39 protein-coding genes are annotated in these 41336 nt (G+C 26.4%); 3 read left to right on the top strand and 36 right to left on the bottom strand.

Annotation, left to right across the window (positions count from 1 at the left end; all coding sequences use genetic code 11):
- Positions 1-92 precede the first annotated feature (92 nt).
- From AAT22_RS03720 to AAT22_RS03675, 10 genes are all read right to left on the bottom strand, one after another.
- Positions 93-584 carry a DUF1648 domain-containing protein gene (locus tag AAT22_RS03720; RefSeq protein WP_047000299.1) on the bottom strand — a complete coding sequence of 164 codons (492 nt, stop codon included), beginning with the start codon at positions 582-584 and terminating at the stop codon, positions 93-95.
- An 87-nt stretch (positions 585-671) separates the two neighbouring features.
- Positions 672-1577 carry a D-alanine--D-alanine ligase gene (locus tag AAT22_RS03715; RefSeq protein ID WP_047000298.1) on the bottom strand — a complete coding sequence of 302 codons (906 nt, stop codon included), beginning with the start codon at positions 1575-1577 and terminating at the stop codon, positions 672-674.
- 256 nt (positions 1578-1833) lie between these two features.
- A complete protein-coding gene (nth, locus tag AAT22_RS03710; RefSeq protein WP_016208747.1) occupies positions 1834-2508 on the bottom strand; it encodes an endonuclease III in 675 nt (224 codons plus the stop codon).
- A gap of 8 nt (positions 2509-2516) precedes the next feature.
- On the bottom strand, positions 2517-3221 hold the full coding sequence (locus tag AAT22_RS03705) for a lysophospholipid acyltransferase family protein (RefSeq protein ID WP_016208748.1): 705 nt from the start codon (positions 3219-3221) through the stop codon (positions 2517-2519).
- Positions 3222-3254: 33 nt separating this feature from the next.
- Positions 3255-4241, bottom strand: coding sequence for a tRNA epoxyqueuosine(34) reductase QueG (queG, locus tag AAT22_RS03700; RefSeq protein WP_047000297.1), 987 nt, complete (start codon positions 4239-4241; stop codon positions 3255-3257).
- Positions 4242-4249: 8 nt separating this feature from the next.
- Positions 4250-4834, bottom strand: a complete 585-nt coding sequence (gene epsC, locus AAT22_RS03695; protein ID WP_016208750.1) for a serine O-acetyltransferase EpsC — start codon at positions 4832-4834, stop codon at positions 4250-4252.
- Positions 4835-4873: 39 nt separating this feature from the next.
- A complete protein-coding gene (gene cysK / locus AAT22_RS03690) occupies positions 4874-5782 on the bottom strand; it encodes a cysteine synthase A (protein ID WP_016208751.1) in 909 nt (302 codons plus the stop codon).
- Between the two features lie 248 nt (positions 5783-6030).
- Complete coding sequence (locus tag AAT22_RS03685; protein ID WP_047000296.1) at positions 6031-7287, bottom strand: CBS domain-containing protein; 1257 nt, start codon at positions 7285-7287, stop codon at positions 6031-6033.
- A gap of 407 nt (positions 7288-7694) precedes the next feature.
- The gene (locus AAT22_RS03680; protein ID WP_242849780.1) at positions 7695-8210 is read right to left on the bottom strand and encodes a hypothetical protein; all 516 of its coding nucleotides are present in this window, start codon (positions 8208-8210) and stop codon (positions 7695-7697) included.
- Between the two features lie 197 nt (positions 8211-8407).
- Positions 8408-9289 carry a YegS/Rv2252/BmrU family lipid kinase gene (locus tag AAT22_RS03675; protein WP_047000295.1) on the bottom strand — a complete coding sequence of 294 codons (882 nt, stop codon included), beginning with the start codon at positions 9287-9289 and terminating at the stop codon, positions 8408-8410.
- 365 nt (positions 9290-9654) lie between these two features.
- Here AAT22_RS03675 and pssA point away from each other — a divergent pair, with 365 nt between their 5' ends.
- Positions 9655-10176 (top strand): CDP-diacylglycerol--serine O-phosphatidyltransferase, encoded by a 522-nt coding sequence (gene pssA, locus AAT22_RS03670; protein WP_047000294.1) that lies wholly within the window; start codon positions 9655-9657, stop codon positions 10174-10176.
- Between the two features lie 59 nt (positions 10177-10235).
- Here the strand turns inward: pssA and AAT22_RS03665 are convergent, their stop codons facing one another.
- The 10 genes from AAT22_RS03665 to AAT22_RS03620 form a co-directional block, all read right to left on the bottom strand.
- Positions 10236-10586 (bottom strand): hypothetical protein, encoded by a 351-nt coding sequence (locus tag AAT22_RS03665; RefSeq protein ID WP_047000293.1) that lies wholly within the window; start codon positions 10584-10586, stop codon positions 10236-10238.
- Between the two features lie 42 nt (positions 10587-10628).
- Positions 10629-11363 carry a hypothetical protein gene (locus AAT22_RS03660; RefSeq protein ID WP_016208758.1) on the bottom strand — a complete coding sequence of 245 codons (735 nt, stop codon included), beginning with the start codon at positions 11361-11363 and terminating at the stop codon, positions 10629-10631.
- A 13-nt stretch (positions 11364-11376) separates the two neighbouring features.
- Entirely contained in the window at positions 11377-11919 is a 543-nt protein-coding gene (locus tag AAT22_RS03655) for a rubrerythrin family protein (protein ID WP_047000292.1), read from the bottom strand.
- Between the two features lie 568 nt (positions 11920-12487).
- Entirely contained in the window at positions 12488-13858 is a 1371-nt protein-coding gene (locus AAT22_RS03650) for a SpoVR family protein (RefSeq protein ID WP_047000291.1), read from the bottom strand.
- 2 nt (positions 13859-13860) lie between these two features.
- Positions 13861-15036 (bottom strand): sporulation protein YhbH, encoded by a 1176-nt coding sequence (gene yhbH, locus AAT22_RS03645; RefSeq protein ID WP_047000290.1) that lies wholly within the window; start codon positions 15034-15036, stop codon positions 13861-13863.
- Between the two features lie 5 nt (positions 15037-15041).
- Complete coding sequence (locus AAT22_RS03640; protein WP_047000289.1) at positions 15042-16964, bottom strand: PrkA family serine protein kinase; 1923 nt, start codon at positions 16962-16964, stop codon at positions 15042-15044.
- A gap of 186 nt (positions 16965-17150) precedes the next feature.
- Positions 17151-17795, bottom strand: coding sequence for a hypothetical protein (locus tag AAT22_RS03635; RefSeq protein ID WP_016208763.1), 645 nt, complete (start codon positions 17793-17795; stop codon positions 17151-17153).
- Positions 17785-18666 carry an ATP-binding cassette domain-containing protein gene (locus tag AAT22_RS03630; RefSeq protein WP_016208764.1) on the bottom strand — a complete coding sequence of 294 codons (882 nt, stop codon included), beginning with the start codon at positions 18664-18666 and terminating at the stop codon, positions 17785-17787. The genes AAT22_RS03635 and AAT22_RS03630 overlap by 11 nt, the downstream gene beginning before the upstream one ends.
- On the bottom strand, positions 18659-20605 hold the full coding sequence (locus AAT22_RS03625) for a hypothetical protein (protein ID WP_047000288.1): 1947 nt from the start codon (positions 20603-20605) through the stop codon (positions 18659-18661). Before AAT22_RS03625 ends, AAT22_RS03630 begins: the two co-directional genes overlap by 8 nt.
- Positions 20606-20676: 71 nt before the next feature.
- A complete protein-coding gene (locus AAT22_RS03620; protein ID WP_016209211.1) occupies positions 20677-21063 on the bottom strand; it encodes a hypothetical protein in 387 nt (128 codons plus the stop codon).
- A 696-nt stretch (positions 21064-21759) separates the two neighbouring features.
- Between AAT22_RS03620 and AAT22_RS19520 the strand changes: the two genes are divergently transcribed.
- On the top strand, positions 21760-21885 hold the full coding sequence (locus AAT22_RS19520; RefSeq protein WP_278279789.1) for a hypothetical protein: 126 nt from the start codon (positions 21760-21762) through the stop codon (positions 21883-21885).
- Positions 21886-22030: 145 nt separating this feature from the next.
- On the opposite strand, the gene AAT22_RS03615 is transcribed toward AAT22_RS19520, so the two are convergent.
- The 5 genes from AAT22_RS03615 to AAT22_RS03595 form a co-directional block, all read right to left on the bottom strand.
- Entirely contained in the window at positions 22031-22585 is a 555-nt protein-coding gene (locus AAT22_RS03615) for a hypothetical protein (RefSeq protein WP_047000287.1), read from the bottom strand.
- 12 nt (positions 22586-22597) lie between these two features.
- A complete protein-coding gene (locus AAT22_RS03610; RefSeq protein WP_047000286.1) occupies positions 22598-23305 on the bottom strand; it encodes an ABC-2 transporter permease in 708 nt (235 codons plus the stop codon).
- Positions 23305-24138 carry an ABC transporter ATP-binding protein gene (locus AAT22_RS03605; protein WP_047000285.1) on the bottom strand — a complete coding sequence of 278 codons (834 nt, stop codon included), beginning with the start codon at positions 24136-24138 and terminating at the stop codon, positions 23305-23307. The genes AAT22_RS03610 and AAT22_RS03605 overlap by 1 nt, the downstream gene beginning before the upstream one ends.
- A gap of 1 nt (position 24139) precedes the next feature.
- Positions 24140-24514, bottom strand: a complete 375-nt coding sequence (locus AAT22_RS03600) for a GntR family transcriptional regulator (protein WP_016208976.1) — start codon at positions 24512-24514, stop codon at positions 24140-24142.
- A 411-nt stretch (positions 24515-24925) separates the two neighbouring features.
- Positions 24926-25315 (bottom strand): GNAT family N-acetyltransferase, encoded by a 390-nt coding sequence (locus AAT22_RS03595; protein ID WP_278279790.1) that lies wholly within the window; start codon positions 25313-25315, stop codon positions 24926-24928.
- Between the two features lie 211 nt (positions 25316-25526).
- Between AAT22_RS03595 and AAT22_RS03590 the strand changes: the two genes are divergently transcribed.
- A complete protein-coding gene (locus tag AAT22_RS03590) occupies positions 25527-26501 on the top strand; it encodes a hypothetical protein (protein WP_047000283.1) in 975 nt (324 codons plus the stop codon).
- Between the two features lie 71 nt (positions 26502-26572).
- Here AAT22_RS03590 and AAT22_RS03585 read toward each other — a convergent pair whose 3' ends face one another.
- From AAT22_RS03585 to AAT22_RS03540, 11 genes are all read right to left on the bottom strand, one after another.
- Positions 26573-28369: a glycoside hydrolase family 13 protein gene (locus tag AAT22_RS03585; protein ID WP_047000282.1), complete on the bottom strand. Its 1797-nt coding sequence runs from the start codon at positions 28367-28369 to the stop codon at positions 26573-26575.
- 16 nt (positions 28370-28385) lie between these two features.
- Positions 28386-29663: a maltose ABC transporter substrate-binding protein gene (locus AAT22_RS03580; protein ID WP_047000281.1), complete on the bottom strand. Its 1278-nt coding sequence runs from the start codon at positions 29661-29663 to the stop codon at positions 28386-28388.
- Positions 29664-29680: 17 nt separating this feature from the next.
- Complete coding sequence (locus AAT22_RS03575) at positions 29681-30502, bottom strand: sugar ABC transporter permease (RefSeq protein ID WP_047000280.1); 822 nt, start codon at positions 30500-30502, stop codon at positions 29681-29683.
- A 10-nt stretch (positions 30503-30512) separates the two neighbouring features.
- Positions 30513-31850, bottom strand: a complete 1338-nt coding sequence (locus tag AAT22_RS03570; RefSeq protein ID WP_047000279.1) for a sugar ABC transporter permease — start codon at positions 31848-31850, stop codon at positions 30513-30515.
- A gap of 343 nt (positions 31851-32193) precedes the next feature.
- A complete protein-coding gene (locus tag AAT22_RS03565; RefSeq protein WP_047000278.1) occupies positions 32194-33114 on the bottom strand; it encodes a LacI family DNA-binding transcriptional regulator in 921 nt (306 codons plus the stop codon).
- A gap of 160 nt (positions 33115-33274) precedes the next feature.
- Entirely contained in the window at positions 33275-33388 is a 114-nt protein-coding gene (locus AAT22_RS18990) for a MetS family NSS transporter small subunit (protein WP_016208984.1), read from the bottom strand.
- Positions 33389-33409: 21 nt separating this feature from the next.
- The gene (locus AAT22_RS03560; protein ID WP_047000277.1) at positions 33410-34897 is read right to left on the bottom strand and encodes a sodium-dependent transporter; all 1488 of its coding nucleotides are present in this window, start codon (positions 34895-34897) and stop codon (positions 33410-33412) included.
- Between the two features lie 261 nt (positions 34898-35158).
- Positions 35159-35689, bottom strand: a complete 531-nt coding sequence (locus tag AAT22_RS03555) for a 2'-5' RNA ligase family protein (protein ID WP_016208986.1) — start codon at positions 35687-35689, stop codon at positions 35159-35161.
- 109 nt (positions 35690-35798) lie between these two features.
- Entirely contained in the window at positions 35799-36428 is a 630-nt protein-coding gene (locus AAT22_RS03550) for a DUF488 domain-containing protein (protein WP_047000276.1), read from the bottom strand.
- Positions 36429-36535: 107 nt separating this feature from the next.
- The gene (locus AAT22_RS03545) at positions 36536-39568 is read right to left on the bottom strand and encodes an SNF2-related protein (protein WP_047000275.1); all 3033 of its coding nucleotides are present in this window, start codon (positions 39566-39568) and stop codon (positions 36536-36538) included.
- A gap of 312 nt (positions 39569-39880) precedes the next feature.
- Positions 39881-41140 carry an ATP-binding protein gene (locus AAT22_RS03540; protein WP_047000274.1) on the bottom strand — a complete coding sequence of 420 codons (1260 nt, stop codon included), beginning with the start codon at positions 41138-41140 and terminating at the stop codon, positions 39881-39883.
- Between the last annotated feature and the right edge of the window lie 196 nt (positions 41141-41336).

Raw genomic sequence — 41336 nt, 5'->3', positions numbered from 1 at the left:
GAACTGAAAAATGCTTCGCAATTTAAATCTAATAATAAAAAGTACACTTATTAATTAAAAAACAAGTGTACTTTCATTATTAATAAAATAATTTATTTATTTTTTATTGATTTATAAATGTAAAATGCAATACTACCAAAAATAATAATTAATTCTATTGGTAAAAATATTAGGAATGAATTACCATTGTTATTTCCTGTTATATCTAATCTTATTTGCATTGATACAAATATTACCATAATCTCAACATTGATAACTCTCATAAAAGTTGATGCCATATTGTATTGTTTTTCTTTATTCTCAGTAGTTATATTTACTGCATAATTGTATATTTGAGGATATCTTCCTAAAATGCTCATAGCTATATATATTATTAATGCTATTGGTAATATATATAATATTGTATTTCTTGAACCATATCCGTCAACCTCACCTCTCATATTATAGTGAGTTGGTACTATATCAGCTGCATCTTTCCAATGCATAAATGTAATTATAACTAAAAATAAAGTTAATATAACCCCCAAAATGTCTATAATTTTATTAATACTTTTATAAGATTCACTACTTTCCCATTTCTTCATTTATACCACCTAATTTTCTCGAAATTAATTTTTCCTGATAAAATTAAACTTCCTACTCCTTACGGTCGAATTATAAATATATTTTTCTTATTTAAAATTCTTTAGTGAATATTCTATTATCATATCTATAAAATTGGTATAGCTTATTCCCTTTTCTCCTGCACTTTGTGGGAAAAGACTAGTTGCTGTCATTCCTGGTAAAGTATTTACTTCTAAAACATATGGAACTCCTTGCTCTGTGATTATCATATCTATTCTTGCATATACAGAACATTTTAGTGCCTTATATGTGTTAAGTGCCATTTCCTTAACTTCTTTATAAAGCTTTTCTTCTAAATTTATAGCAAAATGCTCTGCTCCGTTTGCTGAATACTTTTGTTCATAATCATAAAAATCTGTTTTAGCCTTTATTGCAAGTATTGGAAAAAGTTCATTTTCAAATACAGGGCAAGTTATTTCATCTCCTTTTACAAATTCCTCAATCATAACTTCATTGTCCCATTTTAAGCCTTCTTTAACAGCATTTTCAACATCTTCTCTTTTAGTTATTTTAAATGTTGCAACACTTGAGCCTCCATTTGTTGGTTTTATAAATACTGGATATTTCATTTCTTCTATAGCTTCATAATCAATTTCTTCTATTGATTTAACATTTAACCATCTTGCTGTTCTTATGTTATTAGCTTTTAATATAGTTTTAGTTAAATCTTTATCCATACATAATGAACTACTTAATGTATCACAACCTGAATATGGAATTCCTAAAGTTTTTAGTACAGCTTGAACAGTACCATCTTCCCCAAATTTTCCATGTAGTGCAAGTAAAGCAAAATCTATATCCTTCACCTTTTCTATAACATCTTCCTTCTTATCTATTACAATAGGAACAACTTCATACTTTTCTTTATTTATATGTTGCATCATAGACTTTCCACTATTTAATGATACTTCTCTTTCTGAAGATATTCCCCCCATTAATATTCCAACCTTCATAACAAGTCCTCCAATTTACTATAAAATTTACTTACTTAAATCTTTATTAATTATATCACTATACAATGTATGATTAAAGCAATAAAAGTAAACTAAATTTATAAAAGGGTATAAAATTTATAACTTTACACCCTTTTTATATACATATTTGTTTCATTTATTTATTATCTTCAACTCATTTACTATTTTTAAATTATTAATTTTAATTTATTTTTATGTATTAACATTAATTATAAACTTAATACTAAATCTGATACTATAATTTTATATTTTTATTAACTTTACTTTTACTAACTTTGTTTTTGCTAATTTCTTTATAATATTTACATTGTTTTGTCAAACTGCATTGTTCACATTTTGGATTCCTAGCAATACAACATCTTCTTCCATGAAAAATTAACAAATGATGTGCTAAACTCCATTCTTTTTTAGGAAGTTCTTTTTGTAATTGCTTTTCTACTTCTAATACATTATCTGAATCTGCAAGGCCTAATCTATTTGAAACCCTGAATACATGAGTATCTACAGCTATAGATGGAACTCCAAAGGCATTGGATAAAACTACATTTGCAGTTTTTCGTCCTGCTCCTGCAAGTGATGTTATTTCCTCCATAGTTTTTGGAACTTCACCATTGAAATTTTCTTTTAACTGGTTACACATCATTATTAAATTTTTTGCCTTACTTCTATATAATCCAATTTGTTTTATTCTCTTTTCTAATTCTTCTGTTGTAAGCTTTAAAAAAGCATCTAAATCTGGATAATCTTTGAATAAAGTTTCAGTTATTTCATTTACCTTTTTGTCAGTTGTTTGAGCTGATAATATAGTAGCAACTAAAAGTTGAAAAGCAGATTCATGATTTAACTCACACTTTGCATCTGGATAATCTTCCTTAAGCTTTTCTAATATTGTTTTTGTTCTTTGCTTCATAAAATCACCTACTTATATATTCCTCTATATTTTTCAGGTAGTAAAATAGAAATTGACTTCATTATATGCTCCATACATCTTTCATCAAAAACATGTCTGTCTTCATCTTTTTCTTTTACTGGTAATTGTAGCGGCTCACCAATTTTTATATTTACATCTGCATAATTAAACTTTTCTCCACCCATATCACCATTTTTATTTATAGGTAAGAGTATTTCTGTTCCGTACATTCCAATTGGTATTATTTGTGCTTTAGTAAGTCTTGCTATTAATAATACTCCCTTTTTCCCTTCAATCATAGCACCTGTTCTACTTCTTGTTCCTTCTGGAAAGATAACTAAGTTTTCTCCACCTTTAACAAGCTTAACTATTTTGGTTATGGCCTCTTTATCTGCTGAATTTGGCTTTATTCCTACATTTTTTATCATCGCTGTTCCAAGTTTTGTTACAGGGTCATTTGAAAGTTTTATTCCAGCTACGAAAGTTGGATCATATTTTTCTTTAAGAAGTTTATCTAATATTAACCCATCTGCATTACTTAGATGATTGCATATAAATATTTTAGTTCCTTCTACCTTTTCTATATTTTCAAAACCTTCTACTTTAATATTAGCATATTTTTTAAAAAATCTATTTACAATAACTTTTGTTATCTTTATTACTAATGACTCTGGTAATATGTTTATTACCTTTACTAATGTTGGTGATAACATTATTCTCCCTCACTTCCTTTAATTATACTTATATTATATTTTATTACTATTTAAAAGTCTATCCACATAATCCTTTAAATAAGGGGAATCTGTTTTTATTGATTTTATATCTTGATTATTATTATTTATTTTAATTAAAGCATTTCTTTTTAAAACATTTTTACCTCTCCATCCACAAGATGTATTTAAAAAGCTTTCCTTAAATCCTCTATTATTTATGTTAGCTAATTCATGACTATTTTCTTTATTCATAAAATCAAAAGGATAAAATTCATTTATGTTTGAGAAATTTATTTTTTCATTATATGGACAAGTATTTTGACAACTATCACAGCCAAAAACTCTTCCATTTAATAACTTTATATGTTTATCTTCTAAATCTTTTTTTTGGGTTAAATAAGAAACACATATATTGCTATTTTTCTTATATGGATTTATGGATTTACTTGGGCAAGCTTTATAGCATAATTCACATTCTCCACATTCCTTAAAATGTGAAAGTTCTTTAAAGTCTCTTTCATCACAATCTATTTCCATATCAGTTATTATTTCTCCTAAAAAAACATAAGAACCATATTTTTTTGTAATAATCAAATTATTTTTCCCTATAAAACCAATACCTGCTAAATAAGCAATATACCTTTCTGGCAAGAAATTGCTATCTACAAAAGGGATTGCTTTCCCACCAATACTTTCAATGTATCCACATATTTTCCCTAAATAAGATTTTACTACTTTGTGGTAGTCTTCTCCTCTAGTATAAACAGAAAAACCATTATCAAAGTAATCTATATCATGAAGATAAGGGAAAGCTATTGATATAATAGTTTTCCCTTCACTCATATAATTAAACGGATTTATTCTCTTATCAATATCTTTTTCTTCGAATTCATTTTCAAGACCTAGACTTTTTCTTTTATAAAAGAACTCTTTAAGTTCTGTAAACTCTCTACATTTTATAAAACCTAAAGTATCTAAACCTATTGAATTACAGTAATTTATTATATTTTCTTTATTCATGATAACCCCTATATAATCATATTGTTATATATTGTTTTTTTATTTCCATCTTCGTCTATTACTTCAATTATATCATTAATATTTCTAATAATATTTCTTCCAGCACATCCTACAACAGTAGCTTTTTCTGGCACTTCCTTTAAAACTACAGTATTAGCTCCAACTCTAGAACCCTTTTTTAGTGTTATGGGGCCTAAAACTTTTGCTCCTGCTCCAATTATAACATCATCTTCTACTGTTGGATGCCTTTTTCCTTTTTCTTTTCCTGTACCTCCAAGAGTAACACCATGATATATAGTAACATTATCACCAATTTCACTTGTTTCTCCAATAACAACACCCATTCCATGGTCTATAAATAGACCTTTACCTATTTTGGCTCCTGGATGAATTTCTATTCCTGTAATAAATCTAGCTATTTGTGATAATAATCTAGCGCAAAAGAATCTTTTATGACTATATAAAAAATGTGCTATTCTATATGCTATCATAGCATGAATGCAAGGATATAACAAAAGCACTTCTATCTTACTTCTTGCAGCTGGGTCACTTTCTAATATATTGTTTATATCATATCTTAAATTTTTAAACACAGCTATTCCTCCCTTTGTAAAAATTACTTGTAACTAATACTAATCATATATTCCCATAGATATATATTTTTCTCCACCATCTGGTGCTATTACTAAGACTTTTTTCCCTTTTCCAAGTTTTTTTGCTTCTTGAATCGCAACAAATATAGCCGCTCCTGAAGATATTCCTAACAAAATTCCTTCCTTTGACGCAAATTCTTTAGTAACTCTAAAAGCATCGTCATCAGAAACCCTTCTAATTTCATCTATACACTCTGGATTATATATTTTGGGTATAAAACCGGATCCTAGTCCTTGTATATTGTGGGCAGCTGCTCTTCCTCCACTTAAAACTGGTGAACTTTCTGGTTCTACAGCAATTATTTTTATTCCATCTATTTTCTCTTTAAGCTTACTTCCTACCCCAGTTACAGTTCCTCCTGTTCCTACCCCAGCAATAAATACATCTAAATCATTTATGTCAGAGTATATTTCTTCTGCTGTAGTTACATAATGTTTTTTTGAATTTGCTAAATTTTCAAACTGCTGAGGCATAAAGTAATTATCCTGCTTTGCTAGAGCTTTAGCCTTTTCTATGGCGCCATTCATTCCTTGTGCGCCATCTGTTAATATAAGTTCTGCACCATATGCCTTTATTAGATCTCTTCGCTCTTTGCTCATGCTATCTGGCATAATTATTATAACCTTATATCCCTTTAATTTTCCTATCATAGCTAGTGCTATTCCTGTATTTCCACTTGTAGGCTCTACTATTATTGAACCTTTTTTTAAAAATCCTTCTTTTTCAGCTTTCTCAATCATTCCTAAAGCTGCTCTATCTTTAACACTTCCACCTGGATTATATTTTTCTAATTTAACATATATTTCAGCACTATCTTCATCAACTAAATTATTTACTTTTAATATTGGTGTTTTCCCTATTAAATCTAAAACGCCATTGTATATCATATTTTCCTCCCCATATATAAGTTCTAATTTAGATAATTTATTTTTAAAGTTTATTACAATTTTATTTCTATAATTGTATAGCTTTCTATAAAAAATAGACATATGTAAATTTTATCATTTCATTTCTCAACTTCAAGTAAACTAAACTTATTTATATTTACTTAAAAACTTAAGGTAATAAATTATAAAAAACTTCGCCTCCAAAATATAGAGACGAAGTAAAACTCTAATTGCAAATCCACTTACTTTTATCTTATTTTTTTCTTCCAAAGTGGATATAATATTTCATCTATTAAATCATGAGTATTTACAGCTCCAATTAACTTGTCTTCTTCATCAATTACTGGTATTGCTAACAAATCATATTTAGCTGCAAGTTCTATTGCTTCATCTACATTAACATCATGTCTAATAACTTCTATATTTTCACTCATTATATCTTTAACTTTAACATCAGGCTTATTTAAAATTAAATCTGATGGGTTTATTGATCCTAATATTCTATCTTCCTCGTCTGTAATATAAATTCTATATAATTCATCTTCTTCTGGTTCTTCCATTTCTCTTAATATATCTATTATTTCTCCTATTGTTATATCTAAATTAAAAGAAATAAAATCTGTGCTCATTATACTACCAACGGCTTCATCTTCATATCTTAAAAGTTCTTTTACTTCTTCAGCATCTTCTTTTTCTAAGTTTATAAGAATTTTTTCTCTTTCTTCGTCATCCAAATCATCTAATATATCTGCAATCTCATCATTTGGCATATTCTCTAAAAGTTCAGCTGCTTTTGTTTCACTTAATTCTTTTATAATACTACCTTTATATTCAGGTTCTATCTCTTCCAATGTATCTGCTGCCAAGTCTTCATCTAATGATTCAAAGATTTGTTTTCTTGAACTTGCATCTAGATTCTCTAGTATATCTGCAAGATCTGCTGGATGAAGAGTTGAAAGTTTTTTATATGGAACTGCTATTTGTAAATTATTATTTACCATTTCTAAAGATTCAACATCATCCCACATTAAAACTCTATCATCATAATCTTTCCTAAGTATCTTGTATATAAAACTACCAAGCTTTGCACAATTCATCCTTCTAAATCTTGCAAGAGGACCTGTTTCTACTGCTATTACCCTGTATTCTCCAGCAATTTCTGCTATTCTTAAATCATCAACTCTTACTACTTGCTTTCCATTTATATCTACTATTTTTTTATCAAGTAAATGTTCTGATAAAAGATAAGAATAAGTTCTTGGGAGTATTTCTTTACTTCCTCTTGTCACTATTTTTATCCTATTTTCTTGCTGATAAAAATTAATGCTTCTAAATTCATAGTGAAAAGTTGATCCATCTCTTTTGACTTTATAACCAATTACTCTAGGATACCCATCTTCAGTGGTTACATATATATCTTTAAGTTCTCCAAGACTTTCGTCAAATTCATCAAAGATCTTTCTTCCCAGGATATTTGTATATAGAAATACTGATAATTTCTTCATATCTTTTCCTCCTCACTTTTAGAGGAGTTAAACAATAAATTTAATAAAATAAAATGGAATATAATTAATTTATAATGAAGTTTATCTCCCCTAAAACTCTAATATTCAATTTTGATAAGTTAATACTCTGAGGGACACCCTCCATTTAAATTCACCCCTTATTTATTTAGAATAAATATCTTTTATTTTGTTGTACATATATTCTCCAATATTATATTATATTAAAAACCACCAAAAAGGCAACCTTTTTAATAGTTAAATATTAAAGAATGAAAAAGTGGAAAAATTAGAGAAGGTTTTAAACACTTCACTATTCACTTTTTATAAAAATACACATAAAAAACACCTATAAACTTAGACACCTTTTATAAGTGTCTAGTATATAGGTATTTTCAAACTATCTTTTTTTATTTAAATGTATATATAGACTTTAATAAGCAGCCTAATATTAATACTTCTCCAATTATAACATATGGATATAAGCTTATTCCACCTAACAATAAAATGTATTCTACTATGTAGATAATTAAGCTTATTAAAAGCATCCTCATACCAGCTTTATTAGAAAACGGTTTGTCTAAATTAATTAATATAAATACTGCTAAAGACGCTAATATGATTAAATATATTAAAATTGGTATTATTCCATTTTCTATTGAAATAATGAATCCAAAATTATTAGTTATACTTATACTAAACTTATATGTATATACTAAAAGTCCATATAGTAACCCTAATATTACCATAAAAATATAATTTCTACTGAATTTTATTCTTTCATTTCTTAAAAAGATATATAAGGATGATAGTATAATTAATGGAATACTAAAGTAATTGAGCAATGCATATTCTTTTAAAAAATATATTATTCCTTGTTTTTCTATTATCACTCCACATAATAGCACTATACATCTTAATATCATTGGTATTAATAAGATACTTATAAATAATTTAATTTTTTTAGGTGATAAGTCTATATTCTTTTTCCCTAGATATAAAATAAATGTAATTATAAATAACAAAAGACATAAATAGCTGAATTCTAACAATTGCACTCCTACCTTTTTATTACTGCTACTTATAATTATTAAAAAAAGTCTTATTTTATTCTAGTTTTATATTATTTTACTCCCAAAATTTTTAGTCCACCTTTTATACACTTTATATTAAGTGGAAAGTCTGGTCCCTTTTCACCATCTATATCAGTTACGATATCTTCATAAGATTCTATATATAAGTTATTAGTTTTAAAATAAATAACATTATCTGAATCTAAATGTTCTCCTCTTAATACTTTAACAAATAAAGGTATTAATTCTATTATTGGAATTGCCTTAAATATAATAACATCTAATTGCCCATCAGTAACATTTGCTTGTGTTGCTAGCTTGAAATTACCTGCTGTTTGACCATTAAAAACTAACATAAAATACATTTTACCTTCGTATTTCATCTCTTCTGAATCAATTTTTATGTCAAGTTTTCTAAAGTTTGGAAGTTCTTCTAATCCCTTTAGATAATATGCTAACTTTCCTATTGTATTTTTTAAATTTACATCTGTCTTTTGTGATACATCAGTAAATAAACCTGTGCTTGCAACATTTACAAAGTATTTATCATTTATACTTCCTAAATCTACTGGTGTAACTTCTGATGATAATATTTGTTTACATGCCTTTGATATATCTGATGGCATTCCTAAAAATTTACCAAAATCGTTTGCTGTTCCAACTGGTAATATTCCTATTGGAACTGATATTCCACATTTCGCCATAGCATTAACAACATTATCTATGGTTCCGTCTCCCCCAGCAATCAACACGTAATAATAATTATTTTCTTTAAAGTCATTAAAAGCATTTATAACATCTACTTCTTTATTTATTCTATACGGGACAATCGTGTATCCTGCGTCTTGGTGTATTTTTATAACCTTATCCAATTGATCTAATATCAAATTTTCTCCTGAGTATGGGTTATAAATAAATTTTACCTTTTTCACATTACCCCTCCTAGGTTTATTGTATTATTAATTATATAATTCCATATAATAAGTATAGAAGTTGCAATAAATATTCTACTCTTAACTAAATTATTTTAACAGCTTATATTAATTTAAGTAAAAGATGATGTAGATTATTGATTGAAACATATATATAGTATATTACTATATTTTACATATAAATCAAATTAAATATTTCCTTAATTTATTAATTTTATCTTAATTTATTAATTTTATCTTAATAATTAATTTAATCTCTAAACATCTTATATTTATTTTAAATATATGTTATAATATTGCATTGATAATAAAATATTAAGAAAGCATTAACTTTGCTTAGTATTTTTTAAACCAGGAGTGATTTTATGAAAAAGAGTTGTATTCCAAATGTTTTTACATTCATTAATTTATCGTGTGGCATAATATCTATTTTATACACATTTGAAAAAAATTATTTATTTGCTTGCTTCTTTATAATAATAGCAGCACTTGTAGATAGATATGATGGAAGAATAGCTAGATGGTTAAATGTTACAAGTGAGCTTGGAAAAGAATTAGATTCTCTAGCTGATTTAGTATCCTTTGGAGTAGCACCATCTATTCTTACATTTTTAATGTATGATTTAGAAAAAGTAGGTCCAGCTGGAATAATAGGCTTTGCTGTTTTATTAGCATTTCCTATATGTGGAGCTTTCAGATTGGCTAGATATAACACATCTTCTTTTGACGGTGTTTATACTGGAATTCCTATAACTATTGCAGGAAGCTTTATAGCCATATTTGTATTTTTTACATTAAACTATAAAATAACACCATGGATTCCAATTGTTCTTTTAATGCTTGGAGCTTATCTTATGGTTAGTACTTTCAAACTAAAAAAACTATAATAATGAAATTAAATCTAAAGCTATTTCAAATATATTTGAAATAGCTTTTTTAAAATAATTTATTCTTCATATTCCCTTTCTGAATTATCGAATTGTACTTCATAATCGATCTCTGTCAATATATTATCTTTATTTGTTTTTTCATCAACATATTGTTTTTTAATTTTACAATACTTTGTATAAGATGTACTACATTCGTCTAAAGTCTTAATTATTTCATCTATTATTTCACCTAAATCATCAGCTCTTTTCACAGCTTCTTTAACCTGACTTTTTTTAGCTTCTGATATATTATTTAGTTCATTTGCTCCTCCTACTAAAAGCCTATATGAGTTCACCATAGAACTAAGTAGATTTGTTAGGTTATTGATTTCATTATAATGAGATTTAATTAAATTTCTATATTGCAATTAATCACCTCTCTCTATTCTGTAAGGTAATATATGCTAAACTTATATATTATTTTTGTTTTTTTCTGCTTCCATTTCTATGGATTCACTTGAAAATTCATCATCTATTTTGTTATAAATTTCAGATGCATATTTAAATCTGTCTTCTAATTTTTGATTCTTTTGTTTACGTATAATTTCATCATTTAAAGCATCTATGCTTTCTTTTAATATCTTTCTTGTTTCTTCTAGAACTTCCTCTATTGCTCTACTTATATATTCATAATCCTCTTCTTTGCATTTTAATGAACCTAAATGTTCTTGATACATTGCTTCAAACTCTCCCATATAGTAATTTACTAAGCTCTCCTTATCAACATCACTTAAAGGTTCTTTAATTTCTGAAATTATCTTTTTATATTCATCATATATTTTTCTAAATCTATTTGCATATTCATTTGACTTCTTTAATTCTTCCTCTTTATTTTTCCCTTCACAACTCTCTTCAAGAGCAGCAATATATATCATAAATGCTTTCATGTAACTTGCTATCTTTTCCTCCATGACTTTATCTTCTATGTTTTGAATCTCCTCTTCTTGTATTTCTTCTGTTTCATTTCCATGATAAGCTTCTACAGAATCTTCTTTATCTGCTAATCTCCATCTACAACTTTCAACTTGCTCTTCTTTTATTTCACTTTCAGTTTCATAATCCATAGTATTAGATTCAAAATTATATCTAAACTCTTCATTAAACAATACAGGGACAAAAAATTCTTTTGGTATTGATATAAACACTATACTATCCTCCTTAATCATTGCTGATCTTATAATATGGTTTATAATAAGCTCTAGGATATTTACATAGTGGACATATTATTGGAGCCTCTTCACCTTCATGTACATACCCACAATTCATACATACCCACAATGATCCTTTTGGTCCCTTGAACATTGTTCCATCTTCAATCCTGTCATATAGAACTTTAAAAGTTTGAGCATGATTTTCTTCTGTTTCTGCTAATTCCTTATAAAAATCAGCTATTTCAGTGAATCCTTCTGTTCTCGCCTCTTCTTCGTATCTCTTGTAAATATCTTCGTATTCTGATCTTTCCCCTAAAATGCAATCTTCCAAATTGTTCTTTGTACATATTACCAAATTCAAGAACTTTCCATATACTTCTCTTGCATGAGCTAATTCATTATTTGCTATTTCATCGAATATTTCTCCTACCCATTGATAGCCATCAAGTCTTGCTCTTTCAGCGTATAAATTGTATCTACTTCTTGCTCTTGATTCACCTGCAAATGTCTTATATAAATTTTGTTCTGTTTTACTTCCTTTTAGTTCCATTCTTCTCTCCTAAAACTTTATACGCTTATATTTTATGCAATATATCATTTAAATGTGACCTTATGTAATATTTTGCGAAGCATTTTTCAGTTCATAGTTCACAAGGCACAGTGCATAGTTGTTTTTATTTTTTTAGATAACAGGGAACAGGTATCAGGTAACAAATGCTAAATGTAAACTTTAGATTTATTTTGCGAAGTAAGCTTCTTAGGTAAAAGGTAACAATTAACAGTTAGCAAACTCAATTATAGTCTGCTACGCTTAACTAAATTTTAATGTCCCTCCTCAATTATTTTTTACTAATAACTTAATTTATTATTAATTTAAATTCTTAATATGAGTTGTCGAAGGTAAATAGACGGTAAAATAAGCATATAACGAGAAACTAGAAGTATTTGGTGAAGGAAGAACTACTATGCCTTAGTGTTGTTGGTTTGTCTAAGCGCAGCAAGTTTAACCAAAACTCTTGGCATAGTAGTTCTCCGAGACTAGTACTCCTTTTCGTAGATATTTAGCTTATGAAACATATCTATTTATCGTAGCCTTTATTTGCAATTTAGAACTTACTTTAATTAATAAATATTTTTCTGTCTTCATTACAAACTATTTCTACACTTTTACCTTCTTTTGTTTTGGTTATTAAAGTCACCTTATGCCCCCATAAGTCTTGAACATATTTTAAGGTTTCTTTTGCATATGACATTTCAAGCTCACGCCCATCGAAGAAATGTTCTAATGTTATGCTTAAATCCCTTTTATTTAAATCAGTAACCCTTATATATGGAATTGATGCAACACCACAAGTATCTGCTAAGTAATCTCTTATTTGCTTCCAACCAATTTCATCTGGTACTTCTTCAATTACGTAATCAAAACTTTTTTTAGCATATTGAAATAAATTAAGATCTTCACAAAGCTCTTGAGTTAAATACCTTCTCAAGAATGAACTATCTCGCTCTAATTTTCTAACCTCAAAAATCTTATCTCGTCCGTATCTTCTTTCAATATCTTGGAATACTTTAAACCCTATATAATACGGATTTAATCCTCCTATAATAGGTGCTACAACATCATTATGCCTTTTTAAAAATTCAAAATGCAGTCCTTCCTCAAGATCTAGTTCTTTTAATATATTATAATGCCAAAAGCTTGCCCATCCTTCATTCATTATTTTGGTCTCTATTTGTGGCATAAAGTATTTGGTTTCTCTTTTTACTATTCTTAATATATTTTTTTCCCATTCTTCTAAGGAGCTATATTTAATTATAAATCCAATAACATCATCAAATGGCTCTACCGGTATTTTAGATATATTGGGAAATGGAATATCCTTATTTTCCTCTAATATCCCTCTATTTTCTTTTTTTAAATAATAATCTTCAATTAAACTCTCTTTTATCTCTTCACTACTTAATTCTTTTATTCCAACAACTCTAGGTATTTGAAATTTAATTGCATGAGCTGCATCTAGTATTTTTTCAACTTTTTCATATCCTATACTTGGGTCGTTAATATATCCCCTAATTATTTCTGCATCTAGCTTAAACATCTCTAATGCACCTTTAGCATTAGTTCCCTCTACAAACATTCTATTATTTGCAAAGAAATCATTATGCCCATAAACATGTGCCATTGTTAGTATTTGTAGAAGTAACGTATTTTCTCTCATCAAATATGCAAGACAAGGATTTGAGTTTATTACCATTTCATAGGCTAATCCAGTCATATTTAATGAATATAAGGTTTTATTTTTATCATACGCTTTTCCATAACTCCAATGAGGATATTTAGAAGGCATACCAACATATGCCTCATATCCTAACATTTCATTAAACCCTATTATTTCAAACTCTTGCGGATAAAAATTTAGTCCAAATTCCCTTGCCTTTGCTTCAATAATTTCATTCCAAGCTTCTAAAGTACTCACATTGTATTCCATAGCTATTCCTCCTTTAGCTCTTTAGATAACATTATCTTCAATGCATCCCATAAATCCTTCTTTTCTTTTACTATTACAGAAACAAAATTTTTATAATTTATTTCTTTATTAAATCTATAGTACATTGTTGTAGAGTAAGTGGAAGGTAATAGCTCTGCATATCCAAACATATTGCTTACTTCACATAAATCTCTTACAGATTTCATAGCTCTTTCGTTATCCTCACTCCAGTTATCCCCATCACTAGCATATATAGGATAAATATTCCACATTTCTGGTGGATATTTTTGTGCAATTAAATTTAAAGCTACATTAAGTCCACTTGAAATATAGGTTCCACCTGATTCTGCTTTATGGAAAAATTCATATTCATTTACTCTTTTTGCAACCGTTGTATGAGATATAAACTCAAAAGCTATATTATTATATTTTCTTCTTATAAACCTAGATAAAACAAAGAATAATGATCTCGCTAAATACTTTTTACTGCTATCCATAGATCCTGATACATCCATGATAAATATCATTACCGCATTACTTTCCTTTTTAGGTTTTTTCTTAACTTTGTAATACCTAAGGTCTTCTTCTCTAAAAGGAAATCTAGATATTTTAGTGTTTATTCCTTCTTCTAATAAGGCTCTCTTTTTTCCTTGCTTCCTTGCCATTTTTGCTATAACTGTCTTTTTCTTTGCAAGCCTTGGATTTATTCCATATCTTTGATATCCCCGCTTTCTCCCTGCACTTTCAGTTATTATTTCAGAGTATTTTTTCCTATCCAAATTAGGAAGTTCTAGGTCCTCTATAATATAATCCATAAGCTCTTCCATTGTTATTTCAGTTTCATAGACATCATCCCCTGGAGAATTTCCTGCTCCTTTATTCCCATTCTTTCCAGATCCCTGACTTCCATCTGAAATCTTATCTCCACGCCTCTCATTTCCGACTCCTGTGGCAACCCCCTTATTATTTCGCCCAAATACAAATTGATATTCTTTTATACCCCTAATTGGAATTTTAAACTTCTTATTTTTACTTTCCCCAATTATACTTTCCTCTGAAAGAATATCTCCCAAATTTTCCTTTATGGACTTTTCTACTAATTGCCTATGCCTTCTTCTATCTTCTATGGATCTATCATGCTCTAATGGGTTATCTGCACTGTCTCTAAAGATTGCCATTTTTATCAATCCTTCCACAAGTTGTTTGCAGCATATTTTAATATGACATCACAACAATGTAAGCAGTATCCATTATTTTGCATTTCCTCAACCATAGAGTTATATTTTTCAGCTTGTTCTGTATCTCTAACTCTAGATTTAGTTATTATTCTTGAAAGATCCTTAACAGATGCCATAAGTTTCTTTTCTATAGCTTCTTTTAAAGGTTCATAGGATGTATAGTCTATTTTGCTTCCATTTCTAATTAAATAGAACATATATGAAGTAACATCTGCTCTAAATCCCTTACATGAATTTTCTGAAACCCCAATTTGTTCTTCTATACTTCTCATAAATTCTTCATCTGGATTTAATTCTTCACCAGTAGATATATCCTTAATTTTACTCTTATTCACAAAGGCTTCTGCATTATCTATATAGTTATCAAATAAACTTTCAGCCTGTTCTCTAAAGGAATGAATAAAGGCTTTTGTAATTTCTTTTTCAAGAATTTTGTTATATTCCTTTCTTATAGTATCTTGCATAAAGCCAAGATATTTTTTCTTATCTTCCGCCGCTATGTCCATTTCCTTAACTGATTTTATTATACTCTCCATTATACTTAATGGATTTATGCAGTTATGCTCTGAACTAGATAAAGCATTATCTATTGCTTTAATTATAAATCTTGTACTTATGCCCTTCATGCCTTCATATGAACCGGCTTCTTCTCTTAATTCATTTATATCAATTCTCTTAGTACCACCTTTTTCAACTATATCTTCTCCATTATAAATTTTAAGTTTTGTTATAGGGTCAACCTTAGCTGATGGAGATAATCTTGAAAGAATAGCAAACATAGCTGCAATTTCTATTGTATGTGGCGCTATGTGAGCATTAAAGTTACTCTTTTTTAATATTTTTTCATATATCTTTACTTCTTCATCAAGCTCTAAGCAGTATGGAACTTCTATTTTTACAATTCTATCTAAAATAGCTTCGTTTGTATGATCTGACTTGAATTTATTCCATTCAGCTTCATTTGAATGTGCTATTATAAGACCATCAAAGTAAATCATAGATCCTTTACCTGGTGATGGAATAGATTTTTCTTGTGTTGCTGTAATTATTGTATGAAGATATTCCACATCATTTTTAAATACTTCTATAAATTCAACTAATCCTCTATTACCTACGTTAAATGCTCCATTTAGTGAAAATATTCTTGGATCATCTTCTGAATACATATCCATTTTAGAAATATCAATTGAACCTGTTAATATTGATGTATCCTGATTGTTAGGATCTACCGGTGGGACAACTCCAATTCCTTTTCTAGATCTAATAGAAAATCCCTTTCTTTCAACTGGGAATTTTTCATATTCTCCATTTAAATTATTAAGCAGCTTATACTTACAAACTGGACATAAATCACCTTCTATTTTTAAACCTAATAATTCCTCAAATTTTGGTCTTAAATGCTTAGGTATTAAATGTAATGGTTCTTCATGCATTGGACAACCTTTTAATGAATATATAGGAGCACAATCTACTAATGCTTTCTTTAAAGCTTCTACTAAAGATGACTTACCTGCTCCAACTGGACCAACTAAGTATAAAACCTGTCTAGATTCTTCAGCATTCATTGAAGCTGAGTGTAGATAATTTACAAGCTTCATTATAACTTTGTCAATACCAAAAAAATCATCCTTAAAAAAACCATATTTTCTTATAGATTCATTTCCATATATTTTCTTAACCTTAGGGTTCTCTTCTCCCTTTAGTACTTCTATTCCCTTGCTAACTACCATATCATAAATTCGCTTATGTGAAAGCTTAGCTATATCTGGGTTTTCTTTTATTATTTCTAAATAATCAAGGAATGTTCCTTCAAACTTTTCTTTATTTCTGCTTTCTCTATCACTTTTTATAAATTCTTCAAAGTTCATTTACTCCCCCCCTTTTACTAAAATATATTCATTATCCTTGCCTATATATGACAAGTATTTTTTCCTAAATGAACTCCTTTTAATTTTCTATAAATATGCACGTAAATGAAAAAAGGTTCACGAAAAAAGCTGATATGAGAAAATCATATCAGCTTTTTTACATATATATTTTATTTTAAACGATTATCATCTCTTTATATTTATTTGTCCACATATATAAAAACTCAATGAATATATTAAGCATTTAATTGTTAATAAAACAGTTTCACCTATAGGTAACCCAAAATATCCTGTTACATATATATTTAGAAAATTAATGAATGTATTTCTTATTATGAGGTATAGAAAGTAGTAAACTACTGAATATAATCCTATTCCAGATAAGGCTAATCCACTATTTTTAAATGCTACAACTAAAAGAAAACCTAGAGAATTCATAAATAAGCTTTGAGCAATTAATTGTAACAATATATTAATAAATATTATTTCCTTAAATATTAATGAGGAAATAAAAACATATATACTTAATAGTATTATATAAAAAATCATGAATCTAAACTGTCTATTTATACCTAATTTCCTTTTTGCATCTTTTATAGTAAATAGTATTTCTCCAATATCGTCCTCAACTAATTCTTTTGTATTAATAACTCCCATTATTCCTGCAAAAAATGTTAAGCAATATTCAGAAAAGAACATAAAACTAGATGTTGCCATGTTAGTTTTTCTCATAAGCCAATAGTAAATTAATAAGCCACTTATAAACATTAGAATAAACAAAAATATTTCTTTTCCTAAAATTTTTATCTCTAATATATTTTTATTCTTCATTTTTTAACTTCCTTAAATAGAAATATGCATCTTCAAGTGTTGGTTTAACTTCTACAATAGAATTTTCATATTTACTTAACTCTTCATGAGATACAAATCTAGCATTAATTTTATTTCCTTCATATCTTATATTAATTACATGAATTAGTTTTTCAACATCTTTAAATTTTTCCTTATTAAAAATGCCTTCAAAAATATGACCTTGGGCTCTATTTTTTAGTTCTTCAACTCTTCCCTTAAATAATATTTTTCCTTTATCTAATACACAAATATTTTCGCAAGTTGCTTCTAAATCTTCAACTATATGTGTTGATATTATTAATGTTATTTCTCCTGATAATTCATTAATTAAATTTCTAAATTCAATTCTCCTTTCTGGATCAAGTCCAGCCGTTGGCTCATCAATTATAAGTATTTTAGGATTGCCTATAAGTGCCTGAGCTATACCAGCTCTCCTCAACATTCCACCTGAAAGTTCTCTTATCTTTTTGTTTTTATGTTCATTAAGTTTCGTTAATTCTAATACGCTTATAACTTCTTCATCTATATTATTCTTTTTTATACCCTTTAGGTTAGCCAAATAATATATAACATCATATAACTTAACATTTTTGTATAAAGAAAATTCTTGTGGTAAATATCCAATAATCTCTTTTACTTTATTTTTATTTTTCCATTCTATATCTTCATAACTAATATTACCTTTTTCTATATCTAACAATGTTGTTAAAGTTCTCATTAGCGTTGTTTTTCCTGCTCCATTTGGACCTAACAAGCCAAAGTTACCCTTTGGAATTTCCATAGAAATATTATCTAAAACCTTTAACTTACCGTAGCTTTTAGATAAATTTTCAATAACTATATTACTCAATGCCATACCTCTTTTCATATAAATCTACTAGCTCACTTATATTAGTTACATTAACACCTTTATTAATCAAATTATAATAGTCATTTATAAACTCTTTTAAGTCTTCTATATTCATTTTATTTATTAAATTTTCTATTCTTTTTACTTCATCATAATTTATATCCTCATTAGGGATACTATTTATCATAAAGTTTGTATTATATCTTTTATTTGAATATTCTTTAATTAAATTTATATATACATTATTTATCAAAATATTATTAGTTGCATTATTTTGATAATTTCCTTTTAGCTCTCCCCTAATTATATAATCTAAAAATGCTCCATCATTAATTATAGAATTATAATCCTGAACTAGTAAAGACTCATTTGAAACTGTTATCAAACTAGGTAATAGAGGTATATTTACAATAGCTATATTTTTAATATCATATTCCTCATTATTAAATAAATCACTAAATAATTTATTAGAAAATTTATATCCACTTACTATTTTTTCTAGATTTAATTTAATATCTTCTTCACTGTACAATGAAGGCGAATAGTAAATATTATAGGAATCTATTTTTATTTCTTTTAATTGGTCTGTAGCCAATAATATAACACCATCATTACTTTTTCCATTTAATTGACCATCTTTAAATTCTAAATTCGAATAACTAATATTAGATAAATTTGTACTAATAAAATATTCTATATCATTATCATCTGTAAAACCAGTTCTATTAGTAGGTATATAGTTAATAAAGTTAGGAAGATATACCTGCTCCATGTTCATATACATTCCGTATTTGCTGTATCCATAATATTTAATATCTAATGATTTAGTTTCTGTGCTATTTAATACAATATTTACTTCATCATTATCTCTTGTAAATTTTACAGTTTGTCCCAATTCATCGGATATACTCTCTATAGTAAAGAACGGATGTAGATAAAAAGTTATATTTTCATCTTTTATATTATTTATCTCTAATTTTGATTCAAATTTCGTTTTATTATCAAAATTAATTTTCACATTTACACTTTCAATCATATAATTTATATTAGGATTTTGATTTTCTCTTTCGAATTTTACAAAATCATATTGTGTCCTATTTTGAAAAATATCTACTTCTATACTTTTGGAATTTATGTACATATATCCACATATAAAAATAATCACAATACTTATAGAAGGAATAATAATTTTTTTATTAATATATTTTCTATAAACTACCACCAAAGAAATTAATAATATAACTATATTTTTGACTACTATTGTAATTGATACGTTTATTCCTATTATGCTGTTATATATCTCCATTTCAGAATTAATAAATCCTTGGGTTAATAACCATTTTAGGTAATTTACATTAATAGTATGAAACATATTTGATAATACTCTAAATAGCTCATTATTTAACGGTGTAAGTAAAAACCATAATAATATTATCAATAAATACCCCTTATTTCCTTTTATATTATTTCCAACAATATAACCAATAAGATATCCTACTAATATAGGAATAAAATGATATTGAAAAATAAAGCTAATAACTTCTTTAAATAATAGAAAGTTACCCATTTTCATATAAATAATAATTATAAGAATATCTAAAACGCTTGTAATAATTAGTGAGTAGATTACTCCAAGTAATAACTTTCCTGTTAAATTGAATATTTCTCCATTTGTAATACATGATAATACTTCTTCACATTTATCCTTTTCTTCGCTTTTACCTAAAAAATATCCATTTATCATGAAAAATAAAGTCAATATAGCAATAACATAAGTTTGTCCCCTTAATGAATTATATAATTTATTTTTATCTAACACGTAATAATAGTAATTAACATATTGGCTTAATAAAATGATTAAACTTCCTATAATAATCATTATTTTCTTATGCTTTATATTTGAATTGTGTATTTTTAAAGAATTAATTATTTTATCCATATATTTTCCTCTTTTTATTAATTAAATGTAAAAGTGTAATTATATCACACTCTTACATTTATAAGTTTTATTTAATTAAAATAGTATCCTATAGTTCCATTACATCCTGTATATCCTGGGCCAGCAGGATTTAATTCTGTATAATGTGGTGCGCTTGCAATTGAATATAGGGTTCTATTAACGGATTCCCCAGGAGCCATATATTCTGATGCTATAAGAGTATTTGGAATAGGAACGGGATCATCCCTATATAATTCAGCATATAAATAATTACTACTACTTGAGTAATTGTAAGTAGAAATATACCCTCCATTAGGTATATACTGATTCGAACTAGTAGCTATACTTTGGTTTGAATTAATGTTTAATACTAAGTAAGAACCATAAGCTGAAGCATTTAAAATATTTCCTGTAACTACAGCAGTTGTTAATAATAAAATTGTAGCAATTTTTTTCATAAAACACCTCTTTAATTTATTTTTTAGCCAATACCGGTGTATACATAATATTATACAAGCTATTGCATGCTACATTTGTAATAATATGTAAAGTAAAAAAAATAAATTAATGTCATTTTTTTACACTAATCGAGTATTTTATATGTATATTTATATAAAGCTATTATTTTATTAAAAATTAACTAATAATTATCTTTATCTGAAATTATTTATTTTTGAATTAGCTTTAATTATCTAATAGTAGAAATATTAGATATTTTACTTTAAACATAATAATAATTTTTAATATAATCTTTTTTTATTTTACATGTATATATTATTAAATTTTAGAAATAATATATGTATATATTTTAATTAATAATCTACATTTTTATAATCTTATAGGATTAAAAGCTAATAAGCTTATTTAAATAAAATAGTTAAATTAAGTGCATATATTTCTTATATAAGTTGCTTAAATGCTAACTTTACTTAAATACTATGTACTTTAAAATAATTTAGTGAAGTGTAGAATATGTATTATTAACTATATGATTTATTAACTTATATGCTACTTCTCTTATCTTATTTGATAATTTATTAATTATCAGGCTTGATATAATAATAACTATTATTATTTAGGAACTTTTATTGATAAATTGATTATAATATAGTATAATAACATTAAAGAAAAGAACATTTAAAGGGGTGTTGTACATGGATGGATTAGCATGCATGCTAAATAAAAAATGTAGAAGAGAAAAATCAGAAGAAATAGTAAAAAATATGAATGATGAACAAAAAACTTATGAAGAAATATATGCAAAAGAAGATAGTAAGTAATAATTTTAGTAAGTAATTAGTATTATACCTAAATCATAATAAATAATTTGAATAGCTAAAAATATACACTATGAAATAAAATTCATAGTGTATATTTTTTTCCTTTTTTGTACCCATGAGGCCCAGATATTTTCCAATTATCATTCTATTGTAGTATATCTATATAACATTCTATACGCTTTGACCCTGCTCCACTAGCTCCACTACCAATTACAGTATTGTTATTAACTCTATACTTATATAACTTATAACTATAACCTATATCTATGTTTTTGGAATTAAACACCTCTTTATCAAAGCTTATTCCTTTAGATACTTCAAATACATATTCTCTTTCTTCATTAGGGTCAAAGAAAGAACTATAATTATATTTATCTCCTGGCTTAAGATTTAATAGTGCTTTTCTTTCATCATTGTCATATCCATTAAATATAGGAGCTCCTTGAGAAGTCCCAGTAAACTGCAAACTTATATTATTAAAACTAGCATAATAATCACTAGTATTCTTTATACTTATTTTTATCTTATATATATTATCATCTTCTTCTAATCCAACATAATTTATCTCTGGCACACCCTGTTCAAAATCAACAGAATTACTATACAAAACTTTATCTCCTAAAATAAATTTAAATCCTAAAATAAAGATAAGGCTAAAAAGAAAAATACTTATACTTACTTTTATAAATTTTTTATTCATTTTAATCTCCTCCTAAGCTAAATCTTTATTTTTATAAATTCTTAAAGAAATATAAAGAGATATTATAAATAACGTTAATCCTATACCAAATATAAGAATCAAGTATACATTCATTGACATAATTTTATAATCATAATTTTTTAAATTAAATATTTTAAAAATTAAAGTCCCTATTTTTCTTGAAAAACTTATAAGTAATGTTTCTTTTCCTGTATTTATAAATTCATAAGCACTAGTATTTTTATAAGTCATATATCCTACAAATATTGTTATAATGGGTGCAGCAATCCTCCCTATTTTATAACCATACTTTAATATAATAGGTATTATAATTGAAAAACTTAATAATATAGTTGCCATGCTAACAGATACATCTTGTAAAACCATTACCCTTACAGAGCTTAGTATGTTTATTCCATATAATACATACACCATAATTAATGAAACAAAAAGTATTGTTACTGTTAATATATATTTTGAATAAACTATATCTTCTCTTTTATGTGCAAGACTTGCAATAAAACTTTCACTTTTATTTAGACTATCATAATAAAAGCTGTTCATCACTACAATAAAGGTAATCATCATTGGAAGTAAAGTTGGAAATATATATGAAAAAGTGGTTAATAAAAATAATCCAAATATAAATGTAATGATTGTAGCTTTCAATGACTTAATTTTCAATCCTACTAATAAATCTTTTTGTATAAGCTTAAACATTATTCCCCCTCCTTTACATAGTGAAACATTATATCCTCTAAATTTGGAATACTTATATTGTCACTATCTAATCCTTTTCTATTTATAAATAAGCCTTCTGTATAATACTTTGTTTCTTTTATAGAAATAAAATTTAATTTACTTTCTTCAAGTTCTTCCTTTGAACCTCTAAAAATTCTATATCTTTCTTTTATCCATTCCATATCTTGTGAGAAAATTAACTTTCCCTTGTTAATAAATGTTATATAATCTGCTATTCCATCTAAATCTGAAGTTATATGAGTAGAAATAATAACACTTCTTTTTCCATTTTCTATTTCTTGTTGAAGTAACTTTAATATATCTTTTCTGACGATAGGGTCTAGTCCTGCTGTAGGTTCATCTAATATTAAAAGCTTTGCATCATGAGACAATGCATTAGCAATCATAAGCTTTATTGCTTCACCTTTTGAAAGTTCTCCAATATATAATTTTTTATGAATTCCAAATCGCCATAAATAAGAATCAAAAAGATTTGAATCAAACTTTGAATAAGCTTTACTGACTATTTTCTTAAAATCTTTAACACTTAAGTGAGAATAAAAATTTAAATTATCAAAAACAAATCCAATATTATCTTTAATATAAATTTCATCTTCAAAAATATCCTTATCAAATATTTTTATTTCCCCACTATCACTTTTAGTTAATCCAAGAAGCATTTTTATTAATGTTGTCTTTCCAGAACCATTAGGCCCAATTAACCCCATTATATAGCCTTCTTTTAATTCAAAAGAAATATCTTCTAGTTTAAATTTACCCCTAGTTTTATTTACATTCTCAACCCTAATCATACTATTCTCCTTCATATAACAAATCTATCATGCTATAAATATCTTTCTTTTCTAATTTTATTGCTCTTGCTATTTGCATAATTTCTTCTAACTTTTCTTCTATTTCCTTAAGTTTTTCTTCATAAATAAGTTCCTTATTAAAGTAAGATACATAACAACCCTTTCCCCCAACAGTTTCAATGAATCCTTGACTTTCAAGCTCTTCGTAAGCCCTTTTAGTTGTAATTACACTTATATTTAAATCCTTAGCTAAGGACCTTATAGAAGGTAATTTTTCATTTGGCTCTAACGTTCCATTTATAATCTCTTCTTTTATAGAATTAGCTATTTGTTCATATATAGGAAGCTTAGATGAATTACTAACTATTATTTTCATATTTCACCTCACATAACCGTATTTTCTGTATATGTATACTATATACAGTATATACATGAAAAGTCAATATTTTTTTACATTTATTACTAAATATATTTATTTGATATATAATTAATAAAAAAATTTTATATTAATTATTGTCAATCATATAGTAATTACTATTATTTAAAACTTAAAGGAAGTCACAAAATTAACGCAACTCCCTTTAAAATTATTATATACTCTTGTTTTATAAATTCTATAAGGTCTACCGCTTCATGAGTCTCCTATAAAATTAATAAAAATTCCCTACTCTAAAATTCGGTTTATCTGAATTTCCTCCTTAACTTTCACTATTAGCTATTTAACTAGCTTACTTTTATTTCACTATAATTCAACGAAGGTGAATTATCTCCTTAACTTTTCACTCTTTCATTTTTTCTCCATTCTTATATTCTTCTCCACCATTCCCATAGCCTTATAAAATCCTATTGCCTTTTCATTAAAACTCCAAACACCAAGTTCCAAACTTTCAGCTCCATTAAACTTTACTAAATCATAAGAATACTCAAATAACATTCTTCCAAATCCTTCTCTTCTATTTTTTTCATCTATACAAATTTCATCTATATAAGCAAAGAACTTATCTTGCAATAAATCTATATTTTTAATTTCTATATACCTTATTATTGTGTATCCTACTACTTTTTTATCTCTAGTTATTACTATAATTTCCACATTATCATCATCTAATAATTCTTTATAATATGATTTATAAATTGTCTTATTTACTTCTTTATATACATCGGGCCTATTTTTAATATGAAATGTGTGTAGTTCTTTTGAAATGTTACTTATATATTTATAATCTTCTAATTTAGCATGCCTTATTTCTATCCCAAGACAATCACCTCATAATATTTGTATTACGAATATTATAAGATTGTTACCTATTAAACATATAAATGAAAGTAACAATTTCAACTACACTTTCTTATAATAATTATAGAAATACTATATTAGGAGTGTATCAATGAATTTTAATGATGATGATTCAATCTTGTATCCAGATGATTCAAGATTACAACCTCCTCCCCCATTCGGAAATTTATTTCCAGGTTTTCCAGCAAGTAACTCTCCTTTTCCTAGTGGTAGCGCTTTAAATATAGGTCCTCCACCAAATTATACACCAAATAAAAATAGTGCTGAGGTAAAAAAACTTAATTCAGGAGCTAGTACTAAAAAAGATTCTAAGTCTAAAGATTCAAGCACAAAAGCTGTAAGTCCTGGTTCTATTAGTTTTTGCTTATTCAAATTTACTTATATTTGGGAGACTAATGGTAGAAATTATTGGGCATTCTTGCTAAATGTTGATCGTAAAACTGTTTCTGGTTTTAGATGGTTTAGAGGAACTTGGGTTTATTTTGGAGTCGATTTAAGAAGAATAGATTCATTTATTTGTTATCGAAATGACTCTACAAATGATTCTAAAATTGAACCTACTGAAAATTCTAACTCCTTTAGAAATACAAAAAAAGAATATTCATCTAATGGTGTAAGAAATATTTATACAAAAGTTTTAACATCTATAGAAGTTCCTGAAATAAGAGATGACTTCTTAATCAATTATTTAGGTGAAGTAGATGGAGAAGAAATAACCTCTAAGATTCCTTGTAGACAAACAAGAATAACTAATTATAGAATAGTTCTTCAATTAACATATCCTGAAGAATTTAATGAACAATTAATAGATAAAATAAATTTATGTGCAAATGATGCTGTTAAAGACGCCTCCAGGTACTTAGATGAATTTAGAGATAGTAAAAACTTTTTAACACCTTTAGAGATATTTAATTCTTCTACTAAACAAATAGGAAAATCTTTAAAAGTATTTTCTAGCAACTTTCAGCTAAAATTAAAAAAACTTAAACTTCCTAGAGAAATCGTTAAAGAAGTAGACTATACAATTCTTCAAGAAAAAATAGAAGAGCCTTGGAGAATACTTTAAATAACTCATAATAGATAACTTTATGTAGTAAATTAAGGGGTGCCTAGGCACCCCTTATTAAATAGACTATATTATTTAATTTGCAAATAGACTTTATAGTTATATGGTAAAAGTTCAATTTCTTTATCTATTAAAGTATAATTTTCTTCTATACAATCTTTAACTTTTATTCCTTTTATCTCTTCTGGAAATGCTATTTTCTTACTTATATTATTATTATTTAAAATTACATATAGAACTTCCTTTTCACATTGCTTTTTATATATTACAATATTGTTTTCCATTTCTATATTCATCCACTGAAAATTTTCTATTCTAAAGCTTTCATAAGTTTTACGCAATTGTATTAATTTTTTTATAAATAGAAATAGTTCCTTATTTTGCTTGGCTTCATCCCAAATCATTGGTTGTCTATTTTTATGCTCTCCACCTGACATACCAACTTCACTGCCATAATAAATACATGGAGAACCTGGATAAGTAAATAATAACAAGTATGCAAGCTTAGCAACCTCTACCTTTTCATTTACTATACTAAAAAATCGCTCTGTATCATGGCTATCTAGAAGATTAAAAAGATTTTTAGTTAAATGCTTTGGATATCCTACTAATAACTTACTTAGCTCAAATTTAAAGTCATTAGAGCTATATTTAATTTTAGCAGTATTATTTAAGCGAAAATAAGACCAAATAGGAATTGAAAACTCATAATTCATAACTGCATCAAATTGATCGCCTTTTAGCCAAGGATATGAATTATCCCAATTTTCACCTAATATATATACATCCGACTTTATTGACTTCAATCTTTTTCTAAGCTCTCTCCAAAAATCATGAGATACTTCATTTGAAACATCTAGTCTCCAACCATCTATATCATATTTTTCAACCCAATAACATGCAACATTTAAAAGATATTCTCTTGCAATAGGATTACTTGTATTCCACTTTGGCATAGATTGGGTATAAGCAAATGTATAATAATTTAACTCTTCTCTTTCTACTTCTTGTGGTACACCATTTTTCAAATTTCCATTTACTATAGGCTTATCTGGATTTAGTATATAAAAACAATCATAGTATTTAGATTTTTCTCCATTCCTTACTACATCTTGCCAATACGGATGAAAAAATCCGCAATGATTAAATACTGCATCTAACATTACTTTAATTCCACGTTTATGGGCTTCTTTAACTAATTCACCAAAAATCTCATTATCACCTAACTCTTCATCAACTTTAAAATAGTCTGTGGTATCATACTTATGCTGACTAGGTGATTCAAATATAGGATTTAAATAGATTCCATTAAACCCAGCTTCATTAATGTAATCAAGTTTTTCTATAATTCCAATCAAATTCCCTTCTATACTAGTATTTCCTCCATAAAAGCTTTTAGGAAATATTTGATACCAAATAGTATTAGATACCCAATCTGGGGCTATATATAAATCTTCTTCATTTATATATGGATAATTAAAGTAATTAAATAAATCATATAATTTACTTTTATCTTTTGTATAGGGAAGCCTATAATGGCTTCCTAATATATATTTTTCATCTTTATTTTCAATTATAAAACAGTATTTAATTCTCTTCCATTTTATATCGCTAATTTCTGCAAACCAACAATCATGATCCCTTGTAATTTGTTCCTTTACCATTTTAATTTTATATACTGAATCTATATCAAAATCATATACTCCACTTCCATCATTTCTTGGAATCCAATTAAATGGATCTACTGCTAAAAGTTCAACATTATCTACATCATTTTTGGCTGTTTTTATCCTTATATGAAGCTTGTCTTTACTATATGCATATGAAAAGGAACTTTTAGGTTCATGTATAATTGCTGCAAAATTCATAGTAATTCTCCTTTCATTATTCACTTGCTACTAATGCTTCAAAATCACTTTGTGCTTTTTTAGCTCCTTCTTCTGGTGTTAATGTTCCATCAAATACAGAATTTAATACTCCTATCATTGTTGTCCAATAATATGATATTCTTTTTGTACTTGGCATAGGAACAGAGCTTTTAAATGCTTCAGAATATACCCTTAGTTCTTCATCATCTTTTAATCCTTTTATATTTGATATATCATTTTTTGCAGTAATTCTATATGATTTATCATATAGAATTTGTGCTGCTTCATCTGAAGCTAAGAATAGAGCAAATAATTCTGCTGCTTTAGGATATTTTGAATAAGATGAAACATATGCATTTTGAACTGCACTAAATGATTTCATTTGTTTTCCATCCATAGTAGGTAGTGTTGTAACACCAAAGTTCACATTCTCATCTTTTAATGATTTAATTAACCATGGCCCTATTGGATAATAAGCCGTTTTGCCATCTTTAAAATTTTGCTCAAGAAGTGACATTGTCTCCATTTTTAAATCTTCTGACTTAATTGGTATATATTTTTTTAATTCTGCAATTTTTTCTAACCCTTTTGTAAATTCTGTTGTATTAAATCCTGGATTATCTCCATCCTTTCCATCAGATCCAAATAACTCAAAACCATATAAACTTAAGAAAGGATAAGCAGGATACCCATCTGTTGGAACTGTTAAATACCAAAACTTATTTGAGCTAGCATCATTATATTTAAGTGCTTCTTCTCCAATTTGCTCCATAGTTTTAGCAGGTTCCCCCTTAACTAAATCTTTATTATACAGTAATGCATATGTTTCAATAGATACTGGCACTCCATAAACTTTTCCATCATCTGTAACTGTCTTTACAGCAACTTCATTAACTTCATCTTTTATAATGCTTGAAACTTTTTCATCTAATTCTGCTAAAATGCCTGCATCCTTAGCTGTTGTAAATTTATCATGAGCTGCCATAAATACATCAGCTCCATTCCCTGCTGGTCCATCTAACATCATTTTATTAACGGAATCAAGACCATTTTCTTGAACATTAACTTTTACACCATATTTTGCTTGGAAGGCTTCTGCTATAGCACCTCCAAATTCAGCATCTCCAGATAGTGTCCAAAAGGTAATTTCTGCTCCTTCTTCAGGTGTAAGATCACTAGTTTCCTTAGATTTATTATCATCTTCAACTGGAATTTCTTTTTTAGCACATCCACCCATAACACTAATAAACATTGATGATACTAAAAGTAAATTAATTATTTTTTTAAATTTCATTTTCATTCCCCTCCAAATTAACTTTTATCAGCTCCTGCTGAAACACCTTGAACCAAATATTTTTGAAAAATAATAAATACTATCGTAATTGGTATAGCTATAAGTATTGCTCCTGCTGCAAAAATTGTGAAATTAATACTCTCCTTTCCATTTATTAATGCAAATAATCCAACTGCCAATGTCTTAGATTTATCACTAGATAGTAAGATATTAGGCAAAATAAAGTCCATCCACGGAAGCATAAATTGAGATACTGCGCAATAAGTAATAATTGGTTTAGACATAGGAAGTATTATTTTATAAAAAGCTTGGAATTTAGTACATCCATCAATATATGCTGCTTCATCTATTGCAAATGGAACTCCATCTAAATATCCCTTTACTAGCCATGTATTATAAGGTATTGCCCCTACCGAATATACAATTATCATACTAATTGGATTTCCTACTAACCCTAATAATAGAAATAAAGTATATATAGCTGTCATTGATAAAAATGTTGGGAACATAGAAATAATCATAATTGTCATAAGACTTGCTTTTTTGCCCTTAAATTTAAACCTTGACATAATCCAAGAGGTTAGCATTATTAATATTAGTGAAAATATTGTACTAGCAACTGCAATTTTTAATGTATTAAAGAACCATAGCGCATAATTCGTTTCTGCAAAGAGCCTTCTATAATTATCTAAAGTTAAATTAGCAAAATTAATTTTTGTTAATGGCCCACTTCCTTTTTGAAATGAAGATAATATAATCCATAAAACTGGTACAATTACAACTAAAGACATAACAATAAGCTCTAAATTCACTAAAATTCCTGTTATCTTCTTTCTCATAATATTCCTCCTATAATTCCTTGAAGGATACAGTTCTCCTAAAGTTCCAATAAGAGACAGTACCTATAATAATAAATAGTAAAACGCTCATAACAGCTGCAATATCATACATTTGCTGATTTAATGTTAATTTGTATATCCAAGAAATCAAAATATCTGTATCACCTGCAAACTGCATTTTTTCATTTATAGGACCCCCTTGAGTAAGGAAATAAATTGCACCAAATGAATTAAAATTAGCTGCCATACTCATGATCAAGTTTGGAATTGTAGCACGAAATACTAATGGTAAGGTTATTTTCTTAAAAGCTTGAAACTTTCCTGCTCCATCAATATAAGCCGCTTCATAAAGACTTTGATCTAAGTTTGAAAATACACCAAGCATCATAACCATAAACATTGGAAAGCCAAGCCATAGATTAACTACTAATACAGTAACTTTGGCCATATAAGGATGAGATAAAAATGGAATATTCTCTGAAATAATTCCTAAATTCAATAACAAACTATTTAGTGGTCCAAATTGTCCATTTAAAAGATTTCTAAATACTAAAAGTGATATCATTTGAGGAATTGCCCAAGGTAATATTAAAATTGTTCTAAAAAACCTTTTAAATTTTACTGACTTATGATTTAAAAATATTGCTTGTAACATTCCCATAAAATATGATGATAATGTACTTACGAGAGTCCAAATAATTGTCCAAAGTAATACTTTAATAAAAGTTTTCGACCAAATGGGAACTGTAAATAATTTTTTGAAATTAGATATCCCAACCCAATCTAATAGCTTTCCTGGTGGTAAATGGTCTCTATTATAATTTAGAAATGCTGTTAATACTGAAAATATTATTGGCATAATGACTACAAATAAGAATGCGATTCCTATAGGTATTAGTATCATATAAGGAAAATTTCTATTTTTAACTTTGCTGAAATATTCCTTTGAAGTTACATATTCTCCTGTTTCATCAATTTTTTTACCTGTTATATATGCATCTCTAATGTTAAATATATAGATAGCTACAAATAGACTTAAAGTAAATATAGCTATCACACCATTGATTAATAGCATGGTAGAATGATCCCCATACTTTCCTCCTACCTTTTCCCCTAATGTAACTATTCCCCAAAATCCCTTTACGAAAAAACCACCATGAAGCCTAATTGAGAAATCATTTACATGACCCATAAAATACTCAAGCCAATATCCACTAAATAACTCAATGGTTATCATTAATATTTGCAATGCAAAAATAATGAGTCCTTTTAATCTTTGTTTACAAATGAAAAATTGACCACTCCCCCAGAGAAAAACTGATAAGATTAATGACTTTTTTCTTTTCATCCTAATCTTCCTTTCCACTATAATCTAATCAAAAGCATCTTTTGTTAAGTTAATTTTTATTATTACTTATGCGTTTAACCTATTGAAATTATAGCCTTATTAATTAGTAATATCAATTGATTTTTCTCTATTTAAACAATTTCAGAAATTTAAACAATTCCCATATTATGTGATTAAGATTTAACTTACTTAACTTTTTTTGTTAAGTAAATTTGAAAAGGCTAAAGCTTAGCAATTATAGTTCTAATTAGATATAATATTTTTTTGTTAATTACTTAAAATTTTATATTAATAAAAAAAGAAAATTGCACTTTTGTTTATTTGTACAATTTTCTTAAATATTTTATTTATTTTTTAATGGTTTTATATATGAAACATGATTAATGTTTTTTGTACTTTCAAGTCTCAATAATTTTTCCATGACTTCTATAGCTTTTTCTGCCTTTTCTTTATTACTTACAGTAATTACTTTAGTATCTGATAATAACATAATGTCTCTTTCAGAATTTACAACTACGCAAATATTTTTATTATCTATATAATTTTCTACCTGCATACCTAATACTTCTCCAATAACTAAGCCTTTTTTGTCTTTCCGTTCTTTTAAGAACTCTTTTAAATTATCTTCATATTTATTAATAAATATATCTTTCATAGATATCCTATTTAATACAGTATTTAAAATTCTTTTATTTGAATAATCATCCATAATAACATAATATTCTTTGCCTAAGTATTCCTCTGCCATATCTAAAACTTCATCAAAATCAGTTAGAATCTTACAAAAAATATCGTCTTCTATATACCCATCTATAAAAATTGTAGGCACATAAAATTGATTAGCAATTTCCTTAAATCTTTCCTTATCTAAGTCTACTATAAATACTGCATCAAGAGATCGCTTTTGTCCTATTGTTACATCTTTTGTCATTTCTTTTGTAGGCAATAAAAGTACATCATATCCTAAAGTATTTAATTTTCTTTGTATTTCCCTTGATAAATCATAATACTGATACAATTTACTTTTTTTGTTTTTTGCTTCCATGTTAATTATTATTCCAACCATATAGCTTCTCTTACTAGCTAAAGATTTTGCATTCATATTTGGAACGTATTTAAGTTTATTGGCAGCTTCAAATATACGCATCCTAGTTTCATGACTTATATTTTCCTTACTTGAATAATTTAATACATATGAAACAGTAGCAGTTGAAACTCCAGCTTCCATAGCTATATCTTTCATAGTAACTCTTTTTGTAGACATGTAACCACCTCTATTCTACTTGCTTATGGGCTTAAGTATAGCATTAGTAAATATTTGCTGTCAATTTTTACACCTTATATTGCTTATATATGATTATATCTATTGTGATGAATATTATATAAAATATAAAAGAGGCATATTTCTATACCTCTAATTTTATTTATAAATATTTTTCTTTTCTTTCATTATACATTGTTATTCCAAGAGTTAATGCTAATCCTCCCCATAGAACAATTGCTCCTAATGCAAAAAATGAAGTTGCTATTCCAGTCATTATAAATCCTCCTTTTTTCAATTACTCTACTACATTCTTACTCTTCCAATGTCTTTTACTTATTATTAATGCTAAAATTATTCCAAAGCCGATTATACTCCAACCATATGCTAATAGTGCCGATAACTCATATCCTCCATAAGGTGTTTTTACTTCTGTAAGGATACTTTGTACTAACATAAATACTAGTATAGCTGGTGTTACGAATTTTACACAAATATTCCACCACTTACCTATTCTAAAGTATGAAATTTCATTTGTATGATTTCTAACTGTGTCAGGACTAGATATCCAGCCTATCAATATTACTTCTAATAAGCCAACTACAACTATTCCATAGTTATTTATAAAGTTATCTATTATATCTAATAAATATAACCCTGCTCCTGTTGAATATAATATTCCAATTAAGAATCCTATTGTACATATAACTGCAACAACTTTATTTCTTGCCCATCCAAATTTATCTATAAATGGCGCAGATACCGCTTCTATAAGAGAAACTGAAGATGTTATTCCTGCAAATAATAAACATAAGAAGAATAATACTCCTAAAATAACTCCAAGTGTTCCCATTTCTGTAAATACTGCTGGAAATACTACAAATGCAAGACCAACTCCACTTGATACAACTTCATTTATAGGTACTCCTTTTGATGTTGCCATAAATCCTAATATAGAAAATACTGCTATAGCTGATAAAAATTCAAATCCACAATTGGCAAAAGCAGTCATAAATGCACTATTATTTATATCTGTTTTCTCTGGTAAATAGCTAGAATAAGTCATCATTATTCCCATTGCTAAACTAAGAGAAAAGAATACTTGTCCATAAGCAGCAATCCATACCTTGGGCTCCATAACTTTTGACCAATCTGGTGTAAATAAAGTATTTAAGCCTTCTGTAGCTCCTTCTAAATTTACAGATCTTATTGCTATTATTATCATTATTACTACTAATGCTGGCAAAAGAATTTTATTAGCTTTTTCTATTCCACCCTTTATTCCTTTATAGCATATAATCCAGTTTATAAACCAAATTACAGCTATTCCTATTAGTATTGGTAAAATAACTCCACTAAATTTAAATGGTGATTCTGTTAATTTTATAAAATCAACATGAAAAAATGTATTTGTATCACTTCCCCATGCTTTAGTTAAACTAAATCTTAGATAATTTACTGCCCAACTTAAAATCATAGAGTAATATGTTAATATTATAAATGCATTTATAGTTGGCCACCATCCAAGCCATTCCCACTTTTTATTTACTTTAGCAATTGCAAGTGGTGTTGAACCCTTAAACTTATGTCCTAATCCATATTCTAATATTAATAACGGAATACCAGCTGTAAATATTGCAAAGAAATATGGTATTAAAAATGCTCCTCCTCCGTTAGAATATGCTATATATGGAAATCTCCAAATATTTCCTAACCCTACTGCTGAACCTATTGCAGCAATTATAAATCCTAATTTTGATCCCCATTGTTCTCTATTTTCTTCCATAAAATCGCTCCCTTATAAAGTCATAACTTACGTAACTTATTAATATTTAAATATATAATATATCAAATTATCAATAAAATCAATAATTAATTATTAAAATATTATGCTACATTCGACAAATATATCATTTTATCATTTTTATTTATACATAATTGCTATTTTTTCAAAATACATGTCATAAAAGGTGTAAAAAATAATCATCTCATAATTTAATAAGATGATTACTTTTAATATTACTCATATTTGTTTATTTTCAAATTTCTAATTTTCTATAAGAAACTCCTTATGTAACTTCCAGTTATTATCTACCCATTTAAATATACTTATATTATCAAAGTAACAATTAAAGTTAAATGAATATTTATTTACATATTCCCATACCTCGTTATATATTGGTGGAACTTTCTTTGAAGTTAATGTAACATGAAGAATTTTATCTTTTCCATCTTTTTTATTAAACTCAATATAGTCAAAATCATTTAAAACATCTATTAATTTATCATGAAGAACTTTACCTTCATTAGACATATTAACATTCATATAAATGACTCTATCATCAAAATGATTATACTTGTTCATTTTAAACTCTGCTTTTTTTTCTTTTTTACTAAACTTATATAAGGCATCTTCTAAATCTTTTATACTTTTATCATATTCAAATGGTGCTTTAATTGTAAAATGCGCAGGAAGCTTCGATGATTTGGCTTTAAATTTCTCAAAGATATCTTTTCTCATTTCATCATTAAAGTTACCAGCTTCTCCCTTTACAACGCAAACTATAACATATCTCATAAAGATAAATTTCCTTTCACAAAAATTCTTTAAAAACATAGTTAAGCAATAATTAACTATATTTTTAAAGAATTTGAATTTTTTAATTTAATGGATATCATATTTTATATTAATGTTTTTTCTCTATAGGTAAACATTCAATTCTATACCCAATTTCTTTATTAGCCATTCTATAGCCCTTATTTATCATTTCTTCCCTACTCATTTCATTACCTAATAAAGCATCTATAGTTATTTGTAATCTATCTGGAAAATATTTATCAAGCAATCTTTCATCAATATATTCTTGATCTTTTATAGAATAATCATCTAAAATATGTTTTACGTTAAATCCATATTCTTGTAAAGCTCTTCCAACTAATATACTTCTATGACATCTTATAGGATCTTGCATAGCCCCCAGTAAGGCAATTCTATAGCCCTTATTACAACCATCTTTTAGCCTTTCAATCCCTTTAATAAAATCTTCTTCATGAATAACTTTTTCAAAATCAGAATATCCCTCTTCATTGTAAGAGATTTTATTAAGCCTCTTTGCTGCAAGTTCCTTAGCCATATAAATATATACAAATCCAGCTTTAGTTAAAGTATATTTTATAGTTTCCTTATCAAATTGAACATTATACTTTGAATAAGGTGTTCCTCTAATATCAACAACAGTATCAATATCATAGTGCCTTAACATATCTATTAACTTCTCAACTGTATAATTTGAATGTCCTATTGTATATATATCCATTAAAACTTACCTCATATAATCGAATTAATAATATAAAGGCGAAGATAACTAGGTATGCTCCATAAGCTAAATAGCTATGCAAAGAAGTACTAGGCTCTGAATATCTACTATGCCAATAGTTTTAGTAGTTCTTCCTCTGTTATTGTATTTAAAGTTTCCCCAGTTAAGGTATCTCCATCTATTATTTTGCTTATTAATTCTTTCTTTTCTTCTTGTAGCTTTATTATTTTTTCTTCAATAGTATCTTTAGATATAAGTTTTATTACTTCAACTATATTTTTTTGTCCAAGTCTATGTGCTCTATCTGTGGCTTGATCTTGAACTGCTGGATTCCACCAAGGATCAAAATGCACTACAACACTAGCTGAAGTTAAATTTAATCCAACTCCACCAGCTTTTAAAGAAATTAAGAATATATTTTTATCTCTATTATTAAATTCATTAACTAAATTTATTCTTTCTTTTGCTTTAATACTTCCATCTAAATATAAATAGCTAATATTATCCTCTTTTAATTTATTTCCAATATTCTTTAATACAGATGTAAATTGCGAAAATATAATCACTTTTTTATTTGAATCTATAGTTTCTTGTATTATTTCTTTAACTGCTTTTATCTTTGCACTTTCTTCTTTAAAATCATCTATTAATAAAGATGGATCTAAACAAAGCTGACGTAATTTTGTAAGATAAGATAAAATTACTATTTTACTATCTTTGACTTTTTTATTTTCCTTAAGTTTCTTTTTAATATCTTTCATATATGAATTATAAATTTGTTTTTGAGTAAAAGTCATTGGTATTAAATATTCTTTTTCTATTTTATCTGGCAATTCATCTAATACATCTTCTTTTAGTCGTCTTAATATAAATGGAGAAATAAGTTCTTTAAGCTCTTTTAAACTTTTATCATCTCCATTTAAAAACTTGCTCTTAAATTTTTCTTCACTATATAAATATCCTGACATTATAAAATCAAATATTGACCATAATTCTAGCAAATTATTTTCTATTGGTGTTCCTGTTAAAGCTAGTTTACAATTGGCTTTTATAGATTTAACTAACTCTGTTATTTTAGATTTTTTATTTTTAATATTTTGTGCTTCATCTATTATACAGAAGTCAAATCTTTTATCTTTATACCAATCAGAATCACTTCTTAAAGTTCCATAGGTAGTTAGAAGTACATCATATTCTTTATAATTTTCTTTAACTTTTTCTCTTTCACTAACACTTCCATGAATTACTCCTACTTTTAGAGTATCTGCAAACTTTTCAAATTCATTTTTCCAATTATACACTACAGAAGTTGGAGTTATTATTAAACTTTTTTTATTCTTGTTTGAAAGTAATAAAGCTATTGTTTGAATGGTTTTACCAAGTCCCATATCATCAGCTAATATTCCACCAAATCCTAAGTTTGCTATTGATTTTAGCCAATTATATCCTTTAATTTGATAATCTCTAAGATTTCCATTTAAATCTTTTGGAATAGAATAGTTTTGTTCTTTATTATTTAAATTATTTATTAAGTCATTTATTTTTTCTTCTCCACTTATAAATGGAATTCTTTTATTTCTTATTTTATTTTCTAAATGCAATAAACTAAACTTATCAACATATATTTCTTCTTTATATACATTATTAAATAAATTTAACTCCTCTATTGTTTTAAAAAATTCGACTACTTCCGTGTCTTTTAAATCTAAAAAGTTACTTTCTTTTGTTTTATAAAAAGAACTTCCACTTTTTATTCTTTCTATTATATACGCTATTTCACTATAATCTACTTTATCTATCTTATAACCAAAATTATAATAATCATCTATTTCTTCTATTTTACTTATTATATCATTAGATTTTATAAACTTTATTTCACTAAACTCATTAGATAAAGTTACATCTCCAATTTTACTTAAATTATCTATCCCTTCACTTAATAATATATATTTATCCTCATCATTCCCTATAAATATAAACTTATCTTTATGTTTTATAAACTTATATCTTTCAAGCTCCATTTCTATTTTTTCTTTTGCCCTACTATCTTTTAATCCATTTAACTTATTTACATAGTTTATATCAATGCTGCAATATATATTGTCATTTTCCTTTTCTATATAAAATCTTGGAGTATTAACTTTATTTATTTCATTTTTTACAGTTTCATCTATAATTATGTCCTTTGAAATTTCACCTACTATAAACAATAATTTCTTTAAATTACTTTCTGTATTTTTATAAATCAAACTATCTTTTCCATCCAATTTATCATATATTGCTTTATAATATTTTAATTGCTTTTTTGTAGGCAAATATATTTTCTTATCATATATCCAAGTCTCTTTTTTATCATCAATAGGTATTATACTCTTCTTTTGAGATTTTAATATTAAAGCTTCACCTTTCTTCTTTAAAGTAAAAATTAAAGGAATATCTTCTTTATAAATAACTGAGTTATAGTTCATATAATCATAAGTTAAAACTATATTTTTATCATTATCTATTAGTTCTAAAAAACTCCTAAGTTCATCTTTATATAATATAAAGCTTCTAGCATTTACAATTCTACTTTTACCTTCTTTAAATTTCGCTTTTAAAAAATCTATTATTACAGTATTACTCTTGTTAAACTTATTATTTTCATCAAATAAAAATTTACCTAATGATTCTACTGCAATTGTATTTTCTTCTCCCGATCTAAGCTCTAAATGATATTCTTCATTTTTATTTATCTTAACTTGCTTTATCTTTATATCTAATTTTAATATTTTATTATTAATTTCAGATTTTGCTTTATTATGGCCTTCTTTTTCTTTGTTATTTAATGCCGCATAATAAAACTTATATATAGTAGCTACTAAATGGCTGCAAATATAATACTTTGTTTGCTTGCTGTTTTCTTCAAATTGACTGCAGCTGCATTTAACATCCATTACATTATTATTTAAATCAAACTTTATATGAGTATTATATTCATTCTTATTTCCCAAAACTCTTCCATATATATGATAAGTATCATTTATCTTTTTACTTACAACCTTAGATACTAACCCATTCTTAAATAAAGCTATTCCGCTATTCTTTGAAATACTAGAACTTAACTTTAACAGTGATTTCATCATAGCCTTTATGCTCATATACATCCCTCCCTTTTAAGCTTACTTAATATTATATATTATTTTATATTACTTCATTTATTTTTTCTTCCTATATTATAACCTTTACTTAATAAAATAGCTTTGTTATTTGGTGTACTTTTATTAAAGTCTATATTTCTTACTTTATAATATATTTTATCAAGGTAAATCTTAATATTGATATTTATTAAATAGAGATCATTATAATACATTAAATTTTATTTTAATAATTCACATAAAAATGAGAGAAGCTTGTACAACTTCTCTCATTTTTAGATGCCTAATATATTTAAGTATCTCTATATTTTATATTTAAATATGTAACGGTAATTTTATAATAAATTCAGTTAATGTTTCTTCACTTTTTACTTGTATATTTCCATTATGCTTATTAACTAATTCTTTTACTATATATAAACCAAACCCATTTTCTTTATGTTTATTTTCTTTAGTTGAAAATCCTTGATGAAAAATTTTATCAATTATATCCTTATCTATTTGAGGACCATTATTTTGTATGCTTATAACTATATGATTATAGTTATAAAAGCTTTTAATCATTAACAAACCTCTTCCATTTAATGCTTCTATAGAATTTCTTAATATATTAGAAATAATTCTTTGTAGATCCATTTCATCTATATTTGTATCTTCTAATTTAGCTTTTTCATCTATTAAAATATCTATATCTATGAAATTAATAGAATTAACTATTCTAGATATAAGAGAATTTTCATCACTTACAACTTTAACTTGTGTTGAAATATTATTTCCCTCTATTGCGCTTTTAAATAATTCTCCTAACTTATCATAATTTTTCATTAGATATGCTCCATATAAATATGAAATCTGAGAGCCATAATCATGTTTTATTTTTTTCAATTCATTAATCTTATTTTCTAATTCCGTGTTTAAATTATATATTTCACTAGATTTCTTATTTACACTTGCAAAATACCAAGTAACTAAAATAATAAATCCACCTAATAGTAAAAATACTATTTCTTCAAATATTGGATTGTCTTTTCCATTAATAATAAATGATAAAGATATTATAAAATCAAGTATTATTGTTATTATTATAAAAGTAATTATAGATGAAATTCTTGATTTAATCGTTAAAAAGACTTTATACATAAATTTCATATTACTCAAAACAAAGTATGAAATAATATATGAAGGGATATAAACAACTAATATCAGTAATAAATTTATATTAGTGCTATCAATAGTTATTACATTACTAACGAAGTTAATTATAATATTACTAACTATTGAATTTATACAAATTATAAAATATATTATACTAAATCCAATAGTGGCTGATAGCTTATCCTTGTAATAGGGAAGAACCGCCAAAACTAATGATACTATATGCATTATTATAATTGCTAAACTATAATTCCCCATAATAGAAGTAATTAATATTATTACTAAAGATATGCCCCCTATTAATGAAAAGGTTTGTATTTTACTTTTCTTATATTTTTCATCAATGCAATAATTTATCGTCATAATGAACATAGTACATTGAAGAATACTATTAATAATGTCAAAAAAACCAGTGTACATATCCTATATTCCCCTATCTAAATTTTTTAATTGATTGAATTTATTTTATTGTTTTATTTCATAATTATATTTTATTGTTAACTTATTAAATTATACAATATTTCCGTATAATATGCTATGTTTTTTACTTATTATTTACTTGTTTTATCTTCTTTTTCGTAAATTTTTAATTTAATTGTAAATGTTAATATGAAAG

The organism is Clostridium sp. C8, from assembly GCF_001010885.1.
GTDB lineage: Bacteria > Bacillota > Clostridia > Clostridiales > Clostridiaceae > Clostridium > Clostridium sartagoforme.
Note: the sequence above shows the minus strand (reverse complement) of the source record. Positions and strands in the feature narration are given on the sequence as shown.

Coding starts and splice junctions, on each gene's coding strand:
- AAT22_RS03610 (WP_047000286.1), bottom strand. CDS start 23,305: ATGTTTAAGCTTATACAAAAAGATTTATTAGTAGGATTGAAAATTAAG.
- cysK (WP_016208751.1), bottom strand. CDS start 5,782: ATGATATACAATGGCGTTTTAGATTTAATAGGGAAAACACCAATATTA.
- AAT22_RS03715 (WP_047000298.1), bottom strand. CDS start 1,577: ATGAAGGTTGGAATATTAATGGGGGGAATATCTTCAGAAAGAGAAGTA.
- AAT22_RS03570 (WP_047000279.1), bottom strand. CDS start 31,850: ATGAAAAGAAAAAAGTCATTAATCTTATCAGTTTTTCTCTGGGGGAGT.
- AAT22_RS03705 (WP_016208748.1), bottom strand. CDS start 3,221: ATGTTATCACCAACATTAGTAAAGGTAATAAACATATTACCAGAGTCA.
- AAT22_RS03585 (WP_047000282.1), bottom strand. CDS start 28,369: ATGAATTTTGCAGCAATTATACATGAACCTAAAAGTTCCTTTTCATAT.
- AAT22_RS03655 (WP_047000292.1), bottom strand. CDS start 11,919: ATGGAACTAAAAGGAAGTAAAACAGAACAAAATTTATATAAGACATTT.
- AAT22_RS03545 (WP_047000275.1), bottom strand. CDS start 39,568: ATGAGCATAAAGGCTATGATGAAATCACTGTTAAAGTTAAGTTCTAGT.
- AAT22_RS03615 (WP_047000287.1), bottom strand. CDS start 22,585: ATGAATAAAAAATTTATAAAAGTAAGTATAAGTATTTTTCTTTTTAGC.
- AAT22_RS03720 (WP_047000299.1), bottom strand. CDS start 584: ATGAAGAAATGGGAAAGTAGTGAATCTTATAAAAGTATTAATAAAATT.
- pssA (WP_047000294.1), top strand. CDS start 9,655: ATGAAAAAGAGTTGTATTCCAAATGTTTTTACATTCATTAATTTATCG.
- AAT22_RS03600 (WP_016208976.1), bottom strand. CDS start 24,514: ATGAAAATAATAGTTAGTAATTCATCTAAGCTTCCTATATATGAACAA.
- AAT22_RS03575 (WP_047000280.1), bottom strand. CDS start 30,502: ATGAGAAAGAAGATAACAGGAATTTTAGTGAATTTAGAGCTTATTGTT.
- AAT22_RS03605 (WP_047000285.1), bottom strand. CDS start 24,138: ATGATTAGGGTTGAGAATGTAAATAAAACTAGGGGTAAATTTAAACTA.
- AAT22_RS03620 (WP_016209211.1), bottom strand. CDS start 21,063: ATGAAAAAAATTGCTACAATTTTATTATTAACAACTGCTGTAGTTACA.
- AAT22_RS03565 (WP_047000278.1), bottom strand. CDS start 33,114: ATGTCTACAAAAAGAGTTACTATGAAAGATATAGCTATGGAAGCTGGA.
- AAT22_RS03640 (WP_047000289.1), bottom strand. CDS start 16,964: ATGAACTTTGAAGAATTTATAAAAAGTGATAGAGAAAGCAGAAATAAA.
- AAT22_RS19520 (WP_278279789.1), top strand. CDS start 21,760: ATGGATGGATTAGCATGCATGCTAAATAAAAAATGTAGAAGAGAAAAA.
- AAT22_RS18990 (WP_016208984.1), bottom strand. CDS start 33,388: ATGACTGGAATAGCAACTTCATTTTTTGCATTAGGAGCAATTGTTCTA.
- AAT22_RS03555 (WP_016208986.1), bottom strand. CDS start 35,689: ATGAGATATGTTATAGTTTGCGTTGTAAAGGGAGAAGCTGGTAACTTT.
- AAT22_RS03650 (WP_047000291.1), bottom strand. CDS start 13,858: ATGGAATACAATGTGAGTACTTTAGAAGCTTGGAATGAAATTATTGAA.
- AAT22_RS03685 (WP_047000296.1), bottom strand. CDS start 7,287: ATGAAGAAATTATCAGTATTTCTATATACAAATATCCTGGGAAGAAAG.
- nth (WP_016208747.1), bottom strand. CDS start 2,508: ATGAAGCAAAGAACAAAAACAATATTAGAAAAGCTTAAGGAAGATTAT.
- AAT22_RS03580 (WP_047000281.1), bottom strand. CDS start 29,663: ATGAAATTTAAAAAAATAATTAATTTACTTTTAGTATCATCAATGTTT.
- AAT22_RS03540 (WP_047000274.1), bottom strand. CDS start 41,140: ATGTACACTGGTTTTTTTGACATTATTAATAGTATTCTTCAATGTACT.
- yhbH (WP_047000290.1), bottom strand. CDS start 15,036: ATGGCAATCTTTAGAGACAGTGCAGATAACCCATTAGAGCATGATAGA.
- AAT22_RS03680 (WP_242849780.1), bottom strand. CDS start 8,210: ATGATATTAAGATGTATAGTGCTATTATGTGGAGTGATAATAGAAAAA.
- AAT22_RS03635 (WP_016208763.1), bottom strand. CDS start 17,795: ATGAAGAATAAAAATATATTAGAGATAAAAATTTTAGGAAAAGAAATA.
- AAT22_RS03590 (WP_047000283.1), top strand. CDS start 25,527: ATGAATTTTAATGATGATGATTCAATCTTGTATCCAGATGATTCAAGA.
- AAT22_RS03550 (WP_047000276.1), bottom strand. CDS start 36,428: ATGGATATATATACAATAGGACATTCAAATTATACAGTTGAGAAGTTA.
- queG (WP_047000297.1), bottom strand. CDS start 4,241: ATGAATAAAGAAAATATAATAAATTACTGTAATTCAATAGGTTTAGAT.
- AAT22_RS03560 (WP_047000277.1), bottom strand. CDS start 34,897: ATGGAAGAAAATAGAGAACAATGGGGATCAAAATTAGGATTTATAATT.
- AAT22_RS03625 (WP_047000288.1), bottom strand. CDS start 20,605: ATGGATAAAATAATTAATTCTTTAAAAATACACAATTCAAATATAAAG.